Here is a 55884-nt window from a genome sequence, read left to right as displayed (position 1 = left end):
TCACCGAGCTGACCGAGTGGTCCAACGACGGCGCCGTCGTGAAGCTCGGCGCCTCGGTGCCGTACACCCGGATCATCAACGAGCTCTCCGAGCCGCTGCCCGGTCTGGCCCTCGCCTCGCACACCGTCGGGTCCCCGCAGATCCGCAACCGCGGCGGCGTCGGCGGCAACCTCGGCGGCGCCTCGCCGGCCGGTGACGCGCACCCCGCGCTGCTGGCGGCCGGCAAGGACGTCTTCGTGGAGGCGGCCTCCGTCCGCGGCACCCGGATGATCCCGATCGACGAGTTCTACGTCGGCGTCAAGCGCAACAGCCTGGAGCAGGACGAGCTGATCCGCGCCGTCCACATCCCGGTGGCGGACGGCCCGCAGCAGTTCTCGAAGATCGGCACCCGGAACGCGATGGTCATCGCGGTCTGCGCGTTCGGCTTCGCCCTGCACCCGAAGAACGGCACGGTCGGTACCGGGATCGGTTCGGCTGCCCCCACGCCGCGCCGCGCCGCGGAGGCCGAGGCCTACCTGGAGGGCGTGCTCGCCGAGCGCGGCCTGTGGGAGTCCGGCGACCTGCTGGGCACCGAGGTGATCCAGCGCTTCGGCGAGCTGGTGAAGGCCGCGGCCTCGCCGATCGACGACGTGCGCGGCACCGCCGACTACCGCCGGCACTCGCTGGCCGTGATGGCCCGCCGCACCCTCACCTGGTGTTGGAACGACTACAGCAAGCAGATCAGGAGCGCGGCATGAGGGTCACTTTCACCGCCAACGGCAAGCCGGTCGAGGCCGACGACGTCTGGGAGGGCGAGAGCCTCCTGTACGTGCTGCGCGAGCGGGTCGGCCTGCCGGGCTCGAAGAACGCCTGCGAGCAGGGCGAGTGCGGCTCCTGCACCGTCTACCTGGACGGCACCCCGGTCTGCTCCTGCCTGGTCGCGGCCGGCCAGGTGCAGGACCGCGAGGTCCGCACGGTCGAGGGCCTGAGCGAGGAGAACGGCGAGCTGGGCCTGGTCCAGCAGGCCTTCGTGGACGCGGGCGCCGTGCAGTGCGGCTTCTGCACCCCCGGCCTGCTGGTGCAGACCGACGCCCTGCTGGAGGGCGACGCCCAGCCGAGCGACAACGACATCCGCGAGGCGCTGTCGGGCAACCTCTGCCGGTGCACCGGCTACGAGAAGATCATGGACGCGGTGCGGCTCGCTTCCGCCCGCAAGTGCGCGAAGGCGGCGGGCGAATGAGCACTCGCACCATCCAGGGTCAGAAGAACCTGCAGAACATCAACACGGCCTCCAAGGACGGCATCGGCGGCTCGCCGCTGCGTCCGGACGGCAACCTGAAGGTCAAGGGCGAGTTCGCCTACTCCTCGGACATGTGGCACGAGGACATGCTCTGGGGCATGGCGCTGCGCTCCCCGCACCCCCGCGCCAACCTGCTGAGCGTGGACATCTCCGAGGCGCTCAAGGTGCCCGGCGTCTACGCGGTGCTGACCCACGAGGACATCCCGGGCTCGAAGTTCTACGGCCTGGAGATCCAGGACCAGCCGGCCCTGGCCATCGACAAGGTCCGCTACCACGGTGAGGCGATCGCGCTGGTCGCGGCCGACCACCCGGAGACGGCCCGCCGCGCGGTGAAGAAGATCAAGGTCGAGTACGAGGTGCTCACCCCGATCGTCACCGAGGAGCAGTGCCTCGACCCGCAGACCTACGGCTACGTGCACGAGCCGCACGAGTTCAAGTCGCACGGCTACGACAACATCTGCCACGAGCAGAAGCTGGTCTCCGGCCTGGGCGTCACGGACGAGGTCCGCGCGCTGGCCGACGTGGTGGTCTCCGGCCACTACGAGGTCGGCATGCAGGACCAGGCCTTCCTCGGCCCGGAGTCCGGCCTGGCGGTGCCCGCCGAGGACGGCGGCATCGACCTCTACATCGCCACCCAGTGGCTGCACGTGGACCGCGAGCAGATGGCCCCCGTGCTGGCCCTGCCGGAGGAGAAGGTCCGCCTCACCCTGGCCGGCGTCGGCGGCGCCTTCGGCGGCCGCGAGGACCTGTCGATGCAGATCCACGCCTCGCTGCTGGCCCTGCACACCGGCAAGCCCGTCAAGATCGTCTACTCCCGCGACGAGTCCTTCTTCGGCCACGTGCACCGCCACCCGGCCAAGATGTACTACGAGCACGGCGCCACCCGCGACGGCAAGCTGGTCTACGCCGACGCCCGCCTGGTGCTGGACGGTGGCGCCTACGCCTCCGCCTCCCCCGCGGTCGTCGGCAACGCGGCCTCGCTGGGCCACGGCCCGTACGAGATCCCGAACGTGCGGATGCACGCCATCGCGCTCTACTCCAACAACCCGTCCTGCGGCGCCATGCGCGGCTTCGGCGCGGTGCAGGCGGCCTTCGGCTACGAGTCGCAGATGGACAAGCTCGCCGCCGAGCTGGGCATGGACCCGGTGGAGCTGCGACAGCTGAACGCGATGTCCGAGGGCTCGTTCATGCCCACCGGCCAGCAGATCGACTCGCCCGCCCCGGTGGCCGAGCTGCTCCAGCGGGTCAAGGACATGCCGCTGCCCCCGCCGATGGACTTCGAGCACCTGGACATCCGCTCGGTGCCCGGCGCGCTCTCCAACACCTCGCACGGCGAGGGCATCGTGCGCGGCATCGGCTACTCGGTCGGCATCAAGAACGTCGGCTTCTCCGAGGGCTTCGACGACTACTCCACCGCCCGGGTCCGCCTGGAGGTCATCGGCGGCGAGCCGGTCGCGATGGTGCACACCGCGATGGCCGAGGTCGGCCAGGGCGGCGTCACCGTGCACGCCCAGATCGCCCGCACCGAGCTGGGCGTCGAGCAGGTCACCATCCACCCGGCCAACACCGAGGTGGGGTCGGCCGGTTCGACCTCCGCGTCCCGCCAGACCTACATGACCGGCGGCGCCGTGAAGCTGGCCGCCGAGGCGGTCAAGCAGGCGCTGATCGCCAAGGGCCGCCGCCGCTACGGCTGGGACCAGAACGACATCGACCTGGTCGGCGGCAAGGTGGTCTCCGACTCGGCCGGCGTGCTGGTCTCGATGGTCGACCTGCTCGGCGACGAGGCGATCGACCTGACCCGCGAGCACCACCACCGCCCGACCGTCCCCTTCGACAAGGAGACCGGGCAGGGCTTCGGCCACGTCCAGTACACCTTCTGCGCCAACCGCGCGGTGGTCGACGTGGACGTGGAGCTCGGCCTGGTGAAGGTCGTCGAGCTGACGGCCGCCCAGGACGTCGGCAAGGCGCTCAACCCGCTCTCCGTGGTCGGCCAGATCCAGGGCGGCTGCACCCAGGCCCTCGGCCTGGCCGTGATGGAGGAGATCATCGTCAAGGACGGGAAGGTGCGCAACGCCTCCTTCACCGACTACCTGATCCCGACCATCCTCGACACCCCGCCGATCCCGGTGGACGTGCTCGAACTCCCGGACCCGAACGCCCCGTACGGGCTGCGCGGCGTCGGCGAGGCCCCCACCGTCTCCGCCACGCCGTCGATCGTCGCCGCGATCCGGGCCGCCACGGGCATCGCCCTCAACCGGATCCCGGTCCGGCCGGAGCACCTGACGGGCACGCTCTAACACCCGAACCTCCCCGGGGCGGCCACAACGTCTTCCCGCCGCCCCGGGGCGCACCACCCGCAAGGCCAGCAAGAAAAGAACATGACGCACCATCAGGCACCACCCACGCTGCCGCATCTCCCACGCCGGGGTCAGCAGCAGTGCGCCCCACCCGCACCGCATGAGTGCACCTCGTGAGTCGATATGTCCCCCTGTGCCTCCTCCAACCGGCAATCAGGTCGACTCGCCCACCCCAACCCCCTATGAACCTTGGGAGTGGACATGACCCGGATCTCCACGGAGCCCGGCACCACTGACGACAGACCCGCCACGGACGACTCCCTCACGCCGTCCGAGGCAAAGCCGCCGAAGAACGCGCTGGACGCCTACTTCAAGATCTCCGCGCGCGGTTCCACCTTCGGCAACGAGCTCCGCGGTGGCCTCACCACCTTCATGGCGATGGCCTACATCCTGCTGCTCAACCCGATCCTGCTCGGCGGCGCCGACAAGAACGGCGTGCACCTGGACCACGCGCAGCTCACCACGGCCACCGCGCTCGCCGCGGCCGTGACCACGATCCTGCTGGGCGTGGTCGGCAACGTCCCGCTGGCCGCCGCGGCCGGCCTCTCGGTCTCCGGCGCGATATCGGCGATCGTGGTCCCCCACACCACGTGGGAACAGGCCATGGGCCTCTGCGTCATCTACGGCATCGCCATCGTGCTGCTGGTCGTCTCCGGCCTGCGCGAGAAGATCATGAACGGCATCCCCCTGCCGATCAAGCACGCGATCACCATCGGCATCGGCCTCTTCATCGCCCTGATCGGCCTCAACAAGGCCGGCTTCGTCTTCCAGGGCAAGGGCCCGCTGCTCTCGCTCGGCCCCACCGGCGAGCTGGCCGGCTGGCCGGTGCTGATCTTCGCGATCACCCTGCTCACCATCTTCGTCCTGCTGGTCCGCAACACCCGCGGCGCGATCCTGATCGGCCTCGCGGTCGGCACCGTGATCGCGTTCGTGGTGAACGCGGCGGCCGGTCTGGACGACAAGGTCTGGGGCCTGCAGGTGCCCAAGTGGCCCGGCAGCCCGGTGGACGCCCCCGACTTCGGCCTCTTCGGCCACGTCGACCTGTTCGGCGCCTTCGGCAGCCAGGGCATGGGCGCCATCTCCGCCTCCGTCGCCGTCTTCACCCTCGTGCTGGCCGGCTTCTTCGACGCGATGGCCACCATCATCGGCGTCGGCACCGAGGCCGGTCTGGCCGACAAGCAGGGCCGGATGCCCGGTCTCTCCAAGGCGCTCTTCGTGGACGGCGCCGGCGGTGCGATCGGCGGCGTGGCCGGTGCCTCCGGCCAGACCGTCTTCGTCGAGTCCGCCACCGGCGTCGGCGAGGGTGCCCGCACCGGCCTGGCCTCGGTGGTCACCGGCGGCGTCTTCACCCTGATGCTGTTCTTCACCCCGATCGCGGGCATGGTCCCGGTCCAGGTCGCCTCGGCCGCCCTGGTCGTCATCGGCTCCATGATGATGAGCCAGGCCCGGCACATCGACTGGTCCGACCGCGAGGTGGCCATCCCGGCCTTCCTCACCTGCGTGCTGATGCCCTTCACCTACAGCATCACCGCGGGCGTCGCGGCCGGTGTGATCACCTACTGCGTGATCAAGGCCGGCCGGGGCAAGTGGCGCGAGCCCGGTCCGCTGATGTGGATCCTGACCGGTGTCTTCCTGGTGTACTTCGCCCTGACGCCGATCAAGGACTGGCTGGGAGTTCACTAGTACCAGAGCCGCTGTGCGGGGGGCCTGCCCTCTCGCACAGCGGCTGGTCCGTTCCACCCCTCAATCCCTCGTAAGGAGCCTCCGAACATGCAGGACATCGCCGAGCAGCTGCTGGCCTGGCACTCCTCCGGGCGCTCCTTCGCCGTGGCCACCGTGGTCGGCGTCTCCGGCTCCGCCCCGCGCGACCCGGGCGCGGCCCTCGCGGTGGACGCGGCCGGCGAGGCGATCGGCTCGGTCTCCGGCGGCTGCGTCGAGGGTGCGGTCTACGAGCTCTGCCAGGAGGCCATCGCCTCCGGCGCCCCCGTGCTGGAGCGCTTCGGCTTCAGCGACGAGGACGCCTTCGCCGTCGGCCTGACCTGCGGCGGCATCCTGGACGTCTTCGTCCAGCCGGTGGTCCCGGGAGCCGACGCCGCCCTGGACGCCGGCATCACCTACATCGCCTCCGGCACGCCGGTGGCCCTGGCCCGCGCCATCGCCGGCCCGGCCGGCCTGATCGGCGCCACCGTCGCCGTCACCGCCGACACCCACCACGGCTCGCTCTCCCCCGCCCCCTCCACCACCGGCCCGCTCGAGCGCGCCGTGGTCGCCGAGGCGCGGGCGATGCTGGAGGCGGGCCGCACCGGGCAGCTGACGCTCGGTCTGGACGGCCGCCCCTGCGACGACCAGGAGCAGGGCACCATCACCTTCTTCGTCGAGGCGTACGTCCCGGCGCCCCGGATGCTGGTCTTCGGCGCGATCGACTTCGCGGCCGCCGTGGTGCGGATCGGCAAGTTCCTCGGCTACCGGGTCACCGTCTGCGACGCCCGCCCGGTCTTCGCCACCGCCCGCCGCTTCCCCGAGGCGGACGAGGTCGTGGTCGACTGGCCGCACCGCTACCTGGACTCCCAGCTCTCCGCGATCGACGGCCGCACCGTGCTCTGCGTGCTGACCCACGACGCCAAGTTCGACATCCCGCTGCTGGAGCGCGCGCTGCGCCTGCCGGTCGGCTACGTCGGCGCGATGGGCTCGCGCAAGACCCACCGGGACCGCAACGCCCGACTCCGCGAGGTCGGCCTGACCGACGCCGAGATCGGCCGCCTGCGCTCCCCCATCGGCCTGGACCTCGGCGCCCGCACCCCCGAGGAGACGGCCGTCTCGGTCGCCGCCGAGATCGTCGCGCACCGCCGGGGCGGCTCCTGCCTCCCGCTCTCCGCCGGCGACGGCCCGATCCACCACGAAGCCGCCCGGCCGCCCGTGGCCGAACCCGAGCTGCCCGCCAGCGCGGCCTGACCCGGCCTCACCCGTCCGGGTGCGCCCGGTGGCGGTCGGCGGGAGCCTGGAGTAGGGGGTCCCCTCCACCGGGAAGGCACCAGGACCATGCGCATGCTCATCAAGGTCGAGTTCGACACCGAGACGGCCAGCCGGCAGCTCGCCGACGGCACCATGCAGAAGTCCCTGCAGAACCTCATGGGCGTGCTGAAGCCGGAAGCCGCGTACTTCGCCCCGACCGGCGGCCGCCGCGCCGCCTACCTCTTCGCCGACCTCCCGGAGGAGGCCGCCCTGGTCACCATGCTCGAACCGTTCTGGGACCTCAACGCCGACGTCAGCGTCACCCCCTGCATGAACGCCGAGGACCTCGCGACCGGCCTGGGCCGGATCTCCGACGCCGGCTGACGGACCCTCAGCCTCCTCCACGCCCCGGTAGCGCGCGAACAGCCGCAAGCCGTCGCCGTCCACCGCCCGGTCCCGCCAGCACTCCACCGCCAGCCGGGCGACCCTGGTCAGCCGCTCGGCGCCGTCGGCCGGCTCACCGGTAAGGAGCTCCGCTGCCAACTGCCGCAGCTGGCGCGTGCGCCGACCCCGACGCCCCGTCAGCTGAGCAGCCCCTCCCCGCCCGCCCGCGCCCCGGCGGCCCCATCTCCACGGTGAACAGCACCCGCCCGTCCCCGGTCCGCTCCGCCTCACCGACCCGCACCCACACGTCCCGGTTCTCCCGGCACCGCACGGTCAGGCTCTCGTCCGCTTCGTCCGCCATCGGCCGAAGCCAGCACGTATGCAGGCCGTACCATACGTGCATGACGCTGAAGCGCACCACGGTCTACGCCGAGTCCGAGGACCTGGCCGTCATCAAGGAGGCCGCCGCGCGGCGGGGAATCTCCGAAGCCGAGATCATCCGCGAGGCGATCCACCTCGCGGCGCTGGCGAACCGGGTCTGGGAGGAGCCCTTCTTCACCACCACCCACCGCCCGGTCGGCGACGGTTCGATCGGCATCGAGGAGGTCTGGGCCGAGCGGGCCCGCGCCTACGAGGCGACGAAGCAGGCCGGCGAGTGATCGTCGTCGTCGCGGACACCTCCGGCCTGCTCGCCGCGCTCGACTCCACCCACCCGCTCGGCGGTACGGCCCGGGAGGTGCTCCGCACCGCGGGGACGTTGGTGATCTCGCCCGTCCTGCTGAGCGAGCTGGACCACCTGGCCAGGCGGATCCTCGGTGACCGAGCCGCGCACGACGCGGTCGACGACATCCGACGGTGGGTACGGGCCGGGCGGGCCGTGCTGCCCGAGATCACCGCCGACACCCTGGACGCCGCCCAGGGCGTCCGCCTGCGGCATGCGGGGCTGCGGCTGGACCTGACCGACGCCGTCAACGTCGCCCTCGCCGCCGACTACCGCACCGACTGCATCCTGACGCTGGATCACCGCGACTTCCGGGCCGTCCGCCCGTTGACCGCCCACCAGGCCTTCCGCATCCTGCCCGAGGACCTCTGATCAGGCCCGGTGGACCGCGTGCATGTAGCAGCCGAACTCGACCGCGCGGACGTGCAGCAGGGCCACCTCGGGGTCGGTCAGCAGTTCGGCGGCGGCCGTCTCCAGCGCGGCGGGGTCGGTGACCAGGCGGCCGCCGAGGATGGTGCCGCGGTCGGTGTAGGCGCGCAGGACGCGGGGGCCGCCGTGCATGGTGGCGGGCCAGCCGTCGGCCGGGCCGGGGCAGGGGGTGGCGTGGATGAAGACCGGGCCGCGCTCGTCGTAGGGGCCGGGGTCGGTGCCGGTGGCGGTGGCCCAGGGGGCGAGCGGGCGGTAGGAGACCAGGGCGATCCGGTCGCCGGGGCGGGCCTTGGTGAGGCAGCAGCGGAGCGGGGCGCCGCCGGTCTCGTCGGTGGAGAGGACCGGCGGGCGGCCCGCGTCGTCCAGCTCCCGGAGCCGCTCGCAGGTGGCGGGGTCGATCGCGTCGATCCGGAGGGCGTTGGCGGTCTGAAGTGTCGTCATGTCGACCAGCCTGGCCGCTCGACGGCCCGAGGACCGGCGGATAAACGACCTCGCGTTCCGCCGGGGGCCGTGCCATTCTCGGGCGGATGTCCGCACGCAACCGCCGCCTGCCTCGCCACCTGTCCTGGCCGCTCCGGCCGAACGACGTCCGGGCCGCCTTGGGCGTCGGTCCGGCGGCGGCCGTCGACCTGGCGTTCGACGACCGCCCGTGGAAGGACGGCACCCTGCTGCACGTGGCCTGGGTCCCGGCGCTCGACTCGGGTCTCGACCCGCTGAGCTGCCTGCGGATCCGGATCGCCCCGACCGCGGACGCCTACCGGACCGCCGCCCGGCTGGTGATGCTCGGGCACGCGATGCCGCAGTTCGCGGCCTGGACCGCCGCGGCCCGGGCCACGTCCGGGGGCTGGGGCTTGAGCGCCCACAGCCGGTCGTGGCGGCTCGCGGGACGCGGCGTCCAGCACCGCGACGACGAGCGCCCTTACCCCGAAGCCGGGTGAGGGACCGTCAGTCGGTGACCGCGAGCCGGGCGCCGAAGGCGACGATCACGGTGCCGGTGACGCGGTCGAGCACCCGCCGGGCGGAGGGGCGGCGCAGCCAGGTGCGCAGGGCCCGGGCGAAGGCGATCAGGACGGCGGACCAGAGCAGGCCCTCGGCGACGTGGATCGAGGTGAGCGCCACGCCCATCGGCAGGTGCGGCACCCCGGCCGGGATGAACTGCGGCAGGACGGCGACGTAGAAGACGCCGACCTTGGGGTTGAGCAGGTTGGTCAGGGTGCCGCGCTGCCAGCCGGCCCAGAAGCCGCCGGTGCCCAGGTCGCCGTCGTCCTCCGGGGCGGCCGGGCCGCCGGCGCTGCGGAGCATCTGGACGCCCATCCAGACCAGGTACGCGACGCCCGCCCAGCGGAGCGTCTCGTAGGCGAGGTGGGAGGCGGTGAGCAGGGCGCTGATGCCCAGCGAGCTGAGGGTGCCCCAGATCATCGTGCCGCTGCCGATGCCGGCCACCACGCCCCAGGCGCGGGCCCGGGCGCCGAGGGCGGCGGTGCGGAGGATGAGGGCGGTGTCGAGGCCGGGGGTCAGGGTCAGCAGCCCGACCACCAGGGCGAAGGACCAGAGTGCCGTGGGTATCTCCATGCCCGGTCAGCCTAGGGGGTGGTCACCGCGCGGGGGCAACCAGCCCGTCCGACTGTCCGGAGTCGCGCAGCGCGTCCGCCACGAAGCCGCTCGCCTTCAACTCCTCGACCAGCTCGGTGAGGTGGCGGACCGTCCGGTCCGAGCGCCCCTTGGTGGTGCCGACCGCCTGCCGGATCTCCATGAACCGGCCGTCCAGCAGCCGCAGCCCGGGCTCGGCGGCGACGTACGCGGTCATCGGCTCCCGGATCCCGGCCGCCACCTCCAGCCCCTCCGCCGCGAAGACCGCCGTGCCCTCCGCGCCCCTCACCACCGCCGCCCGACGGAGCGTCCGGGAGAGGTAGAGGTCGTACGCCGAGCCCTCCTTCACCCCGATCCGCACGCCCTCCCGGTCGACCTCGCCGACCTCCCGGATCGCCGAGCCCTCCGGCACCGCGTACACCCCCTCGATGATCACGTACGGCGCGGTGAAGGCGACCTCCGCCTCCCGGGCGGGCTCCACCGCCAGGAAGCAGAGGTCGGCCCGCCCGTCCGCCATCGCCCGGTACGAGTCCCGCGCCGCGTCGAAGCAGAGCAGCTCCACCGGCAGCCCCAGGCGCGCCCCCACCTCCCGCGCGATCGCCACCGTGACCCCGCCGGGCGCCTGCGGCGTCCCGTGCGCGAGCACCGGATTGCCCAGGTTGATCGAGGCGCGGAGCACCCCGGTGGGCGCGAGGTCGGCGGCGACGGCGGCGAGGTCGACGGCGGTCGGGTCGGCAGGTTCGGTCATGCCCGGGAGTCTACGGCGGCCCCGGAAAACCGCTGGCGTACCCGGGCCGTACGGTGCCACCCTGGCGCGCATGTCCGCCCGCACCGAAGAGATCCTGCGTGAGCTGCACACCTCCCTCGGCCGGCGCAGGCGGCCGGAGGACGTGGCCGAGCTGATCCGGGAACTGCTCGACTCGACTCCCGGCGCCGTCGACGAACGGACCGCGGCCGCCCTCGCCAAGGCCACCGAGCACTCGCTGAACAGGCTCTGGCACGGCTACACCTCGATGCTCCAGGACTTCGCCCGCCCGGTCGGCCTGCAACGCCAACTCGCCACCGCAGCAGAGCTGTTCGCCACGATTGAGGCACTGCCCGCCGAGGCCGGTGACGACCCGTCGGCGGTCGAGGCGGCGATCCGCCGGGCCGGGGAGGAGATCCGGAAGGAGTTCGGGTACGGCGACTTCCAGGAGGACCGCCTGGACCGGGCCGGCCGGGCCGAGGAGGGGCTCGGGGAGCTGTCGAAGCGGCAGTACAACAAGCGCTTCCGGCTGCTCGCCCGGATGGAGACCAAGCTGATCCGGCTGGTGACCGAGATCCGCAAGCGGGAGATCACCCTGATCGGCAAGAACGGCCTGGCCGCCCGGCTGCCGTACGAGCTCTTCGCGGCCGACCCGGACAGCGCGGCCTTCATCGCGTACCTGACGGCACGGGCCAACATGCGTGGTGAATTCACCATCAACGGGCAGCAGTTGGCCTACGACGAGGTGGCCTCCGCGCTGTTCCACCGGCTGGATCCGGCCCGTGCGCAGTGGTTCGCCGTGGCCCACGTCCACCCCGTCCTCGCGGTCCTCGAGCGGCTGACCGATCACCAGAAGGGTCGGCTGCTCGGCCACTGGTACACCATCCTGCTGGAGGTCGCGGAGCAGCTGGAGTCGCTCTGGGAACGGCTGGACGTGGATCGCGAGACGATGATCGTGCGGCGCGGTGACGACTCGACAGGCTGGAACCAAGCGGCCCGCGCCTGGCGGACCGCCCGGAACGCCTGGTTCGCCCTGCTGGAGGCCATGGGCGCGCAGGAAGTGCTCACCAAGGTCTGCCCGGGGAAGGTGATGATGCTGGTGGCCGCGGACGTCGCCTACTGGCACCGGCGGTCCGGCCGGGGCCTGCATCCGGACACCGACATCTGGGCCGAACTCCCGCTGCCCTGGCTGGTGCTGCGCGGCGAGGCGGACTGCCCGCAGTGGCTGGTCGAGCAGGCCTGCCGCCGGCACGGGGTGGAGCCCTCGTTCACCGGCTGGACCAGGGCGCGGCGGGTGTCGCAGGCGGTGCCGTTCCGCGCCACCCCGGAGCTGGTGCACGGCGTCACGGTGGCCGATCCGCTGCTGGCGGGGCTGCTCCGCTCGGCCGGGGTGTTCTCCGGGCGGCCGCTCCGGCCCGCGGGGGCGGAAATCGGTTGACCCCCGCGCGGCCGGACGGCCAGGATCGGGGCCTCGGGTACCGGGAAGCTCTGCGGTGGAGCGCCTGGCTCGACTTCCGGGTGGACGTAGGTTCGAATCCTGCCCCGGTGCCCGAGATCTTCCGTCGCCTCAGTCAGTGATCCGGACGCGTTCGGCGACCGGGCGGAACTCCTGGATGGTGGGGTCGTACTCGACGTGCTGACCGGCCGTCAGTTCGTGCGGTTCGGGGGCCAGGATCGAGTCGTGGTAGACGGTGAGCTCGGGGCTGCCGTCGTCGGGGGTGATGTAGCCGTAGCCGTGGTGCATGTTGTAGCTCTTGACGCTTCCGGTGGCCATCTCGTCCTCCCAAGCAGAGCGATCTCACCTCAGTATCGGCGCGACGGCCCGGGTCAGCCCAGTGGGAGGGTGGCGGTGATGCGGAAGCCGGAGTGGTACGGGGCGGCGGTGAGTTCGCCGCCGAAGACGGCGATGCGTTCGGCCAGGCCGAGCAGGCCGTGGCCGGTGGAGAGGGCCTGGCGGGCGGCGGGGGTGCGGCCGGCGCCGTCGTCGGTGACCTCGACCCGGAGGGCGTCGGTCCAGCGGAGGCGGACGGTAGCGCGGGTGCCGGGGCCGGCGTGCTTGGCGATGTTGGTGACGGCCTCCTGCACCAGGCGATAAACCGTCATGTCGACACTGTCCGCCAGCGGCACCGGGACGCCGTCGGTACGCAGCTCGACGTCCAGGCCGGTGCGGCGGGCCTCGGCGAGCAGCCGCTCCAGGTCGGCCAGGCCGTGCCGGTCGAGGCTCTCCTCGCCGACCAGGCCGGTGGAGCGCAGCAGCCGCAGCATCCGGCGCAGCTCCGCCACCGCCGAGCGGCCGACCTCCTCGATGTGCCCGAAGGCCTCGGCGGACGGGCCGGCGGCGGCGACCCGCCCGGCCTCGGCGCGCATCACCATCACGGCCACCGCGTTGGCCACCACGTCGTGCAGCTCGCGGGCGATCAGGGTGCGTTCCTGCACCACGGCCCGGCGGGCCTGCTCCAGCTGCTCGCGGTCGCGCTCGGCGGCGGCCCGGTCGGCCCCGGTCCAGCGGGCGACGGCCCAGGCGGCGCTGGTGAGCCAGAGGTAGAAGACCAGGGTGGAGACCAGCGCGGCCAGCTCGTAGCCGGGCATCGACTGGTCGGTGACCACGTAGCGGACCTTGAGCGCCATCGGGGCCAGGCTGAGCAGCAGGGCCCCGGCCGCGACCGGGAGGCGGCTGCGCTCGGCCACCGTGAAGAGGGCGATCAGGAAGCCCAGGTAGGGCGTGAAGTAGAAGGTGTCCTGGTACAGGGTCAGCGCGGCGGTGCCGGTGGCCAGCGCCCAGAGCAGCAGGAAGGCGGTGGCCGGCCGCCGCCGGCGCAGCAGCAGGCCGCCGAACTCCGGCAGGGCCAGCAGCAGCACCAGCAGCCGGTCCCCGCCGGTGGCGGCCGGGGAGAACAGGCCGCCCCAGAACAGCACGTCGGCGGAGGTGGCGACCACCGCCAGGGCGAGGTCCTGCACCAGGGGCGAGCGCGGCCAGGAGAGGGGCACGGCAGCCGCCCCGCTCAGCGGACCGCGGCGCAGGGCTTGCAGTAGCTCACGCAGCAGATCGGGTTGAGGAAGGACTCCAGGGCGTCGTTGCCCTTCTCGTACCACCAGTCGCCCGGGCCCCGGTCCACCTCGGGGCGGGCCACCGGGTAGCCGAGCTCGGCGAAGGTCTCCCAGAGGTCGCCGTGGTGGCTGCGGAGCACCTCGCCGAGCCGGGCCCGGGTGTGCACGGCCACCGCGTTGCGGTAACGGGAGGCGCTGACCAGGGTGAGCACGGCGGCCGAGACGTCGAAGTCCTCGCCCTTGTACGCGGTGAGGAAGACGCCGCCGGCCCGGATCGCCTCGGGCGGGGTCTCCCCCTCGGGCCCGCTGCCGCCGTCCGGCACCTCGGCGATCCGGACGAACAGCCGCTGCCAGGGGTCGGCCAGCTCGGCCGGCGGGCTGGGCACCAGCACCGTCCGGGGCGCGGCGAGCAGGCCGTAGCCGAGCAGTTCGCCGGAGCGGTCCTCGGGTGCGGCCAGGTGCACGGTGACCCGGAGGGCGGGCAGCGGGGTGGGTGTGGTGGTCATGGTTCGGTCCTCCGCTTCGCCGCCGGAGCGGCTGGCTGGACGGCGGTGGGCCCGGCCCGCCCTGACGGTGCGTCGGAGGTGACGGTGCGTCGGAGCGGGGCCGGGCCGTACGTCCGTCCCAGTCTGCGGTGGGGCCGGTCCCGGGCGGATGAGGCGCGGGTCCCGGGTGTGTCCCGGGCGCCGGTACGTGCCGGGGGCCGGTGCGTCCCCGGGGCCGGGGCCTCAGGTCACGTTGAGCCGGGCGGCCAGCCGGAGCAGGCCGGGGGCGAAGCGGCTGAGCAGGTAGGCGCCCTTGGCCTCCGGGGTGACCGGGACGACGGCCTTGCCGGTGCGGACGGCCTTGAGGATCTCGACGGCCACCTTCTCCGGCGGGAAGTTGCGCCGGGCGTAGAGCTTGGAGGCGCGCTCCTGCTTGGCCGACTGCTCCGCCTCGGTGGTGGCCGAGAAGGTGGAGGTGCGGGTGATGTTGGTGTTGACCAGGCCCGGGCAGATCGCCGAGACGCCGACGCCGGAGGAGGCCAGCTCGGCCCGCAGGCAGTCGGAGAGCATCTTCACCGCGGCCTTGCTGGTGGCGTACGCGGCCAGCGCCTTGGAGGGCAGGTAGGCGGCGGCCGAGGCCAGGTTGACGATGTGTCCGCCGTGGCCGCGCTCGGCCATCAGGGTGCCGAAGGCGCGACAACCGTGGATGACGCCCCAGAGGTTGACGTCCAGGACGCGCTGCCACTCCTGCTCGGTGGTCTGCAGGAAGGTGCCGGAGTGGCCGATGCCGGCGTTGTTGACCAGCACGTCCGGCACGCCGTGGTCGGCGGCGACCTGCTTGGCGAAGGCGTCCACGGCCGGGCCGTCGCTGACGTCCAGCCGGTACGCGTGGCCGGTGCCGCCGCTCAGGGTGCACAGCTCGGCGGTGCGGGCGGCGGATTCGAGGTCGAGGTCGGCGACGACCACCCGGGCGCCCTCGGCGGCGAAGGCCAGTGCGGTGGCCCGGCCGATGCCGCTGCCCGCGCCGGTGATCACCACCAGTTCGCCGGGCACGGCCGGGCCTCGGTCCTGCCCGGCGGAGACGGCGGCGGTGAACTCCCGCACGTGCCCGGCCACGACCGCGCCGTGCTCCAGCAGGGCGGACCAGTGGGTGCCGTGCACGGTGCGCCGGGTGAGCTTGGGCGCCCAGTGCTCCAGGCCCTCGGAGAGGAAGGGCTCCACGTAGTGGTCCCGGTCGAGGGTGAGCAGCTGGACGGGGACCTCGGTGTAGCGCTCGCGCGGGGCGCGGACGGCCGGGCGCATGTTGGCCCGGTAGAGCTCGATGCCGCGCACCGCGTCCTGCTTGAGGGTGGGCTGCGGGTGCCCGGGGCGCGGGTTGACGCCCTCCAGGTCGTGCAGCACCCGCGGCCAGGCGCGGGCCAGCCAGAGCCGCCAGGTGGCGGGGGCGAGCAGCGGCAGGTGGAAGGCGGTGATGTACCAGGAGTGCGCGCCCTGCACCAGCAGCTGGCGCAGGTGACGGGGCGTCGGGCGGCGGAAGCGCTTGCGCATCCAGAAGCCCATGTGGTCCAGGCAGGGGCCGGACATCGAGGTGTAGGAGGCGATCCGCTGCTCGGATCCGGGCTCGGTGACGGCCTCCCAGGACTGCACCGAGCCCCAGTCGTGGGCCACCACGTGCACCGGCCGGTCGGGGCTGACGGCGTCCGCGACGGCGAACAGGTCGGCGCCCAGCAGCTCCAGCCGGTACCCGTCGCGGTCGGCCGGGACGCCGGACTCGCCGGCCCCGCGCACGTCGTAGCGCACCACGTGGTGGTCGGCGGCCAGGTCCGCGGCCACGTCGTCCCAGACCACGTGGGTGTCGGGGTAGCCGTGCACCAGGATGACGGTCGGGTGCGACGGGTCGCCCTGCTCGAAGACGGCCAGCGGCAGGCCGTGGGAGTGGACGGTACGGCGGCGGATCATCGGGCGGCCCCCTCGGTGGTGGTCCAGCGGCGGACGTGCGGCAGGTCGTCGTCGAGCCAGTAGGCGTCGTCGTCGGTGACCACCAGCAGTTCCTCGAACTTGATGCCGACCTCGCGGAAGCCGATGTGCGGCTCCACCGCCCAGATCCCCGGCGTCGGCGCGTGCCGGGAGGAGCGGCCGTCGGCCCAGAGCGGCGAGCGGCCGTGCAGCCGCTCGCTGATCAGCTCACGGCCGAGCGTCTGGAGTGTACGCACGCCGAAGCCGAAGAGGTTGACCCCGGCCGGGCCGCGGGCGGTGTTCCTGGTCACCTGGTGGCCGATCACCCGGCCCGGGTAGACCTTGTGCCGGTTGTCGTAGCCGTGCGCGGCGATCTGGGCGTCGACGGCCTGGTAGACCTCGTTCAGCGGCTTGCGGGCCCGCACCTCACGGAGGATCAGCTCCCGGTAGACCTGGAGGTCGGCGGCCAGCTTGTCCCAGATCGGGTTCTCGCCGACCTTGCCGCCGTAACCGATGTCGGCGGTGTAGCCGTCCACCACGGGCGCGCAGTCGAGGACGTACGGCATGCCCTCCTCGAGCTTGCGCTTGCCCGCGAAGAACTGGAGCGGCGTGTGGAAGTGGCGGAAGGCGGTGCGGTCGCCGAACCAGGCGAACGGGACGTGGAAGAAGTCCTGCACCCCCGCCTTCACCAGGCACTGGCGCAGCTTGAGGGTGGCCTGACGCTCCGTCACGCCCGGCTCGATCCAGGCCGCGACCTGCTCGGCGCAGTGGTAGGCGAGCTGCTGGGTCTCCCGGAAGCGGGTGAGGTCCTGCTCGGTGTAGCCGAAAGTCCCGGTGCTCATCGGTCCTCCAGGGTGAGGTGCTCCCCCTCGGGGGCGCGGGAGACGCAGGGCAGGAAGGCACCGGCTTCGCGGTCCTCGGGGGTGAGGCGGCGGTCCCGGTGTTCGGGGGTGCCGGAGGTGACGCGCAGTCGGCAGGTGCCGCAGAAGCCCTGGTGACAGGAGTAGGCCAGGGCGGGGTTCTGCTCCCGCAGCACGTCGAGTGCCGAGCGGTCGGCGGGGACCTGGAGCTCCGGGCCGTCGCCGAGGCGGACGGTGAAGGGCTTCCCGTCGACGACCGGGGCGGCGCCGAAGCGCTCGAAGTGCAGCGAGGCGGCCGGGGAGGCCTCCAGCGCCCGCTGGACGGCGGCCAGCATGGGGGTCGGGCCGCAGCAGTAGACGGCGGAGCCGGGGCGGGCCCGGGCGAGCAGCTCCTCGGTGGGGGTGGGCGGGCCGGTGAGCACCTCGACCCGGTCGGCCGCCAGGGCACGCAGCTCGGGGAGGAAGGGCATCGAGGCCTCGTCGCGGCCCGCGTAGACCAACCTCCAGTCCAGGCCGAGGCGTTCGGCCTGGTGGGCCATCGGGAGGATCGGCGTGATGCCGATGCCGCCGGCCAGCAGCAGCACCGTGGGCTCGGCGCAGAAGGCGAAGCCGTTGCGCGGGCGGCGGGAGGTGAGGCGGACGCCCTGGTGGAGCGCGTCGTGCACCTCGACCGAACCGCCACCGCCCCCGGGGATGCGGCGCACCGCGATCCGGTAGGAGCGGCGGTCGGACGGGTCACCGCAGAGCGAGTAGTGCCGCACCAGGCCGGAGGGGAGGGTGAGTTCGAGCCGGGCGCCGGGCTGCCAGCCGGGCAGCGGGGAGCCGCCCGGGTCGGCGAGGCGCAGCTCGGCCACGCCGTCGGCGATCAACCGGTGCGAGACGACCACCAGTTGGAGCGGCGGCACCGGCCGGGCGGCGGGGCGGCGCGGGTTGCGGCGCAGCCCGGGGCCGCCGAACCGCGGGTTGAGCCAGTCGGCGAAGGCCGTCAGCCGGCTCATGTACCGGTCCGCCCGGGGACGGCCGTAGAGGTCGGGCGGCAGGTCCAGGTCCATCCGGACGGGATCCTCTCGGTGCAGGAACGGCGGGGCGTGGGGTGGGGGTGGGGCGGACGGACGGACGAGCGGGGGCGGGCGGACGGACGAGCGGGCGAGCAGGCAAGCGGACAGGCAGGGCGGTGCTGGCTGGCCGGCGAGTACCGCACCTGCGGCTCCGCCGGCCGCGGCGGGCCGGTACCGGTGCCCCGGTGACCGGTGTCGGCCGTGCCGCGTCCGCAGCGGCCGCCTGCGGCACGGCGCCGGCCGTGGCCACGGGCTGCCGGAGCGGATGCGGCGGCCGGGACTCCTTCCCGTGTCCGCTCGGTCTGACCGCCCGTCAGGGCGCTCTCGACCGGCGGCCCGGCGCGGGTGAAACCCGACCGGCCCCCGGCTGTGCCGGTCGGGCCGCCCGTCAGTGGGTGGCGGCGGCGCGGGCGGCCGGGGAGGCGGCCAGGTAGGCGAGGGCCTGGGAGGAGGAGCCCTCCTGGGTGGGGTGGTACTTCGGGCGGAAGTAGCGCAGCGCCGAGCGGAACGCCTTCGCGGGCTCGGGGAGCAGGCCGCGCCGGGCGATCTGCTGCGCCTCCCGCCAGGTGGGCCGGACGGAGCCGCGCAGCGAGGGGTCGGCGGCCAGCAGGAAGCGGACGCCCCGCACCCACAGGTGGACCAGGGTGGGCCCGGCGATGGCCATGCCGCGCAGGCGGCGCAGGTAGCCCGGGTCCAGGTGGACCATCAGGTCGTAGGCCACGCTGCGGTGCTCCACCTCCTCCGCGCCGTGCCAGCGCAGCAGGTCGAGCATGGTGGGGTCGGCCTTGGCCCGGTCCAGACCCGGGGAGTTGAGCACCCAGTTGCCGAGGAAGGCGGTGAAGTGCTCGATCGCCGCGACGAAGGCGACCCGCTCGATCAGGTACTCGCGCTGCTGGAGCGGGGACTGGCCGTCCCGGGGCCCGAGGATCCGGTGGAACAGCCAGGTCACCTGGCGCACGTACGGGCGCGGGTCGAGACCCTGGCCGAGCAGGTGGTCCAGCACCTCCTGGTGGGCCTCCGCGTGGATGGCCTCCTGGCCGATGAAGCCGAGCACCTCCTCGCGCAGCTGGTCGTCGGTGATCAGCGGCAGGGCGTCCTTGAAGACCTCGACGAACCAGCGCTCGCCCTCGGGGAGCAGCAGGTGCAGCACGTTCACCGTGTGGGTGGCCATCGGCTCGTCGGGGATCCAGTGCAGCGGCAGTGCGGCCCAGTCGAAGTGGACGTCGCGGGGCTCCAGCACCAGGGAGTCGTGGACGGCGGGGGGCACAGCGGGACGGGACACGGGGGCCTCCTGACCGGCGGGTGGACGAGGGGTGACGACGGCTCGACCCCAGGCAAACTACTCGCGGGTATGGCGGCCCACAAGGGTTTCGACCATTCTTATCGACAACGTGTCTAATAGCTTTCGGGTGACGCCCCGACCTGCGCCGCCGCACCGGCGATTCCGCCCCGGACGATCACCTATCAACGGTTAACCTGACGAATCGTGAGCAGCCTTCGCCGCCCGCCCCGTTCGCTCCTCGCCCTGGCCCTGTGCGTCTCGGTGGCCACCGGCGCCACCGAGGCCCACGCCTCCCACCCCGCCGTCACGCCGATCGCGGTGACCGACCAGCTCTCCGGCTCCGTCCTGGTCATGGCCGGACCGCTGCCGCAGCTCGGCGAGCGCCGCCCGCCGGTGATCTGGACCTGGAGCCCCGAGCGGGACCCGGGGCTGACCGCCCTGCGCGCCTCCGCCTGGGGTCTCACCGAGGCCAAGGCCCGCCGTTGGCACGGCCACCGCTACCTGCTCGCCACCGCCTCGGGCGGCCTGGCCGCCGTGGTCGAGCAGCGCTCCCGCACCGTCCGCTGGGCCGTGGACACCGGAACGGGCAACCCGCACAGCATCGAGCTCCTCCCGGACGGGAACGTCGCGGTGGTCTCCAGCGCCGCCGGCCAGCTCCGCCTCTACACCGCCTCGCAGGGCCCGCACAGCGACCACTACACCTGGCACCCGCTCCCCGGGGCGCACGGGGTGCACTGGGACGGCGCGCGCGGGCTGCTCTGGGCCCTCGGCAGCACCGAGTTGACGGCCCTGCGCCCCGGCGGCACCCCGGCCGCCCCGACCCTCACCACCGTCCGGACCGTCCCGCTGCCAGGCCCCGGCGGCCACGACCTGGCTCCGGCGGCGGGCGCGCCGGGGCGGCTCTGGGTCGCCGCCCGGGACCGGGTCTGGCAGTACGACCCGGCCGACGACTCCTTCACGCCCTTCCCCCGCGCGGAGAACGGGGCGCCGGTCAAGAGCGTGGACGACGACCCCGTCACCGGCCAGGTGATGACCGTCTCCCCCGACCCGGACGCCGCCTGCCCCTGGTGCAGCTCGACCCTGGCGCTCCACCGGCCGGACAGCCGCCGCGAGCTGGCCGGACTGCGCTTCTACAAGGCGCGCTGGTGGTACCCGCAGGACCGCTGAGCACCCGTCAGGCCACCGGCCCGACCGCCCCGGGCCGCTCGGCGAACACCCAGCGGTTGGCCGCCAGCGCGTCGTCCGGCTCGGGCAGCGGGCCGCGGCCGTGCAGTGCGGTGAACTCGTACGGGCTGCGCACCGTCACCGTCCAGCCCCGGGCGGCGAGTCCGGCGGCCGAGTCCGGGCGGCTGCCGGTGGCGAACAGCGCCACCAGGTCGATGCCGAGCCGCTCGCGGGCGGCGGCGTACACCGGGGAGGAGCGGATCGCCGGGGACTCCGCGTCCACCTCCTTCACCTCGTAGGCCAGGGTGCTGCCCGGGGCGCTCAGCCCGTCCAGGCGGGCGACCAGACGGCGCTCGGCCTCGGCGGGCAGGTAGAGCAGCAGCCCCTCGGCCAGCCAGGCGGTCGGCCGGGCCGGGTCGAAGCCCGTGGCGGCGAGCGCCGCGGCCCAGTCCCCGCGCAGGTCGGCCGCGACCGTCCGGCGCTCCGCCACGGGCCGCGCGCCGGTGCCGTCCAGCACCTGCTGCTTGAACGCCAGCACCGGCTCGGTGTCCAGCTCGTGGACCACGCAGCCGGCCGGCCAGTCCAGCCGGTAGGCCCTGGTGTCCAGGCCCGCGCCGAGCAGCACCACCTGCCGGACGCCGAGCTCCCGGGCGGACCGGAGCAGGTGGTCGTCCAGAGCCCGGGTGCGCAGGCCGAAGTAGCGGCCGAGCCGGCCCCAGAGCGGATCGGCGTCGCCGCCGGGGACCTGGCCGGGACGGACCGGCCAGTCGGCCGGGTCGGCCCGGTCCGCCGCCGCCGCGCGGACGAAGTGCTCGGCCAGCGGGTCGCGGGCCAAGGCGTCCGGGCGGTGGGTCTCGACGGCCCGGGCCGCCGCCACCAGCAGGGCGGTGCGGCCCACCCCGACGGCCACCCCGCCCTGACCCCGCGTCAGCAGGCCGCTCATGCCCGCACCCCCTGCGGCTCCGGCGCCGCCCAGGCCGCCGGCGCCGCCCAGGCCGCCGGATCCGTCCCGGACAGGGTCCGGGCGCCGTACAGCGTGGCCGCGAAGCGCAGCACCTGCTCGTACGGGAGGTGGAGCGAGGTGGTGCAGTCCGTCAGCACGGTGATGTGGTGGCCCTTCTGGAAGGCGGTGCGGGCCGTGGAGTCCACGCAGACGTCGGCGAACAGCCCGGCCAGCACCAGGTGGCCGATCCCCCGGGCCCGCAGGTGCCGCTCGAAGCCCTCGGCCAGGAAGGCGTCGAAGCAGGCCCGTTTGGTGAAGACCCGCTCCTCCGGACCGGGCGAGACCCGGTGGAACTCCGCGCCCCAACTCCCCTCCGCGCACTTCGGCGGCCGCCCCCGGCGCAGGTCGCGGGCCCGCCAGGCGGGGCCCTGGTGGGCGGGGTCGCCGAGGAAGCGGACGAACACCACCTCCAGACCCCGCCGCCGGGCCTCGGCCACCGCCCGCTCGCAGCCCTCCGCCACCCGCTCCAGGACCGCCGGGTCCCCGGCGAACCGGGCGGTGGCGAGCGGGCCCACGCAGAAGTCGTTCTGCAGGTCCACCACCACCAGCGCGGTCGCCGACCCGGTGACGGTGGCCGGGCCCACGGGGGCGACGGCCTGAGTGTCCGTCATGCGTTCCGCGCCAGGGCCGGGGTACGGGCCAGCCGCGCGAGCAGCGCGTACGCGACCTCGGTGGTGGAGTGCCGCCCGCCCAGGTCGGCGGTGGCCACCCCGTCCCGCTCCAGCTCGGCCAGGGCGGTCTCGACCCGCTCCACCGCCCCCGCGACGCCCACGTGCCGCTCGGCGACCAGGGCGGCGGCCCGGACGGTGGCCACCGGGTTGACCAGGTCACGGCCCGCCAGGTCGTCGGCGGAGCCGTGCACCGTCTGGTACTCGACCAGGCCGGCCACGCCCCGGTCCAGGCAGACGTTCTCGGTGCAACGATTCTCCTGGCGCTCGGAGCCGAAGCGGTCCAGCAGCACGACGTGCATGATGTCGGCCCACTCGTTGCCCGCGATCAGCAGGGTGCGCTCCGGGAGGCCGTGGGCGATCAGGTTCCGGTTGACGGTGTCGGGCTGGTAGACCTCGATCGGCACGGCCAGCCGCTCGGCCGCACCGGCCACCCAGCGGTCAAAGGCCCCGTCCAGCAGGTGGAACTTGTAGGCCATCACGATCCGGTCGATCCGCCCGTCCGGCCACTCCCGGCGGGCCCGCTCCAGCGCGTGCTCGATCACCGCCTCGGTGAGCTCCTGACTGAAGGTCAGGGTGCGGGTGAGCCGGCCCGGAGCGTGCTCGTTCTCCCCGGTGTAGAAGCCCTGGGCCTGGTCGCGGACCAGCAGCAGTGACGTTCCTCCTTCCCGCAGCAGGTCGACCTTGACGGCCCGCAGCTGCCGGCGCACCAGGTAGAGCGACTGGGCGTTGATCGCGGTGCGGAAGACCGCGGTGGCGCCCCGGGCCGCCAGGCCGCGGCAGAACTCCTCGTAGTGCTCGGCGTCCCGCGCGGTCAGCCGCTGGATCTCGGCCGGGTCGCCCGCGCCGCGCAGCGAGACGTACGAGTGGTAGAGGCGGTCGGAGCGGACCAGCTCCACCCCGCCCGGGTGCCCCTCGGTGAGCGCGGCCAGCACCCGCTCGAAGACGGTGGCGAGCTCGGGACCGGTGCCCCGGCCGACCGCGAGCCCGATCACGGGCGCGGGCCCGGTCACGGAGTCGGTCGCGGCCGGGGCACCCGCCTGGCGGACGATCGCGCTCACCGGGCCGCCGCGCCGGAGAGGAGGCGGTCGCCCGCGATGCCGGCCTTCTCGGGCCGGTAGTAGTCGCGGATCGCCTCGGCCCAGACCGGCACCTCCACCCGGTCGCCGTCCACCGGGCCGAGGGCGTCGAACAGCGCCTCGATGTTGGGGAGTTCGAAGCCGATCGCGGTCATCACGGCCAGGAAGTCCGGCCGGGTGACCAGCTGGTCGCCGTCCGGGTCGGCCAGGCCGGCCAGCGCCTCGGCGAACTCGTCCACCACGGCGTCGAAGCGCTCGGGGTCGAGCACCACGGCCCGGAACTCCTCGGGGCTGATCCGGCCGTCGCCGTCCACGTCCAACTCGCTGACCAGGGTGTCCCAGTAGCGGTCCAGCGCGGCGGCCAGCCGGTCCTTCGCGGCGGCACCGGCCTGCGGCAGCGCCTCGGCGACCCGGCGGGTCATCAGGTCGAAGTCGTCCGGCTCCAGGACGCCGTTGCCGTCGACGTCGAAGAGCGAGAACACGAGTCCGACGCGGTCGGTGGCCTCGGAAGTGGGCATGGCGGAGCACCTCTCGGAGCGAAGGGGGAGTCGCGGCCGGTGATCTTGGCCTGGCCGCCGACCCAGTATCCAGCTCCGCCGGGCGCAGGATGATCCCGAACGGCCTACGGCCCGCCATTGCACCCGAACGAGGGAATCCGCCGTCGAGCGGGGGACGCGGAGGCGGTCAGACCGCCATCGCCAGCATCAGCGGCGCCGCCCGGTCGGCGAGCAACTCGGCCGCAGCGCGCAGCCGGTGGGCCTGCTCGACCGGCAGCGAGGTGGCCAGGCAGCCGACCGTGGTGCCGGCCGAGACCGGGACGGCGGCGCAGACCGTGCCGAGCGAGTACTCCTGGATGTCCAGCACCGGGACGGTGGCGGGCTGGCGCTCCAGACGGTGCATCAGCTGCTGCTGGTCGGTGATGGTGCGGGCGGTCAGCCGGGCGGCGGGGTGGCGGGCGAGGTGGTCCCGGCGCCCGTCGTGGTCGAGCTGGCCGAGCAGGCACTTGCCGATCGCACTGGCGTGCGCGGTGGCCCGGAAGTCCACCCACTCCAGCACGGCGGGGGCGTGGTCGCCGGCGGCCACCGCCTCCACCGAGAGCTCGCCGTCGTGGTAGCGGCTGAAGTAGACGGCGGCGCCCAGCTCGTCGCGCAGTTCGCCCAGCCGCTGCTCCAGCCGGGCCCGCACCAGCTGCTCTCGGTTGTGCTGCCCGAGCACCGCGACCGCGCCGCCGAGCGTCCAGACCCCGTCCACCCGGGCCAGGTAGCCCTCGAGTTCGAGCGCCTCGGCCAGCTCCCGGACGGCGGGCAGCGGTATGCCCAGCTCGCGCGCCAGGGCCGCCTCGGGCACACCACCGGGATGGCGGTCCACCGCCTCCAGCACCCGCAGCGCCCGCCGCAGCACTCCGAACGGCCCGGCCGAGACCGGCAATCCCCGCACCGACATGGCGACCCCCTCCGTACGCACCTGCCGCTCCCAGCGTATCCCCAGGGAGCGTTCGAGAACGGACCACCGGCGGGATTGCCCGACAGGTCGTCACCAGGTCCGTCAGCTCGGGCGGATGATCATCTCGTCATCTTGACGAGAAGGATCAGCCGGGATTATCGTCTTCATGACGATAAAGGAGAGGGACATGGCAGACATCACTCGGCGGTTCGGCTACCGGCACCTGCGGGCCGCACCCACCTCGTACGTCCGGCACCTGGAGCGCGGCAAGCTGCGCCGGGAGGGCGCCGGCCTGGCCTACTGGTTCCGCCCGCTGGCCGCCAGCATCTCCGAAGTACCGGCGGACGACCGCGAGTTGACCCTGCTCTTCCACGCCCGCACGGCCGACTTCCAGGACCTCACCGTGCAGGCCACCGTCACCTACCGGATCACCGACCCGGCGGTCGCGGCCACCCGGGTGGACTTCGGCATCGACCTGGCCACCGGCCGCTGGCGGGGCGAACCGCTCGACCAGATCGGCGGGTTGCTCACCGAGACCGCCCAGCAACACGCCCTGGAGCTGATCGCCCGCACCACCCTGGCCGCCGCGCTGGCCGACGGCATCACCCTGCTCCGCCAGCGGATCGGCGAGGGACTGGGCGGCGACCAGCGCCTCGCCGAGACCGGGCTCGCGGTGATCGCGGTCCGGATCACCGCCCTGCGCCCCGAGGCCGAGCTGGAGCGGGCCCTGCGCACCCCCGCCCGCGAGCAGGTCCAGCAGGAGGCCGACCGGGCCACCTACGAGCGGCGCGCCGTCGCGGTCGAGCGGGAGCGCGCGATCGCCGAGAACGAGCTCGCCAACCAGATCGAACTGGCCCGCCGCGAGGAGGAGTTGATCCAGCAGCAGGGCGCCAACGCCCGCCGCCAGGCCGAGCAGGCGGCCGCCGACGACGGCATCCGGGCCGAGGCCGAGGCGGTCCGCCGCACCCGGCTGGCCGCGGCCGAGGCGGAGGCCGCCACCATCCTGGCCACCGCCAAGGCCGAGAGCGACCGGGCACTCGGCGAGGCCCGGGCGGCCGGCGAGGCGGCCTGGCTGGCGGCGCACCAGCAGGCCGGGCCCGAGGTGCTCAAGGCGCTGGCGCTGATCCGGCTGGCCGAGCACCTGCCGAAGATCGACAGCGTCACCCTGACCCCGGACGTGCTGACCGGGCTGCTGACCAAGCTGGGCGGCGGGCAGTCGTCGTGACGCTCACCCCCCGGGTGGTGCTGGTGCACCGCCGCACCGAGTACGAGGAGCTGCTCGCCCGGCACGGCTCGCGCGGGCAGGCCTCCTTCTTCCTCGCCTCGCGCGGCCGTTCACTGGCCGAGGCGGAGCGGCGGCACGACCGGACGGCCGCCGCGCTGGCCGAGGTCTCGGCGGCCGTCCCGCTGGACTGGCGGCGCAGCCGGGTGGAGCGGGCCGACCTGGACCGCTTCCTCTTCACGCCCGAGGACGTGGTGGTCGTGGTCGGCCAGGACGGGCTGGTGGCCAACACCGCCAAGTACCTGACCGGGCAGCCGGTGATCGGGGTGGACGCCGATCCGGGCCGCAACCCGGGCGTGCTGGTCCGCCACCGCCCGGAGCGGGCCGGGCCGTTGCTGCGGGCGGCGGTCGGAGCGGGGGCCGACCGCCGCCTGGAGCAGCGCACCATGGTGGAGGCGGTGGCCGACGACACCCAGCGGCTGCTGGCCCTCAACGAGGTCTACCTCGGCCAGCGGGGCCACCAGACGGCCCGCTACCGGCTGGCCGCCCCGGAGGCGCCCGAGGAGGCGCAGGCCTCCTCGGGCGTGCTGGTCGGCACCGGGACGGGAGCGACGGGGTGGTGCCGGTCGGTCTGGCAGGCCAGCCGCAGCACCCTCCCGCTGCCGGGGCCGGACGCGGCGGGCCTGGCCTGGTTCGTCCGGGAGGCCTGGCCCTCGCCGACCACCGGCACCTCCCAGGTCCAGGGCCTGCTGACGGAGGGTCAGTCCCTGTCCCTGACCGTCGAGTCGGACGAGCTGGTCGCCTTCGGCGACGGCGTCGAGGCCGACACCCTCAGCCTCGGCTGGGGCCAGACCGTCCGGATCGGCGTCGCCGCCCAGCGCCTGCGGCTGCTGTGAGCGCTTGCTACCACTTGCTCCACGGGACGGTCCAGCCGCTCAGGCCGTTCTCCGGCTCGACCGTCTCGCCCTTGGAGTTGACGATCTCGACCACGTCGCCGATCCGGGACTCCTCGTAGAACTTGCCCGCGTCGGAGGTCTTGCTGCCGCTCTCCGTGTCGAACAGGCCGACGCAGCCGTGGCTGTAGTTCCCCCGGCCGATGTTCGGGTTCCAGGAGTTGCCGTGCACGTAGGTGCCGCTGTCCGTCAGCTTCATGGCGTGCGGGACGGCTGCCAGGTCGTACGGCTCGCCCCTGACGCCGGGGACGGTGGCCGAGTTCATCCGGGTCACCCGCTCCTTGGAGAAGATGACCATCTTGCCGTTCCAGGACGGGTTGTCGTCGCTGCCCGCCGAGATCCGGACCTCCCGGGAGCCGGCCGCCGTGGTGACGGTCATCCGGTGGGTCTTGGCGTCCACCGTGCTGATCCGCTTCTCCCCGACGGTGAAGGTCTCCTCGGCGTCCTTGTCGCCGTACAGGCCGGGGGCGATCTCGATGCTCTTCAGGTGGTGCCTGACGGTGACCTTGGTGCCCGGCTTCCAGTAGTCCTCCGGCCGGAAGTCCAGCCGGGTGTCGTCCTCCAGCCAGTGGCCGCGGGCGACGGTGCCGTCGCTGCCCTGCACGGTGACCGCCTTCCGGACGGCCTCCTTGTCCTTCACCTGCTTGCCGAAGTTCACCGAGACGATCATCCCGACGCCGTAGGTCTCGCCGTTGCCGATGTTGTCCCTGACCGACACCTTGCCCGCGGGCACCAGCGTGGTGAAGCTGCTGCTCACCGCCGACACCAGCCCCTGCCCGTCCTTGGCCTGGGCGCTGACGGTGTATCCGGTGCCGGCCACCAGGCCTCCCTCCGGCGTCCACCCACGGCCGTCCGCGGTGGTGGAGCCGGCGACCTTCTTCCCGTCCTTGTCCGTCACCACCACCTCGGACAGCGTCCCGCCGTCCACCTCGACCTTGAGCGCCCCGTCCAGCCGGACGTCCTTGGCCCCGTTCGCCGGACTCACCCGCAGCACCGCCGCCGAGCTCTTCGGCAGCACCTCAGCGGACGGGCTCGCCGCCCCGGAGGCGACCACCGGAGCCGGCTCCCCCGCACCACCGCCGCTGCACGCCGTCCCCAGCACCAGCACACTGCCCATCACCACGGCCACCTCGGCCGCCCGAACGTACTTCACGTGCTCCCCCTCGTTCATGGTCCACGCTCTATACGCTCCGACCCGGGTCGAAGGTTGCACCCGGTCCGGCAGCGGGGCGCGGGGGCACGACGTCCACCGGACGGGTGGTCAGGTACCAGGAGGAACGGCCCTCGTCCTGTCTGACGATCAGGTAGCCGGGCCGGGGCAGTCGCATCGGGCGGCGTCCGTCACCGGAGCCGTGCGCCGAGTAGGACCAGTCACCAGGTGTGTCCGCGGGCCAAGCCGGGTGGGGGCAGTCGCACCCGGGAAACCGGCGGAGGCACTCGCACAGGTAGTCGACGTCCCAGCGCCCTTCGCCCTGGAACTGGACCGTCACCACCGCGGGGCCGCCATCGTGGCGGAGCACGTCGTCGTGCCGGCCGCGGTGTTCGGGCGCGAGCGCGGTCGCGTCCGCCGGCGGCACGATCCGGATCGACCAGCGGTAGTCCTCGCGGTGGGAGTTCACCGTGACGCGCAGATGGGTGGCCTCCGCCGGAACGAGACGCCGGCCGCGGTAGTCGTCGATCACCGAGAGCAGCGTGGCCCCGGTGCCGACCAGGTCCTCGGTCCGCGTCACGAGCTCGACGACGAAGTGGCCGTCGCCGACGGCCTCGATCTCCGCGAGGGTGACACCGCCCGGCTCGTGGCGGTCGATGAGCACCTCGACCGTCCCGGGCCCGGACCCCGTCGCCACGTGGCGCTCGCCGGTGCCGACCGCCACCGGCGGACGGTCGAGGGCGGCGATCGGCGGGAGCGCGTCGATCGGGACGGGCCGCCCGTCGCGCCGGGCCGCGAGCCGGATCACGGCTGCCCGGCCGTCGCGCAGGGCGGCCAGCGCGTCGGGTTCCGTACGGGCCGCGCCGGCCCGGTCGTACGCCGCCAACGCGGCCCGGTACTCCTCCAGGACGGCCGGGGGCGCATCCACCACGTCGACGCCGAGGTCCAGGACGGCCAGCTCCTCCCCGAAGAGGGTCACCGACTCGCGCACCGCGACGGGCAGTTCCCCGAACGGTGGTCCGTCCGTCGACGGCCGGGGCATCGCCGACCGGCGTTGACGGACCTTCAGGCCGGCCACACCCAGCACCAGTCCGAGCAGGAAGCACACCGCATAACCGACCATGACCCCCATCCTCGCACCCGTGTTCCCCTCGAACGCCCTGCGGGCCGGGTCCCTCCCCCCACTGCCCGAGAGGGGAGGGACCCGGCCCGTGAGGGTGGGTCAGGTGGTACGGGTGGGTCAGTTGTCGTTGCCCGCGCGGAGCTTGGTGACGGCGGCCTCCAGGCGGGCGCCGTACTCCTCGTCGGCCGCGTGGAAGTGGGCGAGGTTCTTCTCGACGACGTCGTCGCGGGAGACCTGGGAGAGGAAGCCCGCGATGTTGTCGATCAGGCGGGTCTTCTCGCCGGCCGACATCAGGCGGTAGAGCTCACCGGCCTGGAAGAAGTCGTCGTCCTTGGTGTGCTGCGGCGTCACGTAGGTGCCGGTGTGGCCGGTGACCGCGACGGGGGCGGCCAGCGGGGCGTCGGTCTGGGACGGGCCGTCGTACGAGTTGGGCTCGTAGTTCTTGGCGTCCTTGCCGTTGCGGGCCACGGCGGAGAAGCCGTCCTGGCCGTAGTTCTGCGCGGTGGTGGCCTTGGGGGCGTTGACCGCGAGCAGGGTGTGGTTGACGCCGAGGCGGTAGCGCTGGGCGTCCGCGTAGGCGAACAGGCGGCCCTGGAGCATCTTGTCCGGGGAGGCGCCGATGCCCGGCACGAAGTTGTTCGGCGAGAACGCGGACTGCTCGACCTCGGCGAAGACGTTGTCGGGGTTCCGGTTCAGCACCAGGCGGCCGACCTTGACCAGCGGGTAGTCCGCGTGCGGCCAGACCTTGGTCAGGTCGAAGGGGTTGAAGCGGTAGTCGGCGGCCTCGGCCACCGGCATCAGCTGCACGTACAGGGTCCAGGACGGGAAGACGCCCCGCTCGATGGCCTGGTGCAGGTCGCGCTGGTGCGAGTCGGCGTCGGCGCCGAGCACCTCGGCGGACTGGCCGCCGTCGAGGGAGCGGATGCCCTGGTTGGTCTTGAAGTGGTACTTGACCCAGAAGGACTCGCCCTGCTCGTTGGTCCACTGGTAGGTGTGCGAGCCGTAGCCGTTCATGTGGCGGTACGAGGCCGGGATGCCGCGGTCGCCGAACAGCCAGGTGATCTGGTGGGTGGAGGCCGGCGAGTGGGCCCAGAAGTCCCAGACGTTGTCGGCTTCCTGGATGCCGGTGTACGGGTCGCGCTTCTGCGAGTGGATGAAGTCGGGGAACTTGATCGGGTCCTTGATGAAGAACACCGGGGTGTTGTTGCCGACCAGGTCGTAGTTGCCCTCGCGGGTGTAGAACTTCAGCGCGAAGCCGCGGGGGTCGCGGACGGCGTCCGAGGAGCCGAGGGCGCCGGCGACGGTGGAGAAGCGGAGGAAGACCTCGGTCCGCTGGCCGACGGCCGAGAGGAAGTCGGCCTTGGTGTACTGCGAGACCTCGTCGGTGACCTCGAAGTAGCCGTAGGCGCCGGAGCCGCGGGCGTGCACGACGCGCTCCGGGATGCGCTCGCGGTTGAAGCGGGCCAGCTTCTCCAGCAGCTGCTGGTCCTGGATCAGCAGCGGGCCGTACTCGCCGGCGGAGGCGGAGTTCTGGTTGTCGGCGACCGGGGCGCCGGACTCGGTGGTGAGGATCTTCGACATGAGGGTCCTTCAAGTAGCAGCGGTGCGAGGTGTTTTGCGGGGCGGCAACGACAGGCGGGAGCGGAAGTGCGGGCCGTGGGTGGCTGGGCGCGCCCCGCGGCGGAGCCGCAGATCAGCAGAGGCTCGCGCCCCTGACGGGGCGCACCTTCGTGCTAGACGCCGAGCAGGCGCCAGATGGCCGAGCGGCGGCGGGAGGACTGCTCGCCGTCGGGGCCGTCGGTCGGCTGCAGGGCAGCGACGGCGGCGGTGGTCGCGGCGGCGTCCGCGAGCGGGCGGGCGGCGGTCAGCGCGGTGGCCTCCGCCGGGGTGAGGCCGGCCTCGGCGAGGGCCTGCTCGGCCTCGGCGGCGGGGACGGCGTTGAACCAGCGGAGCGCGAGGGCGGCGCGGCCGGCCTCGGTGAGCTTGCCGGTGAGGCGCAGGCGGGCCAGGCCGCCGTCCGGGTAGACGTTGATCCGCACGTGGGTGGCGTTGCGTCCGGCGGCGAGCCGGAAGCGGTGCCGGGTGTCGGGCTGGAGGCGGGTGCGGGGCAGCAGCTCGAACCAGCCGTCCGCGTCGGTGGACGGGTCGCCGCCGGTGGAGGCGTCGTAGCCGACCAGGTCGGCCCAGCCAGGGGCGTTGGCGACGAAGTAGGAGGTGTCCACCTCCGCCGCCAGGACCTCGCCGCCCCCGGCCAGGGCGATCTGTACCCAGTCGTTGGCCTTGTCGCGCCGACGCCGGGTCTCCCAACCGTCGCCCATGACGGAGGCGCGACCGGGAGCGTTCAGGTTGTGCGGGGACGAGAAGTAGCGGTCCGAGGCGGCCTCGGCCACGCCGCCGAACTCCTGGGCGGCCAGGTCGAAGCTGAGACCGTCCAGCTCGCGCGGGTCGGGCAGCACCTCGCCGTGCACCCGCAGGCGGGCCACGCCGCCGTCGGGCCAGATGTTCAGCCGGACGTGGGTGTAGCGGGTCGGGTCGGTGACCTCGAACTCGTGGGCGGTGTTGCCCTGGAGGGCGGTGCGCGGCACCAGGTCGGTCCACTCGGCGGCGGCCAGCTCCTCGGGCGAGGGGTGGCCGGGGACGGAGGCGCCCTGGACGGAGCCGGTCTCCGGGTAGTTGCCGGTGAAGAAGGCGGTGTCCACGATCACGCCGTGGATCCGGCCGGGGACGCCGAGCCGGACGACCGCCCAGTCGTGGTCCTCGTCGGTGGGGTGCGGCTGCTCGGCCGAGACGCCGCGGCGGCGCTTGGACTCCCAGCCGTCCATGATCTGGCCCTTGTGGCCGAAGGTGTGCGGGCGGAACTCGGCGGGCTTGGCGACCAGCAGGTTCTCCGCGTCGGCGAAGGTGTCCTCGTTGGTGTCGACCACGCCGGCGCCCAGCAGGCGCGAGGCCAGGTTGACCAGCTCGGTGAACGGAGCGCTCGGGGTCTGACCGGTGCTCAACTGAGGTCTCCTTCTTCGTTGTTGCGGATCTGACGGCCGAACGGCGCGGCCTCGACGTCGATCACCCGGCCGCGGAGCCAGGTGGTGCGGACGGAGCCGCTCAGGGTCTTGCCCGCGTACGGCGTCACGGGGTTGCGGTGGTGGAGGTCCTCGGCGACCACGGCGAACTCGGCGTCCGGGTCGAAGGCCACCAGGTCGGCGTCGTTCCCGACGGCGATGGCGCCCTTGGTGCCGGTCAGGCCCGCCAGCTCGGCGGGGCCGCTGCTCATCCAGCGGACCAGGTCCGTCAGGGTGTGGCCGCGGCGGCGGGCCTCGGTCCAGACGGCCGGCAGGCCGAGCTGGAGGGAGGCGATGCCGCCCCAGGCGGCGGCGAAGTCGCCGCTGCCGCCGTAGCGCTGAAGGAGCTTCAGGTCCGGGGTGGAGGGCGAGTGGTCGGAGACCACGGCGATGAACTCGCCGGCCGCCAGCGCCGCCCAGAGCTGGTCCCGGTTGGACTCGTCGCGGATCGGCGGGCAGCACTTGAAGGCGGTGTCGCCGTCCGGCACCTCCTCGGCCGCGAGGGTGAGGTAGTGCGGGCAGGTCTCGGCGGTCACCCGGACGCCGTCCTCGCGGGCCTGGCGCAGCAGCGGCAGCACGGCGGCGGAGGAGACGTGCAGGATGTGGACGCGGGCGCCGGTGCGGCGGGCCGTGTCGAGCAGCCGGGCCACGGCGGCGGCCTCGGCGTCGTCGGGCCGGGAGGCCAGGAAGTCGCGGTAGTGCACGCCCGGGTGCTGCGGGGCGGCGTCCAGCACGGCCGGGTCCTCGGCGTGGATGATGGCCAGCGCGCCGATCCGGGCCTGCTCGGCCAGCGCGGCCTCCAGGTCCTCCTGCTCGACGTGCGGGAACTCGTCCACCCCGGAGGGGGCGAGGAAGCTCTTGAAGCCGAACACGCCCTCGCGGTGCAGCGGTTCGAGGTCGGCCACGTTGCCGGGGATCGCCCCGCCCCAGAAGCCGAGGTCGACCCAGGCCTGGCCCTCGGCGATCTTCCGCTTGGCCTCCAGGCCCTCGACCGTGGTGGTCGGCGGGATGGAGTTGAGCGGCATGTCGATGATGGTGGTGACACCGCCGGTGGCGGCCGCCTTGGTGGCGGTGGCGAAGCCCTCCCACTCGGTGCGGCCGGGCTCGTTGACGTGCACGTGGGTGTCGACCAGGCCGGGCAGCAGCGCGGTGTCGCCGAGGTCGGTGAGGTGGGCATCGCCGACGAGCAGGGAGCCGTGCTCGGCGATCTGCTCGATCCGGCCGTCCCGGACCAGCACGTCAGCGGGGCGCTCGCCGTCCGGCAGGACCACGCGGCGGGAGCGGATCACCGCCGTGCTGGCGGGCGTCTCGCTGATGGGCATGGGGACCTCCGGGAATAGCGAAGGCGGACAAGGCAATTGGGGCCCGTTCACCGGGTCGCCAGCTGCGATTGTTCGGAGCCTAGGCCCGCCTTCAACAAAACGTCAATGTAGGAAAGTACGATCGGTCAGGCCTGCAGGAGTTCGGCCGCCAGCCGCTCCCCCGCGACCTCGGCCAGCTCCCCCGCCTTGGTCATGGAGTCCCCCGGCTGCTCGGCCAGGTCGGTCAGCGCGTACGCCGCGACGAAGCCGGCCGACCGCCACTGGGGCTCCGAGAGCTCCAGCCGTCCGGCCACGGCGGCCACCCGAACCCCCGCCCGAGTGGCCGCCGCGGCGACACCGGCGGGGGCCTTGCCGTGCAGCGTCTGCGCGTCCAGGCATCCCTCACCGGTCACGACGAGTCGTGCCCCACGCACGGCCTCGTCGAAGCCCAGCAGTTCGAGCAGCAGCTCGATGCCGGGTCGCATGGTGGCGCCGAGCAGGGCCAGGGCGGCGAAGCCGACCCCTCCTGCCGCCCCGGCGCCGGGGGCGTCACGGAAGTCCTTGCCACTGACCCCGCGGACCACGTCCGCCCAGCGGGTCAGGCCCTCCTCCAGGATCACCAGGTCGTCGCCGTCGGCACCCTTCTGCGGTCCGTAGACGGCGGTCGCGCCGCGCGGGCCGAGCAGCGGGTTGTCCACGTCGCAGGCGACCACGACCTGGACGCCCTTCAGGGTGTCGGCCAGCGCGCCCGGGTCGATCCGGTCCAGCTTGCGCAGCGCGGCGCCGCCGGGGGCGAGCTCCAGGCCGTCGGCGTCGTAGAGGCCGACCCCGAGGGCCTGGACCATGCCGGCCCCGCCGTCGGTGCAGGCGCTGCCGCCGAGGCCCAGCACGATCCGCTTGGCGCCCAGGCTGACGGCCCGTCCGATCAGGGTGCCGACCCCGTAGGAGCCGGCCGCGAGCGGCGCGGTGCGGCCGCCGGGGAGCCGGGCCAGGCCGCTGGCCTGGGCGAGCTCGACCACGGCGGTGTCCCCGCCCAGGGCGATCGCGGCGTCCACCGGCAGGCCGGTCGGACCGGCCACCTTGACGGCGACCTTCTTGAAGCCGGCGGCCAGCGCGGCGGCCAGGGTGCCCTCGCCGCCGTCGGCGACCGGGAGCTCGCGGATGTCCGCACCGGGGGCCACCCGGCGGATGCCGGCCGCGATCCTGGCGGCGACCTCGGCGCCCTCCAGGGTGCCCTTGAACTTGTCAGGGGCTACCACGATGTGACCCATGGGGACTCTCCGTTGCTCGCGCTCGATACGTCGTCAGGCCGATCATCTGCCCGGAATGACCGGGGTGCGACCCCCTCCCCGCCGTTCCCCCCGCTCCGCTTCCGACGTACGGGGGGCTCCCCTCGGCGGGGAGGGGGCCGGGCGGCGCTGGTGCTCGGAACGACCGAAGAACCGAGCGCACCGCCGGCTTGGAACGGTCGGCGGACGGGTGGATGAGCACCGGACCCGTCGGCCGACCGAACTGTGGCCCCCTGGCGGCGCGGGCACGACCGGACAGGTACACGCCGCCAGGGGGAGCTATGGGGTTACTTGACCTCGCGGCCCGAGAGGCGCTCGACGCCGCGGAGCAGGGCCGAGTGGTCCAGCGAGCCGTCGCCGTTGGCACGGGCCGAGGCGACCAGCTGGGCCACCACGGCGCCGACCGGCAGGGCCGCACCGACGGCACGGGCGGCGTCGGTGACGATGCCCATGTCCTTGTGGTGCAGGTCGATCCGGAAGCCCGGGGCGAACTGACGGTCGATCATGTTGCCCTTCTTGCGGTTCAGCACGGTGGAACCGGCCAGACCGCCGCCGAGCACGTCGAGCGCGGCCGGCAGGTCCACGCCCGCGTTCTCGAGGAAGACCACGGCCTCGGCCAGCACCTGGATGTTGACCGCCACGATCAGCTGGTTGGCCGCCTTCACGGTCTGGCCGGCACCGGCCGGGCCGACGTGGATGACGGTGGTGCCGAGCGCGTCGAACAGCGGCTTGGCCTCGGCGAAGTCCGCCGCCTCGCCGCCGACCATGATGGAGAGCACGGCCTCGACCGCGCCGGCCTCGCCACCGGAGACCGGGGCGTCCAGGGTGCGGACGCCCTTCGCCTTGGCGGCGGCCTCGACCTTGATCGAGGTCTGCGGGGTGATGCTGGACATGTCGATGACCAGGGTGCCCGGGGCCACGTTCTCCAGCACGCCGCCCTCACCGAGGATGGCCTGCTCCACGTGCGGGTCGGCCGGGACCATCGTGATGACGACCTCGGCGTCCTTCACGGCGTCGGCGATCGAGGTGGCACCGTGGCCGCCCGCCGCCACCAGGGCGTCGATCTGGGGCTGGGTCAGGTTGTAACCGGTCACGTGGTGGCCGGCCTTGACCAGGTTGGCGGCCATCGGGCTGCCCATGATGCCGAGGCCGATGAAGGCGATCTTGCGGCTCATCGCGATACGTCCTTTGGTGCGGGGAGGGTGAGAGAAGGTCAGTTGGAGCGGAGCTCGCGCGGGAGCCACTCGAAGCTGTCGGCGGAGACGCCGGTCGACGGCTTGTACTCCAGGCCGATCCGGCCGGTGTAGCCGGCGGCGGTGAGGCGGGCGAACAGGTCCTCGAAGTCCAGCTCGCCGGTGCCGGGCTCGTTGCGCGCCGGGGTGTCGGCGATCTGCACGTGGCCGATCCGGTCGGCGTACTTGGTGATCACCTCGGCCAGGTCCTCGCCGTTGCGGGCCAGGTGGTAGAGGTCGCAGAGGAACTTCGCGTTCCCGAGGCCGGTGGCGGCGTTCACCTTGTCCACCACCTCGATCGCGGCCTCCGCGGAGAGCAGCGCGTAGTCCGGGGACTCGACCTTGTTCAGGGTCTCGATCAGCAGCAGGGCGCCGATCGAGTGCGCGGCCTGGGCGGCCAGGGCGAGGTTCTCCAGCGCGAGCTCGTCCTGCTCGGCGGCGGAGACGCCCTCCACCCGGTTGCCGTAGAGCGCGTTGAGCGCCTTGGTGCCCAGCGACTCGGCGAGCGCGACGGTCACCGGCAGGTTCTCCCGGAAGCGCTCGCGCTCGGCCGGGACGGAGACGGTGCCGCGGGCGCCCTTGGTCAGGTCGTCCAGGAAGTTCAGACCGGTCAGCTGCACGCCCGCGTCGGTGAACGCCTTGCGCAGCGCGTCCAGCTCCGCCTCGGACGGCGTGTGGTTCTCCCCGAAGGGCCACCAGAGCTCGGCGGCGGTGAAGCCGGCGGCCGCGGCGGCGGCGGGGCGCTCCAGGAGCGGGAGCTCGCTGAACAGGATCGACAGGTTGACCGTGTACGTGTGCTGGGAAGCGGCAGTCACGCCCATCACCTTTCACTCTTCCGATCCGAGACTTCCACGATCCGGAAGACGGATTCTGCTTGATGGAAGCTTGCCCTGCCGTCCGATGGACCGTCAAGACCGCTCGCAACATTTTGTTGAAGCTCTCCGTCGAGTCCTGCCCCTTCCGCCAAAACGCCTGATCGATAGAGTGACCAGGTGCGATTGATGGTGGAGTTCACGACAGAACCGTTCGAGCGGGACACGTTCCCCGAGCACGCCGAGGCGGCCCTGAAGGCGGTGACCGACGCCGGACTCGAGGTGGCGGTCGGCCCCTTCGGGACCGACGCCCGGGGCGAGGCCGAGGACGTCGTCACCGCTGTGACCACGCTGCTGCGCGAGACCCTGGCGGCCGGCGCCACCCGGATCTCCGTCCAGGTCAGCGTGCTGGACCAGGAAGAGGAAGGAGGGGGTAGCGCGTGAGCGAGGCCCTGGAACACCCGCTGGCATCGGCGATAAAGCCGCTGCTGGAGGCCGTCGGCGCGACCGAGGTCGCGCTCGACGAGGCCCGCCCGGACGACGTGGTGCTGGAGTGGGAGGGCCGGGCGGCGATCGCCGTCCGGCTGCCGCACCTGAGCAGTGCACTGGACCGTCTGCTGGCCGAGATGACCCGTCAGTTCGACGGGCGTCCGCTGACCGAGCTGGACCGGTACGAGAAGCAGCGCGTGGTCGCCCTCCTGGAGGAGCGCGGCGCCTTCACCGTCCGACACGGCGTGGAGACCGTCGCCAGCGCCCTCGGCGTCAGCCGGTTCACGGTGTACAACTACCTGAACCGACAGGACGGTTCGAAGGGCTGACCTGACGCTGTCCGCCCCGTCCACTGGCTGCGGCCGGGGCGCCGCGCCCAGTCTTGCCGACACGGCGGACCGGGCACACTTGGCGAATCGCACACCAAAAGGGCCGGTCAGAGCACTTGGCCCAAAACGTAACCACCAACAGTTCAACAAAGTGTTGACGGCTACGGGTGGCGGATCTAGCTTTTCCGGGTGGCACCACTCTTCAGGAGGCCCACCCGTGACCAGCCCCATCGACGCTCTTGACGCTCTGGCGGCGGCCCCCGCCGCCGAGCTGACGGAGACCCTGCTGGAGATCTGCTCCAGCCCCAGCTGGGCCGCCCTCGTGGCGGACACCCGGCCGTGGTCCGACCGGGCCGAGCTGCTCGCCGCCAACGAGGCGGCGATGGCGAAGCTGACGGTCGAGGACCTGAACGACGCGATGGCCGGCCACGCCCGGATCGGCAAGCCCAAGACGGGCGACGCCACCTCCGAGCGGGAGCAGGCCGGCATCCGGGGAGTCGACTCAGCACTCCTCGACGAACTGCACGAGGCGAACGCCGCCTACGAGGCGAAGTTCGGCCACGTGTTCCTGATCTGCGCGACCGGCCGCACGGCCGACACCATGCTCACCGCGCTCCGCGAGCGCTTCCCGAACGACGCCGCCACCGAGGCTTCGATAGTCCGGGGCGAGCTGCGCAAGATCAACGACATCCGGATCAACCGACTGCTGGACGAGGCCTGAGCGCCTCACAGCACGTCAACTCCTGCCATCAGTAAGGTCATTCAACCCATGACTGGCATCTCCACGCACGTGCTGGACACCAGCCTCGGCCGCCCGGCCGAGGGCGTCCCGGTCGAGCTCGCACTGCACACCGAGGGTGGCTGGCAGGTGCTCGGCACCTCTGCCACGGACTCCGACGGCCGGGCCAAAGACCTGCCGGCCGTGGAGGCGGGCTCGGTCGTCCGGCTGCTCTTCGACACCTCCGCCTACTACGCGAAGAAGTCCGAGGAGCCGCCGTTCTTCCCCGAGGTCTCGATCGTCTTCACGGTCGCGCCCGCGCAGCACCACTACCACGTGCCGTTGCTGCTCAACCCGTTCGGATACTCGGTCTACCGCGGAAGCTAGTAGACCGCTGGAACCCTTAGGAGCCGTCATGGCCCACGTGCTCGGTCAGAACCAGTACGGCAAGGCGGAGAACCGCATCGTCCGGGTCTACCGTGACTCCACCCGTCACGAGATCAAGGACCTGAACGTCTCGGTCGCCCTGCGCGGCGAGTTCGACGACGTCCACCTCACCGGCTCGAACGCCAACTGCCTGCCCACCGACACCACCAAGAACACCGTGTACGCCTTCGCCAAGGAGTACGGCATCGAGTCCGCGGAGGCCTTCGGCATCCAGCTGGCCCGCCACTTCGTGGACAACACCGAGCGCGGCGTGGTGCACAGCGCCCGGATCCGGATCGAGGAGTACACCTGGGACCGGATCAAGACCCCGGACAACTCGGCCCGCTTCATCGGCTCCGAGGAGGTCGGCCACTCCTTCGTCCGCAACGGCGGCGAGGTGCGCACCAGTGAGATCGTCTACGACGGCACCACCGTCTCGGTGATCTCCGGCCTCAAGGACCTCACCGTCCTGAACTCCACCAACTCGGAGTTCTGGGGCTACATCAAGGACAAGTACACCACCCTCCAGGAGGCGTACGACCGGATCCTCGCCACCCAGGTGACGGCCCGGTGGAAGTACTCCTTCGACGGCACCGAGGGCTCGGCCGAGCCGAACTGGAACCGCTCGTACCAGCACGTCAAGCGCCACCTGCTGGAGGCGTTCGCCGAGACCTACTCCTACTCGCTGCAGCAGACCCTGCACGGGATGGGCACCCGGGTGCTGAACAACCGGGCCGAGGTGGACGAGGTCCGCCTGGAGCTCCCGAACAAGCACCACTTCCTGGTGGACCTCTCGCCCTTCGGCCTGAAGAACGAGAACGAGGTCTACTACGCCGCCGACCGGATGTACGGCCTGATCGAGGGCACCGTGCACCGCGAGGGCGTCACCCCGGTCATCCCGGTCGCCTGATCGCCGAGCTGAGGCACCGTCATGACCGCCGTCCAGCACCGCTGCACCCCCCGGCCGCACCCGGCCGGACGGTGCCGGACGGCCCGCTCCGCCCGCTCCACCTGTTTCTCCACCCCCACCTACCGGAGATCGTGCTCGCCTCGCGGCGGCCGGCCCGGGGAGCCGGAGGAACACCCCGAGGGACCCTTGCACCGCCGTCCCGCCCTCGGGCATTCTCCAGCGCCACGGGCACGCCGGGAGTCACGAGCACAAGAGGGGCTCGACATGGCACTCCCCAACACCCGAACCACTGACGGCGGTTCAACCCCAGCAGGACCCGCGCGGCCGGACGGAGCGTCACCGAACCTCCCCGACGACCCGGCCGGCCGCCCGGTCCACCCCGTGGACGAGCTGCTGCCCACGGTGAAGCTCTTCACCACCGGACTCCAGCACGTCGCCGCGATGTACGCGGGTGTGGTCGCACCCCCGCTGATCGTCGGCGCCGGTGTGGGCCTGTCCCCCACCGAGCTCGCCCTGCTCATCTCGGCCAGTCTGTTCACCGCGGGCCTGGCCACCCTCCTCCAGACGCTGGGCGTCTGGAAGATCGGCGCACGGCTGCCGTTCGTGAACGGCGTCTCGTTCGCCGGCGTCGCACCGATGCTGGCCATCGCCAAGGAGCACGGCCCTCAGGACGCGCTCCCGGTGATCTTCGGTGCGGTGATCGTCGCGGGGATCCTGTGCTTCCTCGCGGCACCGTGGTTCTGCAAGCTCATCAGGTTCTTCCCACCGGTCGTCCAGGGCACCGTGATCACCCTCATCGGGGTGTCCCTGCTGCCGGTGGCGGTCAACTGGGCCCGCGGCGGCACCCCCGGTGCCCCCGGCTACGGCTCCGTGAAGGCCATCGGTCTCGCCGCGCTCACCCTCACCGCGGTGGTGCTCTGCAACAAGCTGCTCCGCGGCTTCTGGCAGCAGCTCTCGCTGCTGATCGGACTCGCGATCGGCACCGCGCTGGCCTTCCCCCTCGGGCTGGCCGACTTCGGGGCGGTCTCGGAGGCGAAGGTCTTCGCCCTGCCCTCCCCCTTCCACTTCGGCGCCCCGGTCTTCGAGGTCACCGCGATCGTCTCGATCTGCATCGTGATGATCGTCTCGATGACCGAGTCCACCGCCGACATGCTGGCCCTGGGCCGGATCGTCGAGCGCGAGGCGGACGAGCCCACCCTGGCCGCCGGCCTGCGGGCCGACGGGCTGGCCACCGCGATCAGCCCGGTCTTCAACGGCTTCGCGGCCAGCGCCTTCGCCCAGAACATCGGGCTGGTGGCACTGACCAACATCCGCAGTCGCTTCGTGGTCGCGGCCGGCGGCGGGATCCTGATCCTGCTCGGCCTCTTCCCGGTGCTCGGCTCGGTGGTCTCGCTGGTGCCCTCGCCGGTGCTCGGCGGCGCCGGGATCGTGCTCTTCGGCACGGTCGCGGCCAGCGGCATCCGGACCCTGGCCGAGGCGGGCATGCAGTCCAGCGCCAACACCATCCTGGTCTCGGTCTCGCTCGGGGTCGGCATCATCCCGATCGCCGCCCCGACCTTCTACGACGCCTTCCCGGAGGCCGTCCGCACGCTGATGCACTCCGGCATATCCGCCGGCTGCGTCCTGGCCGTCCTGCTCAACCTTCTCTTCCACCACGTCGGTGCGAACCGCCCTGCCCCGCAGGGAAGTCCGCACGGCGCGGCGTCAACGGCGACGCCGTCCTGAACGGTGCGGGGCGCACAGCGCTCACTGCGCGCCCCGCACCCTCCCCCCATAGGAGACACCATGGCAGTCCAGCCCCCGCCCGCCGACCAGCGGATCGTGATCGAGAACGTCGCGATCGCGACGGTCGACGCCAACGACACCGAGTACGCCCGCGGCCACGTCGTGGTGCTCGGCAACAAGATCGAGTCGGTCGGTGCGGGCCCCGCCCCCGCGTGGCTGGACAACGTGGTGCGCCGGATCAACGGCGAGGGCCACCTGGTCACCCCGGGTCTGGTCAACACCCACCACCACTTCTACCAGTGGATCACCCGCGGCCTGGCCCAGGACAACATCCTCTTCGACTGGCTGGTCGCGCTCTACCCGACCTGGGCCCGGATCGACGACAAGCTGGTGCACGCGGCCGCCCAGGGCTCGACCGCCGCGCTGCTCAAGTCCGGCTGCACCACCGCCTCGGACCACCACTACGTCTTCCCGCAGGGCGGCGGCGACATCCTCGGCGCCTCGATCGAGGCCGTCCAGGAGCTCGGCATGCGCTTCACCGCGCTGCGCGGCTCGATGGACCGCTCGCAGAAGGACGGCGGCCTGCCGCCGGACCACGCGGTGGAGAAGACCGAGGACATCCTGATCGCCTCCGAGGCGGCCGTGGACAAGTGGCACGACTCCTCCTTCGGCTCGATGCTGCACGTGGCCATCGCGCCCTGTTCGCCCTTCTCGGTCTCCACCGAACTCCTCAAGCAGTCGGCCGAGTTGGCCCGCCGCAAGGGCGTGCGGCTGCACACCCACGGCTCGGAGACGGCCGAGGAGGAGGAGTTCTGCAAGCAGCTCTTCGGCATGGGCCCCACCGACTACTTCGAGTCCACCGGCTGGCTCGGCGAGGACGTCTGGATGGCGCACTGCGTCCACATGAACGACTCCGACATCGCCAAGTTCGCCGAGACCGGCACCGGTGTCGCGCACTGCCCGTCCTCCAACGCCCGTCTGGCGGCCGGCATCGCCCGCGTCCCGGACATGCTGCAGGCCGGCGTCCCGGTCGGCCTCGGCGTGGACGGCACGGCCTCCAACGAGTCCGGCGAGCTCGGCACCGAGCTGCGCAACGCCCTGCTGATCAACCGTCTGCACGGCAGCCCGAAGGCGCTCACCGCCCGCTCGGCGCTGCGCCTGGGCACCATGGGCGGCGCCCGGGTGCTGGGCCGTCAGAACGAGATCGGCTCCATCGAGGTCGGCAAGCTGGCCGACCTGGCGCTGTGGAAGATCGACGGCGTGATGCACTCCTCGATCGCCGACCCGGTGGCCGCCCTCACCTTCGGCGCCCTGCCCCCGCTGGCCCTGCTGCTGGTCAACGGCAACGCGGTGGTCGAGAAGGGCCTGCTCACCACCGTGAACGAGGACAGGATCGCGCAGAACGCGGCCCGCGCCGCCCGCGAGCTGGCCTCGCGCGGCTGATCCCCCCTCAACTCCGGGACCGCGTCAGGGACGGCGCGGCACCCGGATCCACCCCTCGGGGTGGAGGCGGCCCCGGACTCACGGCGAGAGTCCGGGGCCGTCCCGTGCCCCCACGTTGCCACCGCACGGCGGGCCGTGCCAGGCTGACGGCCGTTCGAACGAGGCGGGAGGGGACCGGTGCGACTGCTCCGCATGCTCCCGATCCGCCTGCGGGCGGCGCTGGCCGCGGCCCTGGCCACCGCCGTGGTGCTCGGCGTGGTCACCTGGTGGGTCGGTGAGCAGAGCTACCGGGCCGGCCTGCCCCCCGCGAAGCTGACCGCGCTCAAGGACGCCGACGCGCTGGACGACGCCGTGCCGGCCCTCGACCGGGACCGGGCCCTGCAGTGGAAATACCCCCAGACCTCCTACCTGCTGATGCTGGCCGACGGCAGCTGGGCCCTTCACCACGCGGTGCTCGGCGACGTCGACGCGCTCCGCCCGGCGCTGCACCCGATGCCGCCGGCCGTCGACCCGAACGACCCGGCCGGCACCGTTCTGCTGAAGGGCCGCAGCGACGAGGTCGAGCTGCGGGTGCCGGCCGGCGTCCTGCTGACCATGCCGAACAGCCCGGGTGCGGACCTGGTCGGCCGGGACGTGGTCTTCCAGCGGCGCACCGGCCAGGTCTGGGACGCCGCGGCCCTCGAGACGCTGACCGGCCGCAAGGGCCTCCCCGCCCAGCAGGTCACCACCTTCGTCCTGGTGAACGACAACGCCGCCCGGGAGGACGCGGCCGCGGTCACCACCGCGCTGCTCCGCTACGTGCTGCCGCTCGGCTCGCTGTTCGTGGCGCTGGTCGCCTGGCTGGTGGTCGGCTTCGCGCTCCGGCCGGTCGAGGCGATCCGCCGTCAGATGGCCCGGATCGGCGGCGGCGACCTGCACGAACGGGTGCCCGTCCCGCCGTCCCGGGACCAGATCGGCCGCCTCGCCGTCACCACCAACGAGACCCTGGACCGACTGGCGGACGCACTGGCCGAGCAGCGCCGGCTGGTCGCCGACGCCTCGCACGAACTGCGCACCCCGGTCGCGGTGCTGCGCGGCTCGCTGGACGTGGCCCTGGCCCACCCCGAGCGGGCCGACTGGCCGTCGGTGGCCCGCACCGCGGTGGCCGGAGCCGAACGGCTGGAGCGGCTCACCGCCGATCTCCTGCTGCTGCACCGGGTCGACGGCCGGGCCGTCACCGACCGGCTCACCCCGCTGCACGACCTGATCACCGAGCAGCTCGCCGAGCGGGCCCTGCTCGGCGGGCGCCCGGCCACGGTGCTCGCCCTGGACGAAGTCCTGCTCCCCGCCGACGAGTTGCTGCTCGGCCGACTGCTGGGCAACCTGCTGGACAACGCCGAGCGGTACGCCGCCTCGCGGATCACGCTGTCGCTGCGGGTCACCGACGGCACGGCCGAGCTGACGGTGGCCGACGACGGCCCCGGGATCGCCGAGGCCGACCGGGAACGGGTCTTCGAACGCTTCGTCAGGCTGGACGAGTCGCGCGACCGTCAGCACGGCGGCTCCGGGCTCGGCCTGGCCCTGGTCCGCGGCATCGCCGAGGGCCTGGGCGGGACGGCCGCCGCCGTGGCCCCCGCCACCGGCCGGGGCGCCGAGCTGGTGGTCAGCCTCCCCGTCCCGGGGGCTGTCTCCTAGGCTGACCGGATGCGACTGCTGTTGGTGGAGGACGAGGAGGAGCTGGCCCACTCCCTGAGCCGGGGCCTGCGGGCCGAGGGCTACGCGGTGGACGTGGTCGGCGACGGCCTGGAGGGCCTGGCCCTGGCCGAGAGCGGCGGGTACGCGGCCGTGGTGCTGGACCTGATGCTGCCCGGGCTGAACGGCTTCCGGATCTGCCGGCGGCTGCGCGAGCGCGGCTCCACCGTCCCGGTGCTGATCCTGACCGCGAAGAACGGCGAGTACGACGAGGCCGAGGCGCTGGACAGCGGGGCGGACGACTTCCTCGGGAAGCCCTTCTCCTACGTGGTGCTGACCGCCCGGCTACGGGCGCTGATCCGCCGGGGCGCGGCCGGCCGCCCCGCCACCCTGACGGTCGGTGACCTGACGGTGGATCCGGCCACCCGACGCTGCCGGGTCGGCGGCAGCGAACTGCACTTCACTGCCAAGGAGTTCGGCGTGCTGGAATGCCTGGCCCACCGGGCCGGGCTGGCGGTGCCGAAGACCGAGATCCTGGACGCGGTCTGGGACCACGCCTTCCGGGGCGATCTGAACATCGTCGAGGTGTACGTGGCCGCGCTGCGCCGCAAGCTGCTGGCCGCCGGGGCCGGCTGCGGGATCGACACCGTCCGGGGCGTCGGCTACCGGCTGGCCGAGCGGCGTGAACTCCGTTGACAACTCCCCTGCGCTGACCCAGAGTTCCAGCAGCACGGCGAGCTCCGGGGGTGCGGCATGGGCGGCGGGGAAGATCACGACTATCCGACCGATGTGGACGAGGACGGGGTGACCGAGCTGGTCGTCCACGGGGTCGGCGGGGACGGGCCGGCCGAGGTGCTGGACGACCCGGAGGCCCGGCAGGTCACCGGCTCCAAACTGGCCGGGATCTGGCGCGGGCGGGACGCCCTGCCGTCCGGGCGGCACCGCGAGGTGTACTCCTGGGGCGGGCTGACCTCACGCTCCTGGGCCACCGCGCTCTGGTTCCTGCTGCTGCCCTTCGCCTTCGTCAACACGGCCGGCTGGATGGCCCACGGCGGGCCGCGCCAGGTCCGGTTCCAGCAGGCCATGGTGCGGATCATCGCGCTCTGCGTCACCGCCACCTACCTGCTGTTCCTCACCCACGTGCTGGTCGACCAGGCCGCCTGGCAGTGCCTGGCCGTCGCCAACTGCCGCGCCCAGCCGTTCTGGCACGCCCTCCAACTCCAGGACCGCCCCTACGTGGCCGTCGCGGTGGCCGCCCTGCTGCCCGCCCTGCTGGTGCTGCTGCTGCACGTCGGCACAAGCCCCAACCGCCGCTGGGAGGCCGGGGACGGCACCGGCGGAGAGAACGACCGCCCCGCCCACCGCGACCTGGCCCGAGCCGAACTCACCGACCCCGGCTTCTGGGAGGGCGGTGCGTACTCCACCCGCTACCGCACCGTGCACACCTGCTCGGCCCTGCTGCTGCTCACCCTGGTGGTGCTGCGCACCGCGCGCACCGGCGGCCGGGCCACCGGGCTGCTGACCGCCCTCGAACTGCTCACCGTACTGGGCCTGTTGCTGTTCGCCGCCGCCGCGCTCGGCGACCGGCCGCGGGCCCGGGTGGCCGGCGGCCGGATCTCCCGGCGGGTGGCCTGCACCTCCACCACCGTGCTGCTGGCCGCCGCGATGCTGCTCTGCGCCGTCCAGCCGAGCTCCCGCCGGGAGGGGGCGGCCGGGGCGAGCGGGGCCGCGATCGGCACCCCGGACCTGCTGGAGCTCTTCAACCTGCTGCTGTTGGTGCTCTACGCCGCCGGAGCGGCGATGCTGTTCTGCGCCTGGTGGGCCAAGAGCTCCGCCGGGCAGCGCGGCCTGCCCCGGCTGCCGCCCTCCTTCACCACCGTGGCGGTCAGCAGCGGCCTGCTGTTCGCCATCTGGTCCGGGGTGGCACTGTCCGCGGCGCACTGGCTCAGCCCGCCCGGGGAGAAGGGCGCGGCGGCGGTGACCCAGGTGCAGATCCTGCCCGGCTCCGAGGTGCTGGCCCGGTACAGCATCGACGGGATGGTGCTGCTGACGGCCTGGTTCGGCCTGGTCTGGTTCTGGCACCGGCTGCGCCACCCGGTCGGCCTGGACCAGGAGTTGGACCTCTGGGAGCAGCGCGGCGCGGGCCTGCGGCTGCGCGCGCCGGCCCCGCACCCGGAGAGCCCGCGCGGGCTCTGGCTGGCCGAGGTGCTGCGGCGCAAGCGCAACGGCGAACTGCTGCTGCGCCGGATGGAGGGCCTGACCTCCGGGGCGGCCGTCCTGCTCGGGGGCTCGGCGATCGCCTTCGGCATCTGCTACGCGCTGGCCTGGAGCGGCGGCCCCAAGCCGGACCCGGCCCGGCTCTGGGCCGGGCTGCCCGCGCCGAGCGCGGCGCTGGCCGGGGCGATCCTGGTTCTCGGTCCGGTGCTGCTGCTCCTGCTGGTCCGTCAGTCCCTGGCCGACCAGAACACCCGCCGGGTGGTCGGCATCGTCTGGGACGTCGCCACCTTCTGGCCGCGCGCCTTCCACCCGTACGCGCCGCCCAGCTACGCGGAGCAGGCGGTGCCCCAACTCGCCGAGCGGGTACGGCACCTGACCTCGCGGGGCGGTTCGGTGGTGCTGCTCGGCCACAGCCAGGGCGCGGTGATCGTCACCGCCACGGTGGCCCGGCTGGCCGGCACCGCGCCGGAGACCGGCGCCCGGCTCTCGGTGGTCACCTACGGCAACCCCGTCCCCCGGCTCTACCGCCGCTGGTTCCCCCGCCACCTGGCCGACGCCGCGACCGCCGACCGCCTGTCGCTCTTCCCCGTCCCGCCCGCCTGGTCCAACTTCCACCGCGCCACCGACCCCTTCGGCGGCCAGCCCCTCACCACCCCCGACATCACCGACGTCTGGCTCCCCGACCCGCCCACCGCCGAACGCCGCCCCGGCAGCGACCTCCCCGTCATCCGGGGCCACAACCGCCGCGGCTACGTCCGCCAGTCCGAGTTCGCCACCCACCTCGACGACGAGACCACCCGCCTGACCGGCCCCTGACGGCACGTCGGTAGCCTGACCGACGTGAAGCAGCACACGCACCGCAAGACCGACGGGCTGATCACCGCGTACGACCTCGCGTCCGGGTCCGGGGCCCTGGCACCGGCCGCCCGGTTCACGCCGACCAACGGTGACCGACCGATCGCGGTGGACTTCACCGCGGGCTTCCGTCTGGCCTGCTACACCACCTCGGACGCGGTGGTGTGCCTCTCGGCCGACAGCACCGAGCTCTGGCGCCACCTCCTGGGCCCCTGCGCCCCGCAGCACTACGTGCACTGGCCGAACTGCGCCTTCTCCCCCGACGGGCGGACGGTCTGGGTCTACCGGCCGGACGTACTGGCCGGGCGCGGGCCGGTGGACCGCTGGGAGGTCCTGGACACCGCGACGGGCGAGCCGCTCGACGGGACCGAACTGGACACCGCCGGCCACGGCGGCTCCCAGCACTTCCACCCGGCCGACGGCCACGTGCTGCTCGAGGTGGGCGAGGGCCAGGACGGGGCCGCCGTCTTCCGCGCCTCGCTGCGGGACGGCCGCCTGGAGGTGGTGCACTACCCGTGGCCCGACCGCTGCCTGATCGATCTGGCACCCGACGGCACCCAGTTCATGACCGTCGCGCACGACCAGACCGACGTCACCTTCCACCGCTACCCCGACGGGGAGGAACTGCTCACCCTCGGCGTCGACGACTTCGAGCCGGGCCGGCCGAACGCCGTGCTGGAGTGGACCGGCGGAGGCTACCTGACCGACGGGACCGCCGTGGTCACCACCGCGGGCGAGGACGAGGAGACCGAGGAGGAGTGGTACCGGGACCACCTGGTCGACCTCGCCACCGGGACCGTCGGTCCGTTCGCCTCGGGCCGTACCCACTCCTCCACGACCACCCCGCTGGGTGACGGGAGTTGGCTCCTCGGCGACCCGGACGGCCCGCCGGTCAGGCGGTGCGGCCCAGCGTAGCGAGGTAGGCGCGCCAGCCGCCGAAGCCGGTGATCTCCTGGTGCACGCCGCGCTCCAGCTGGCCGCGGGCGAGGAGCATCGAGAGGCAGGCCGAGCCGTCGGCCAACTCGATGACGCCGAGCTCGAGTTCGGCGGGCTCGCCGGGGAGGATGACGTCACGCAGGTGGGCCAGGTCGACGTCGTACAGCTCGCCCTCGATCGCGGTCTCCACCGCCGGGTCGGCGAGCAGGCCGGGGCACTCGTCGCGGATGGAGAAGAAGCGGTAGCCGGGGGCGGTGGTGACGGGGCCGAGCAGCGCGTCGGCCACCGAGGCGTGGAACGGGCCGCCGACCATGGCCTGGCCGTTGAAGAAGATGCGTGCCATGTGCGTGAAGTTCCTTCCGTGACAAGGCCGTACGGCCACCCCGACCCGGGGTGGCCGTACGGTTCGTACTAATCGGCGCGGCCAGTGCTCCAGCACGGCAGGCGGCAGGGCGGCCGCGCCTCGCTAGATTGGTGATCAGTCGAGCAGCGGCAGCGCGGGCAGGGTGAGGAAGTCGACGAACTCCTCGGCCAGCGAGACCTGTTCGAACAGCCGGGCGGCCTCGGCCCAGCGCCCACCGGCGTACGCGGCCTCGCCCAGCTCGGCCTTCAGCGCGTCCAGTTCCTCGGCCACCAGCCGGCGGACCAGCTCGGCGCTGGCCTTCTCGCCGGTGTCGGCGAGGACCACGTCGTTGCGGATCCACTGCCAGATCTGCGAACGGGAGATCTCGGCGGTGGCGGCGTCCTCCATCATGTTGAAGATGCCGACCGCGCCGAGCCCGCGCAGCCAGGCCTCGATGTAGCGGACGCCGACCTGGACGGCGTTGTGCAGTCCGGCCTCGGTGCAGCTGCCGCCCGCACCGGCGATGTCCAGCAGCTGAGCGGCCGTCACCGGCTCGGCCGGGCCGGGGTTCTCCTTCTGGTTCGGCCGCTCGCCGAGCACCGCGTCGAAGGAGGCCCGGGCGACCGGGACCAGGTCGGGGTGGGCGACCCAGGAGCCGTCGAAGCCATTGCCGGCCTCGCGGTCCTTGTCGGCCTTGACCTTGGCCAGCGCGGCGGCGTTGACCTCGGGGTCGCGGCGGGAGGGGATGAAGGCGGCCATGCCGCCGATCGCGTGGGCGCCGCGCTTGTGGCAGGTCTGCACCAGCAGGCGGGTGTAGGCGGCCATGAACGGCGCGGCCATGGTGACCGAGTTCCGGTCCGGGAGGATGTAGTGCTCCCCGGCGTCCCGGAAGTTCTTCACGATGGAGAACAGGTAGTCCCACCGGCCGGCGTTCAACCCGGCGGCGTGGTCGCGGAGTTCGTAGAGGATCTCGTCCATCTCGAACGCGGCGGTGATGGTCTCGATCAGCACCGTGGCGCGGATGGTGCCGTGCGGGATGCCGAGCGCGGCCTGCGCGTGGGTGAAGACCTCGTTCCAGAGCCGGGCTTCCAGGTGGCTCTCGGTCTTCGGCAGGTAGAAGTACGGGCCCGAGTTCGGGTCAGCCTCGCCCTTGGCGATCAGCCGGGCCGCGTTGTGGAAGAAGTACAGGCCGAAGTCGAAGAGGCCGCCGGAGACCGGCACGCCGTCGACCAGCAGGTGGGTCTCGTCCAGGTGCCAGCCGCGGGGGCGGACCACGACGGTGGCCAGCTCGGCGGCGGGCTTGAGGGCGTAGGACTTGCCGGCCTCGGTGGTGAAGTCGATCCGGCCCTCGTAGGCGTCGATCAGGTTGACCTGACCGCTGACCACGTTCTCCCAGGTGGGGGCGGTGGCGTCCTCGAAGTCGGCGAGCCAGACCTTGGCACCCGAGTTGAGCGCGTTGATGACCATCTTGCGGTCCGTCGGGCCGGTGATCTCGACCCGGCGGTCCTGGAGCGCGCGGGGAGCGGGGGCGACCTTCCAGTCACCGGCGCGGACCTCGGCGGTCTCCGGGAGGAAGTCGAGGGTGCCCGCGGCCGCGATCTCGGCGCGCCGGGCCTTGCGGCGGGCCAGCAGTTCCTGCCGGCGGCCTTCGAAGGCGCGGTGGAGGCCGACCACGAAGGAGACGGCCTCGGGAGTGAGCACCTCCTCGCTGCGGGGGACGCGCGGACCGGCGACAGTGACGACCGGAGCGGCGGAGGGGGCGCCGACGGGGTCCTGGTCTGCAGCCATGGGCAGAACACTCCTTGGACAGTTGAGCCAGCAGGGAGGCTCCGGTGGGTGCCTCCTCGATACCGACCCACCTACTGGCGGGTTCGGTTCTGTAAGGTGGAGACTAGTTTCCGCGATACAGAATTTCAACGGTTTGTTGAGGTAGATCGCCGGGACTCTACTCCTCCTCCACAGCAGAAGGGAACGCCGGTGGCCACCACCCCCGCTGCAGCACCGTCCGGGGCCGAGCGAGCCGGCGGCGGCGTCCAGTCCGTCGAGCGCGCCTTCCAGCTGCTCGAAGCACTCGCCGACTCCGGTGGCATCGCGACCCTGAGCGAGCTCTCCGCCAGCTCCGGCCTGCCGATGCCGACCATCCACCGCCTGATCCGTACCCTCGTGCAGCAGGGCTATGTCCGCCAGGACACCGCCCGCCGCTACACCCTCGGCCCGCGGCTGATCCGCCTCGGCGAGACCTCCGGCCGCCTGCTGGGCAGTTGGGCCCGCCCGTACCTGGCCGAGCTGATGGAGGCCACCGGGGAGACCGCCAACCTGGCGGTGCTGGAGGGCGGCGAGGTGGTCTACGTCGGCCAGGTGCAGTCCCGCCGCTCGATGCGGATGTTCACCGAGGTCGGCCGTCGGGTGCAGCCGCACTGCACCGGCGTGGGCAAGGCGCTGCTGGCCCAGCTGGACGAGCCCGAGGCGCGGGCCGTACTCGGCACCCAGCCGCTCCAGTCGCACACGCCGTACACCGTCACCGACCCGGACGAGCTCTTCGCCCAGCTGGCCCACGCCCGGGCCTCCGGCTACGTGGTGGACGACCAGGAGCAGGAGATCGGCGTGCGCTGCATCGCGGTCGCCGTCCCCGGCGCGCCGACCCCCACCGCCCTCTCGGTCTCCGGCCCGGAGGCCCGGATCCGGGCCCTGGAGGCACAGGCCGGGGAGAGCTCGCTGGTCCCCGTGATGCGCCAGATCGCGACCCGACTCGGTCAGGTCCTCGCCCCCTGACGTCAGGTCAGGCCCGCCCGGCCTCAGTCCGGATCGAGGTCGGGCGGGCCCGCCTGCGCCGCCGTCAGCTGGAAGACCGTCAGCTCCGGCTCCACGCCCACCTCGCGGAACAGCCGCGGCGCGGCGGCCAGCTTCGGATCCGCCCGGACGGCCTCCAGGGTGGCCTTGTCCCGCCACAGGCTCTGCACCCGCCAGCGGCCGCCGGGCCCGCGCAGCAGTTCCGTCCTGATCAGCCCCTCCGGCAGCGCCCCCGCCACCAACTCCCGGTACGACGTCACGAGTTGGGCCTCCTTGTCGGGGCCGACCACCCCGGAGACCTCGCTCAACACCTGTCCGGACATCGTCCTCACCTCCGCCAGTCCTCCACGCTACGCCGTTACAGTCTGTACAGGGAGTACGGCACTGAGCGAGCGGAGTGGACCATGGGTGGACGGAAGCTGACGGCCGTGCTGGCGGGGGCGGCGGCACTGGCCCTGGGGACGGCCGTGCCGGCCAGTGCGGCGCCCTCGCACTCCGACCTGGAGGCGGTCCGGATCGACGCGGATCCGGCCCCGCCCGGCGGCGTCACCACCGCGCACGGTTTCGTCGCCAACCGGGGGCCGGACCGGACCGCCTCCCCGTTCCGGGTGACGATCACGCTGCCGGCCGGCTTCACCTTCGAAGGCCCGTACTTCCCGGCGGACTGCCGGGCCACGGCCGGGCACCACGTACTGACCTGCACCTTCCCCGCCGGGCTGCCCCCGCTCCGGACCGCCAGCGCGAACGCCCCGGTCCGGGTGGACCTGGACCTGCCCCCCGGCACGCAGGCCGAGGGGCAGGTCACGGTGTACAGCGCGGACGACACGGACCTCGCGAACAACTCCACGCCGTTCACGCTCACCGTGGGCTGAATCAGCGGTAGACGCGGACCCAGTCGGCGGCGAAGTCGATCGGCGCGGTGCCGGACGGCCCCGGGTGGTACTTCCCGGCACCCACCGAGAGGTTGAGGATCAGGTAGGCGGACCAGCTGGACCCGACGCCCTGGTTGTCGGAGAAGACCTTGACGCCGTTCACGTACCAGTCGACGGAGTTCGCGCCGTAGTACGTGCCGATGGTGACCCACTTGTCGTGGCCGATCGCGGTGGCGTCGGTGAGGTACTTCTGGCCCGACCTGACGTGGTTGGTCAGCTCCAGCAGCGCGGCGTTGTCCGGGTGGTACTCGAAGGTGTCGATCTCCCCGTTGCCGTCCTTCCAGGTCCACAGGGCCGGCCAGGCACCCGCCTCGGAGGGCAGCTTGACCCGGGCCTCGGCGTAGTCGCCGGTCCGCACCTGGAAGCCCTGCGAGGAGTACTCGGTGGTGAGCAGCCCGGTGTCCCAGGCCTGCCTGCCGTTCTCCAGGGTGTGCGCGGAGGGCTTGGCCGTGAAGGTGGCCACACCGTTCGCGACCGAGACGCCGGACGGGTTCAGCCAGTCCAGCTTGTTGTCGTCGGGGTTGTGGTTGCCGTAACGGTAGCTGCTGCTGCGGTCGTTGACCCACTTGCTGCCGAGCGCGACGGGAGCGTCGAACTCCTCCGACCAGGTCAGCGCCTTGCCCGGCACGGGCGAACCACCCGGGGTCGGGGTCGGGGTGGGCGTCGGAGTGGGCGTGGGCGTAGGCGTAGGCGTGGGGGTCGGGGTCGGGGTCACCGAGCCACCGCCGACGGTCAGCTGACGGGACGGCAGGTTGTGCCAGCCCCCGTTCTGGTCCTGCCAGAAGCCGAACTGGGTGTACGTCCCGGCCGGCAGCGCCCTGGCACCGCTGGTGAAGGTCACCCCGCCCGGGCAGATCCGCACGTTGCTCGCGTTGCCGGGGAAGTCGAGGTTGCGCCCGGCGGCGTCCCGGACGCCGACGCCGAGGGTCTTGGCGGTGAAGCAGGAGCCGGAGTGCACGGTCAGGCTGGCCCGGCCGGCCACGTCCGCGGCCAGGGTGTTCGGGCTGAGCCGGTCCTGGGTGACGACGGTGACGGCCTCGGCCTGGCTGGCCAGCGGGGCGGCGGCGATCAGTGGTACAGCCACGAGGGCGGCCGCGCCGAGGCGCGCGGGAGTGACGGAGAAGCGCATGGGCAGGAGTCCTCTTTCGACGCCTGCGAGGTGAGCTGTCGGGTTCGGGCATGAGGGGACGCCCGGCCGCCCGTGAGCGGCTTCACCCCGAGTGCCCCTGCGCCGAGTGGGCGGGCAGGGGTCACGGACTGACCTGGTTCCCCCGCTCCTGCCCGTACTCGGTGTGGTCGAGTGACCGTCGACGGGCAGGCAGGACTCGGCGCCCCGGCGACGGCGTCCGCAGCTACACGAACTCCATGCAGGCTAGGCAGCTCCCCCACCGAGCGACAACGAGAGCTCCCTCACACCGACCGTCGGGGCCCACGACGGCTCCCACCGCGGGCCCCGACCGCTTCAGCAGGCGTTTCCGTGCGCTTCCAGGGTGAACCGGTCCTTGGGGGCGACCGCGTTCGGCTCGCGGACGCCGAACGGACTGGTGTTCCCCAGGGTGATGTTCACGTTGTGGAAGTTCGTGTAGTCGGCCGGAGTGTCCACCGGGGAGTACTCGACCTTCCCGCCGGCCGCCCGGATCGCTCCGGCCGTGGTCAGCTGGACCTGACTGTTCGGCAGCATCGCGGACGCCTCGGCGCCGGTCTTCCCCATCGAGCCGGTGAACACCTGCCCCCGGTCCTGGGACCGGGTGACCCCTCCGATGGCGACGACGTAGTCGTCCGGCACCTTGGAGCTCGGCGTGCTCGGGGCCTGCGGTCCGTTGCCCACCCAGCAGAAGCTGGTCTGCTGCGGCCGCTTCGGGCTCAGCAGGCCGAGCTTCTCGCCCACCCAGCCGGCCGCCTCCCCCAGCTTCCCGCCGACCTCCTTCGCGGAGTTGTAGATCCCCCAGACCGGGAACACCGCCCCGGCGCAACCGGAGCCGGCGTCACTGCCGGAGCCGCGGCCCGCCAACCACTCCAGGCCCCGCGCGCCGCAGTCGACCCATCCCGCCGCCGTCGAGGTCAGGGGGATCAGCCCCAACGCGGCGAGCTTGGTGTGCGCCACCTCCAGGTAGTCCGCGAAGTCCTCGTACTCGCCGGGGAGCGGAGTGAAGGGGCCGTACTTGTGGACCGTCCGGAGGAAGGTCGACAAGGTGTCCCAGTCGAGGTCCGGGTGGGCGGAGCGCCGGTCCGAGTCGCCGTTCCAGAACGCCTCCACGTCGCGCCGGTCGAACTCGGCGGAGACGGCAGCGGTGAGGGCGGCCCGGCGCAGCGCCTCGCGCATCACCTGCTGGGTCCGCTCGGCCGACTCGCCCGCGTTCCTCGCGGACTCACGTGCCTGCTCGACCGCGACCAGCGCGTCGTCGGCCGACGCCTTGGCCGCACTCGCGTGGTCCCGGGCCCGGTCGGCCGCCCCTTGCGCCCTGGCGGCACTCGCCGCCGCCTCGGCTGCCGCGCCGCGGGCCTGCGCGGCAGCCGCGCGCGCCCGGGCGGCCGACGCCTCGGCCTGGTCGGCCGAGCTCTTGGCGTCCCGGGCGTGGCCGGCCGCCTGGTCGGCGAAGGCCTGGGCGTCGCTCGCCGCCTGCTGGGCGTCGGACGCGGCGCCGTTGGCCTCGGCCGCCGCCTTGGCGGCGAGTGCCGCGTCCTGCCGGGCGAGCGCGGCGACCTGGGCGCCGGACGCGATCAGGCCGGCGACGGAGGCGTCGTGCGCCCGGGTCAACTCGTCCTGCTGGGCCGCCCGGTGGCGGCCCACCGCGAGGAAGTCGGAGAGGACCGGCCCCGGACTCTCGACGGCGACCGCAGCCGCGTTCCGGACCTCGGCTCCGCTGCCCGTCTCCACCAACTGTGAGGCCAGCACCTGATCGTCTGCGGCCCGGGCGGTGTACTGGCCACTGTCCAGGAAGCCCAGCAGTGACTCAACGGTGTTCGCCTCCAGGGCAGTTGCGGCGGCGGCCCGCACCCGTGGGCCGCCGGTCTCCATCAGCTGCGAGGCCTTCACCCGGTACTGGCTGAACGCCGCCTGGTGACGACCCGTCGTCAGGAAGGCGCTCACCTGCGCCTGGTCCCCCGCCAGCGCGGCCGCCGCTGCGGACCGGACCTCCGCGTACTCGCTCGCCACGGCCAGCCGTCCGGCTTCCGAGCGCTCGTCCTGGGCGGCGGCCTCGCTCCAGGACGACCGGACGTAGTCCACCACCGCCTGGTCGGAGCCGGCCAGCGAGGACCGTGCCGCCGCCCGGCTCCACGGGCCGCGGAGCTTCAGCGCGGCCACGGCGATCCGGCGGCCGTCGGCCACGACGGTCGCGTCGTCCGAACCCGGCTGCGCGGCTCAAGCCCTCCAACCTGATGCTGCGCAGCGACGGCGGGGTCACGGTGACCGACTTCGGCATCGCCCACGCGATGGCCGGCACGAAGATCACCACC

General features: G+C 73.1%; 54 protein-coding genes, 1 tRNA gene and 1 riboswitch (1 of these 56 only partly in view). Of the genes, 27 read left to right on the top strand and 28 right to left on the bottom strand.

Annotation, left to right across the window (positions count from 1 at the left end):
- From ACWEPF_RS24965 to ACWEPF_RS24930, 8 genes are all read left to right on the top strand, one after another.
- Positions 1-737, top strand: partial view of an FAD binding domain-containing protein gene (locus ACWEPF_RS24965; RefSeq protein WP_345280188.1) — the 3' portion only. 151 nt of this gene lie to the left of the window's left edge; the window shows 737 of its 888 coding nt (coding positions 152-888); its start codon lies beyond the left edge, outside the window; its stop codon occupies positions 735-737.
- Positions 734-1219, top strand: a complete 486-nt coding sequence (locus tag ACWEPF_RS24960; protein WP_452174238.1) for a (2Fe-2S)-binding protein — start codon at positions 734-736, stop codon at positions 1217-1219. Before ACWEPF_RS24965 ends, ACWEPF_RS24960 begins: the two co-directional genes overlap by 4 nt.
- Positions 1216-3576 carry a xanthine dehydrogenase subunit D gene (gene pucD / locus ACWEPF_RS24955; protein ID WP_345280193.1) on the top strand — a complete coding sequence of 787 codons (2361 nt, stop codon included), beginning with the start codon at positions 1216-1218 and terminating at the stop codon, positions 3574-3576. Before ACWEPF_RS24960 ends, pucD begins: the two co-directional genes overlap by 4 nt.
- Before the next feature lie 261 nt (positions 3577-3837).
- Positions 3838-5319 (top strand): NCS2 family permease, encoded by a 1482-nt coding sequence (locus ACWEPF_RS24950; RefSeq protein ID WP_452174237.1) that lies wholly within the window; start codon positions 3838-3840, stop codon positions 5317-5319.
- An 87-nt stretch (positions 5320-5406) separates the two neighbouring features.
- Complete coding sequence (locus ACWEPF_RS24945) at positions 5407-6588, top strand: XdhC family protein (protein WP_452174236.1); 1182 nt, start codon at positions 5407-5409, stop codon at positions 6586-6588.
- Between the two features lie 87 nt (positions 6589-6675).
- Positions 6676-6972 carry a hypothetical protein gene (locus ACWEPF_RS24940; protein ID WP_452174235.1) on the top strand — a complete coding sequence of 99 codons (297 nt, stop codon included), beginning with the start codon at positions 6676-6678 and terminating at the stop codon, positions 6970-6972.
- A gap of 401 nt (positions 6973-7373) precedes the next feature.
- Positions 7374-7631 carry a ribbon-helix-helix domain-containing protein gene (locus ACWEPF_RS24935; RefSeq protein WP_452174234.1) on the top strand — a complete coding sequence of 86 codons (258 nt, stop codon included), beginning with the start codon at positions 7374-7376 and terminating at the stop codon, positions 7629-7631.
- Positions 7628-8065 (top strand): PIN domain-containing protein, encoded by a 438-nt coding sequence (locus ACWEPF_RS24930; protein WP_452174233.1) that lies wholly within the window; start codon positions 7628-7630, stop codon positions 8063-8065. Before ACWEPF_RS24935 ends, ACWEPF_RS24930 begins: the two co-directional genes overlap by 4 nt.
- Here the strand turns inward: ACWEPF_RS24930 and ACWEPF_RS24925 are convergent, their stop codons facing one another.
- A complete protein-coding gene (locus tag ACWEPF_RS24925; RefSeq protein WP_452174232.1) occupies positions 8066-8563 on the bottom strand; it encodes a DUF1203 domain-containing protein in 498 nt (165 codons plus the stop codon).
- An 86-nt stretch (positions 8564-8649) separates the two neighbouring features.
- On the opposite strand from ACWEPF_RS24925, the gene ACWEPF_RS24920 reads away from it, so the two are divergent.
- Positions 8650-9060 (top strand): hypothetical protein, encoded by a 411-nt coding sequence (locus tag ACWEPF_RS24920; protein WP_452174231.1) that lies wholly within the window; start codon positions 8650-8652, stop codon positions 9058-9060.
- Positions 9061-9067: 7 nt separating this feature from the next.
- On the opposite strand, the gene ACWEPF_RS24915 is transcribed toward ACWEPF_RS24920, so the two are convergent.
- Both ACWEPF_RS24915 and ACWEPF_RS24910 read right to left on the bottom strand, forming a co-directional pair.
- Positions 9068-9694, bottom strand: coding sequence for a LysE family translocator (locus ACWEPF_RS24915; RefSeq protein WP_449794717.1), 627 nt, complete (start codon positions 9692-9694; stop codon positions 9068-9070).
- 22 nt (positions 9695-9716) lie between these two features.
- Entirely contained in the window at positions 9717-10460 is a 744-nt protein-coding gene (locus tag ACWEPF_RS24910; protein WP_452174230.1) for a transporter substrate-binding domain-containing protein, read from the bottom strand.
- 70 nt (positions 10461-10530) lie between these two features.
- On the opposite strand from ACWEPF_RS24910, the gene ACWEPF_RS24905 reads away from it, so the two are divergent.
- Positions 10531-11895 carry a hypothetical protein gene (locus ACWEPF_RS24905; RefSeq protein ID WP_452174229.1) on the top strand — a complete coding sequence of 455 codons (1365 nt, stop codon included), beginning with the start codon at positions 10531-10533 and terminating at the stop codon, positions 11893-11895.
- Positions 11896-11933: 38 nt separating this feature from the next.
- A tRNA-Ser gene (locus ACWEPF_RS24900) sits at positions 11934-12006 on the top strand.
- Positions 12007-12024: 18 nt separating this feature from the next.
- Here ACWEPF_RS24900 and ACWEPF_RS24895 read toward each other — a convergent pair.
- From ACWEPF_RS24895 to ACWEPF_RS24865, 7 genes are all read right to left on the bottom strand, one after another.
- The gene (locus ACWEPF_RS24895; protein WP_452174228.1) at positions 12025-12231 is read right to left on the bottom strand and encodes a cold-shock protein; all 207 of its coding nucleotides are present in this window, start codon (positions 12229-12231) and stop codon (positions 12025-12027) included.
- 53 nt (positions 12232-12284) lie between these two features.
- Positions 12285-13445, bottom strand: a complete 1161-nt coding sequence (locus ACWEPF_RS24890; protein WP_452174227.1) for a sensor histidine kinase — start codon at positions 13443-13445, stop codon at positions 12285-12287.
- A 14-nt stretch (positions 13446-13459) separates the two neighbouring features.
- Positions 13460-14011, bottom strand: a complete 552-nt coding sequence (locus ACWEPF_RS24885) for a hypothetical protein (RefSeq protein WP_345280212.1) — start codon at positions 14009-14011, stop codon at positions 13460-13462.
- A gap of 222 nt (positions 14012-14233) precedes the next feature.
- Positions 14234-15949 carry an SDR family oxidoreductase gene (locus ACWEPF_RS24880; protein ID WP_452174226.1) on the bottom strand — a complete coding sequence of 572 codons (1716 nt, stop codon included), beginning with the start codon at positions 15947-15949 and terminating at the stop codon, positions 14234-14236.
- Positions 15946-16788, bottom strand: coding sequence for a M24 family metallopeptidase (locus ACWEPF_RS24875; protein WP_345280215.1), 843 nt, complete (start codon positions 16786-16788; stop codon positions 15946-15948). The genes ACWEPF_RS24880 and ACWEPF_RS24875 overlap by 4 nt, the downstream gene beginning before the upstream one ends.
- Entirely contained in the window at positions 16785-17858 is a 1074-nt protein-coding gene (locus ACWEPF_RS24870) for a PDR/VanB family oxidoreductase (protein ID WP_452174225.1), read from the bottom strand. Before ACWEPF_RS24870 ends, ACWEPF_RS24875 begins: the two co-directional genes overlap by 4 nt.
- Positions 17859-18252: 394 nt before the next feature.
- A complete protein-coding gene (locus ACWEPF_RS24865) occupies positions 18253-19146 on the bottom strand; it encodes a metal-dependent hydrolase (protein WP_345280218.1) in 894 nt (297 codons plus the stop codon).
- Between the two features lie 204 nt (positions 19147-19350).
- Between ACWEPF_RS24865 and ACWEPF_RS24860 the strand changes: the two genes are divergently transcribed.
- Complete coding sequence (locus tag ACWEPF_RS24860; protein ID WP_452174224.1) at positions 19351-20313, top strand: DUF6528 family protein; 963 nt, start codon at positions 19351-19353, stop codon at positions 20311-20313.
- A gap of 7 nt (positions 20314-20320) precedes the next feature.
- Here the strand turns inward: ACWEPF_RS24860 and ACWEPF_RS24855 are convergent, their stop codons facing one another.
- The 5 genes from ACWEPF_RS24855 to ACWEPF_RS24835 form a co-directional block, all read right to left on the bottom strand.
- A complete protein-coding gene (locus ACWEPF_RS24855; RefSeq protein WP_452174223.1) occupies positions 20321-21253 on the bottom strand; it encodes an SAM-dependent methyltransferase in 933 nt (310 codons plus the stop codon).
- Entirely contained in the window at positions 21250-21924 is a 675-nt protein-coding gene (locus ACWEPF_RS24850) for a cysteine hydrolase family protein (protein WP_452174222.1), read from the bottom strand. Before ACWEPF_RS24850 ends, ACWEPF_RS24855 begins: the two co-directional genes overlap by 4 nt.
- Positions 21921-23042 (bottom strand): isocitrate/isopropylmalate family dehydrogenase, encoded by a 1122-nt coding sequence (locus ACWEPF_RS24845; protein WP_452174221.1) that lies wholly within the window; start codon positions 23040-23042, stop codon positions 21921-21923. The genes ACWEPF_RS24850 and ACWEPF_RS24845 overlap by 4 nt, the downstream gene beginning before the upstream one ends.
- Positions 23039-23578 (bottom strand): EF-hand domain-containing protein, encoded by a 540-nt coding sequence (locus ACWEPF_RS24840; protein WP_452174220.1) that lies wholly within the window; start codon positions 23576-23578, stop codon positions 23039-23041. The genes ACWEPF_RS24845 and ACWEPF_RS24840 overlap by 4 nt, the downstream gene beginning before the upstream one ends.
- A gap of 166 nt (positions 23579-23744) precedes the next feature.
- Entirely contained in the window at positions 23745-24503 is a 759-nt protein-coding gene (locus ACWEPF_RS24835; RefSeq protein WP_452174219.1) for an IclR family transcriptional regulator, read from the bottom strand.
- Between the two features lie 187 nt (positions 24504-24690).
- Between ACWEPF_RS24835 and ACWEPF_RS24830 the strand changes: the two genes are divergently transcribed.
- Together ACWEPF_RS24830 and ACWEPF_RS24825 are read left to right on the top strand one after the other, a co-directional pair.
- Positions 24691-25728, top strand: a complete 1038-nt coding sequence (locus ACWEPF_RS24830) for an SPFH domain-containing protein (protein WP_452174218.1) — start codon at positions 24691-24693, stop codon at positions 25726-25728.
- On the top strand, positions 25725-26621 hold the full coding sequence (locus tag ACWEPF_RS24825) for a hypothetical protein (protein ID WP_452174217.1): 897 nt from the start codon (positions 25725-25727) through the stop codon (positions 26619-26621). Before ACWEPF_RS24830 ends, ACWEPF_RS24825 begins: the two co-directional genes overlap by 4 nt.
- Positions 26622-26628: 7 nt before the next feature.
- Here ACWEPF_RS24825 and ACWEPF_RS24820 read toward each other — a convergent pair whose 3' ends face one another.
- The 8 genes from ACWEPF_RS24820 to ACWEPF_RS24785 all read right to left on the bottom strand — a co-directional run bounded on the left by ACWEPF_RS24820 (position 26629) and on the right by ACWEPF_RS24785 (position 36650).
- Entirely contained in the window at positions 26629-27849 is a 1221-nt protein-coding gene (locus ACWEPF_RS24820) for a L,D-transpeptidase (RefSeq protein WP_452174216.1), read from the bottom strand.
- 10 nt (positions 27850-27859) lie between these two features.
- Positions 27860-28951, bottom strand: coding sequence for a hypothetical protein (locus tag ACWEPF_RS24815; protein ID WP_452174215.1), 1092 nt, complete (start codon positions 28949-28951; stop codon positions 27860-27862).
- A 117-nt stretch (positions 28952-29068) separates the two neighbouring features.
- Positions 29069-30532, bottom strand: coding sequence for a catalase (locus ACWEPF_RS24810; protein WP_345280233.1), 1464 nt, complete (start codon positions 30530-30532; stop codon positions 29069-29071).
- 152 nt (positions 30533-30684) lie between these two features.
- Positions 30685-31950 (bottom strand): allantoicase, encoded by a 1266-nt coding sequence (gene alc, locus ACWEPF_RS24805; RefSeq protein WP_452174214.1) that lies wholly within the window; start codon positions 31948-31950, stop codon positions 30685-30687.
- The gene (gene allB, locus ACWEPF_RS24800; RefSeq protein ID WP_345280237.1) at positions 31947-33329 is read right to left on the bottom strand and encodes an allantoinase AllB; all 1383 of its coding nucleotides are present in this window, start codon (positions 33327-33329) and stop codon (positions 31947-31949) included. Before allB ends, alc begins: the two co-directional genes overlap by 4 nt.
- Positions 33330-33454: 125 nt before the next feature.
- Positions 33455-34579, bottom strand: a complete 1125-nt coding sequence (locus ACWEPF_RS24795) for a glycerate kinase (protein WP_452174213.1) — start codon at positions 34577-34579, stop codon at positions 33455-33457.
- Between the two features lie 305 nt (positions 34580-34884).
- Positions 34885-35772, bottom strand: a complete 888-nt coding sequence (locus ACWEPF_RS24790; RefSeq protein ID WP_345280241.1) for a 2-hydroxy-3-oxopropionate reductase — start codon at positions 35770-35772, stop codon at positions 34885-34887.
- A 38-nt stretch (positions 35773-35810) separates the two neighbouring features.
- Entirely contained in the window at positions 35811-36650 is an 840-nt protein-coding gene (locus ACWEPF_RS24785; RefSeq protein ID WP_452174212.1) for a TIM barrel protein, read from the bottom strand.
- 180 nt (positions 36651-36830) lie between these two features.
- Between ACWEPF_RS24785 and ACWEPF_RS24780 the strand changes: the two genes are divergently transcribed.
- The 11 genes from ACWEPF_RS24780 (at position 36831) to ACWEPF_RS24730 (ending at position 48339) form a co-directional block, all read left to right on the top strand.
- Entirely contained in the window at positions 36831-37085 is a 255-nt protein-coding gene (locus ACWEPF_RS24780; protein WP_345280245.1) for a thiamine-binding protein, read from the top strand.
- Entirely contained in the window at positions 37082-37459 is a 378-nt protein-coding gene (locus tag ACWEPF_RS24775) for a helix-turn-helix domain-containing protein (RefSeq protein ID WP_452174211.1), read from the top strand. The genes ACWEPF_RS24780 and ACWEPF_RS24775 overlap by 4 nt, the downstream gene beginning before the upstream one ends.
- 217 nt (positions 37460-37676) lie before the next feature.
- Positions 37677-38180 carry a 2-oxo-4-hydroxy-4-carboxy-5-ureidoimidazoline decarboxylase gene (uraD, locus tag ACWEPF_RS24770; protein ID WP_452174210.1) on the top strand — a complete coding sequence of 168 codons (504 nt, stop codon included), beginning with the start codon at positions 37677-37679 and terminating at the stop codon, positions 38178-38180.
- Positions 38181-38228: 48 nt separating this feature from the next.
- Positions 38229-38564 (top strand): hydroxyisourate hydrolase, encoded by a 336-nt coding sequence (uraH, locus tag ACWEPF_RS24765; RefSeq protein WP_345280250.1) that lies wholly within the window; start codon positions 38229-38231, stop codon positions 38562-38564.
- Positions 38565-38592: 28 nt separating this feature from the next.
- A complete protein-coding gene (gene pucL, locus ACWEPF_RS24760; protein ID WP_345280252.1) occupies positions 38593-39513 on the top strand; it encodes a factor-independent urate hydroxylase in 921 nt (306 codons plus the stop codon).
- A gap of 264 nt (positions 39514-39777) precedes the next feature.
- Positions 39778-41238 carry a nucleobase:cation symporter-2 family protein gene (locus tag ACWEPF_RS24755; protein ID WP_452174209.1) on the top strand — a complete coding sequence of 487 codons (1461 nt, stop codon included), beginning with the start codon at positions 39778-39780 and terminating at the stop codon, positions 41236-41238.
- Between the two features lie 60 nt (positions 41239-41298).
- A complete protein-coding gene (locus ACWEPF_RS24750; protein ID WP_452174208.1) occupies positions 41299-42681 on the top strand; it encodes an 8-oxoguanine deaminase in 1383 nt (460 codons plus the stop codon).
- A 177-nt stretch (positions 42682-42858) separates the two neighbouring features.
- Positions 42859-44355 carry a sensor histidine kinase gene (locus tag ACWEPF_RS24745; protein ID WP_452174207.1) on the top strand — a complete coding sequence of 499 codons (1497 nt, stop codon included), beginning with the start codon at positions 42859-42861 and terminating at the stop codon, positions 44353-44355.
- Positions 44356-44364: 9 nt separating this feature from the next.
- Positions 44365-45048, top strand: coding sequence for a response regulator transcription factor (locus ACWEPF_RS24740; protein WP_452174206.1), 684 nt, complete (start codon positions 44365-44367; stop codon positions 45046-45048).
- A 108-nt stretch (positions 45049-45156) separates the two neighbouring features.
- Complete coding sequence (locus ACWEPF_RS24735) at positions 45157-47385, top strand: PE-PPE domain-containing protein (protein ID WP_452174205.1); 2229 nt, start codon at positions 45157-45159, stop codon at positions 47383-47385.
- A gap of 24 nt (positions 47386-47409) precedes the next feature.
- On the top strand, positions 47410-48339 hold the full coding sequence (locus ACWEPF_RS24730; RefSeq protein ID WP_452174204.1) for a hypothetical protein: 930 nt from the start codon (positions 47410-47412) through the stop codon (positions 48337-48339).
- Here ACWEPF_RS24730 and ACWEPF_RS24725 read toward each other — a convergent pair.
- Together ACWEPF_RS24725 and aceB are read right to left on the bottom strand one after the other, a co-directional pair.
- The gene (locus tag ACWEPF_RS24725) at positions 48317-48703 is read right to left on the bottom strand and encodes an allophanate hydrolase-related protein (protein ID WP_452174203.1); all 387 of its coding nucleotides are present in this window, start codon (positions 48701-48703) and stop codon (positions 48317-48319) included. The two genes, ACWEPF_RS24730 and ACWEPF_RS24725, sit on opposite strands and share 23 nt — an antisense overlap.
- 135 nt (positions 48704-48838) lie before the next feature.
- Positions 48839-50491 carry a malate synthase A gene (aceB, locus tag ACWEPF_RS24720; RefSeq protein ID WP_452174202.1) on the bottom strand — a complete coding sequence of 551 codons (1653 nt, stop codon included), beginning with the start codon at positions 50489-50491 and terminating at the stop codon, positions 48839-48841.
- A 189-nt stretch (positions 50492-50680) separates the two neighbouring features.
- On the opposite strand from aceB, the gene ACWEPF_RS24715 reads away from it, so the two are divergent.
- Positions 50681-51475 (top strand): IclR family transcriptional regulator, encoded by a 795-nt coding sequence (locus tag ACWEPF_RS24715; protein ID WP_380150508.1) that lies wholly within the window; start codon positions 50681-50683, stop codon positions 51473-51475.
- A 23-nt stretch (positions 51476-51498) separates the two neighbouring features.
- On the opposite strand, the gene ACWEPF_RS24710 is transcribed toward ACWEPF_RS24715, so the two are convergent.
- Positions 51499-51816, bottom strand: coding sequence for a hypothetical protein (locus ACWEPF_RS24710; RefSeq protein ID WP_452174201.1), 318 nt, complete (start codon positions 51814-51816; stop codon positions 51499-51501).
- An 81-nt stretch (positions 51817-51897) separates the two neighbouring features.
- Between ACWEPF_RS24710 and ACWEPF_RS24705 the strand changes: the two genes are divergently transcribed.
- Entirely contained in the window at positions 51898-52365 is a 468-nt protein-coding gene (locus ACWEPF_RS24705) for a hypothetical protein (RefSeq protein ID WP_452174200.1), read from the top strand.
- Position 52366: 1 nt separating this feature from the next.
- Here the strand turns inward: ACWEPF_RS24705 and ACWEPF_RS24700 are convergent, their stop codons facing one another.
- Entirely contained in the window at positions 52367-53554 is a 1188-nt protein-coding gene (locus ACWEPF_RS24700) for a glycoside hydrolase family 16 protein (RefSeq protein ID WP_452174199.1), read from the bottom strand.
- 6 nt (positions 53555-53560) lie between these two features.
- Positions 53561-53728, bottom strand: a riboswitch (cyclic di-AMP (ydaO/yuaA leader).
- Between the two features lie 159 nt (positions 53729-53887).
- The gene (locus ACWEPF_RS24695; protein WP_452174198.1) at positions 53888-55756 is read right to left on the bottom strand and encodes a hypothetical protein; all 1869 of its coding nucleotides are present in this window, start codon (positions 55754-55756) and stop codon (positions 53888-53890) included.
- Positions 55757-55884 lie beyond the last annotated feature (128 nt).

The sequence above is a fragment of the Kitasatospora sp. NPDC004289 genome, from assembly GCF_053602875.1.
This window is presented reverse-complemented; position numbering and strand designations above follow the sequence as displayed.

Coding starts and splice junctions, on each gene's coding strand:
- ACWEPF_RS24960 (WP_452174238.1), top strand. CDS start 734: ATGAGGGTCACTTTCACCGCCAACGGCAAGCCGGTCGAGGCCGACGAC.
- pucD (WP_345280193.1), top strand. CDS start 1,216: ATGAGCACTCGCACCATCCAGGGTCAGAAGAACCTGCAGAACATCAAC.
- ACWEPF_RS24950 (WP_452174237.1), top strand. CDS start 3,838: ATGACCCGGATCTCCACGGAGCCCGGCACCACTGACGACAGACCCGCC.
- ACWEPF_RS24945 (WP_452174236.1), top strand. CDS start 5,407: ATGCAGGACATCGCCGAGCAGCTGCTGGCCTGGCACTCCTCCGGGCGC.
- ACWEPF_RS24940 (WP_452174235.1), top strand. CDS start 6,676: ATGCGCATGCTCATCAAGGTCGAGTTCGACACCGAGACGGCCAGCCGG.
- ACWEPF_RS24935 (WP_452174234.1), top strand. CDS start 7,374: ATGACGCTGAAGCGCACCACGGTCTACGCCGAGTCCGAGGACCTGGCC.
- ACWEPF_RS24925 (WP_452174232.1), bottom strand. CDS start 8,563: ATGACGACACTTCAGACCGCCAACGCCCTCCGGATCGACGCGATCGAC.
- ACWEPF_RS24920 (WP_452174231.1), top strand. CDS start 8,650: ATGTCCGCACGCAACCGCCGCCTGCCTCGCCACCTGTCCTGGCCGCTC.
- ACWEPF_RS24915 (WP_449794717.1), bottom strand. CDS start 9,694: ATGGAGATACCCACGGCACTCTGGTCCTTCGCCCTGGTGGTCGGGCTG.
- ACWEPF_RS24910 (WP_452174230.1), bottom strand. CDS start 10,460: ATGACCGAACCTGCCGACCCGACCGCCGTCGACCTCGCCGCCGTCGCC.
- ACWEPF_RS24905 (WP_452174229.1), top strand. CDS start 10,531: ATGTCCGCCCGCACCGAAGAGATCCTGCGTGAGCTGCACACCTCCCTC.
- ACWEPF_RS24895 (WP_452174228.1), bottom strand. CDS start 12,231: ATGGCCACCGGAAGCGTCAAGAGCTACAACATGCACCACGGCTACGGC.
- ACWEPF_RS24885 (WP_345280212.1), bottom strand. CDS start 14,011: ATGACCACCACACCCACCCCGCTGCCCGCCCTCCGGGTCACCGTGCAC.
- ACWEPF_RS24880 (WP_452174226.1), bottom strand. CDS start 15,949: ATGATCCGCCGCCGTACCGTCCACTCCCACGGCCTGCCGCTGGCCGTC.
- ACWEPF_RS24875 (WP_345280215.1), bottom strand. CDS start 16,788: ATGAGCACCGGGACTTTCGGCTACACCGAGCAGGACCTCACCCGCTTC.
- ACWEPF_RS24870 (WP_452174225.1), bottom strand. CDS start 17,858: ATGGACCTGGACCTGCCGCCCGACCTCTACGGCCGTCCCCGGGCGGAC.
- ACWEPF_RS24855 (WP_452174223.1), bottom strand. CDS start 21,253: ATGAGCGGCCTGCTGACGCGGGGTCAGGGCGGGGTGGCCGTCGGGGTG.
- ACWEPF_RS24850 (WP_452174222.1), bottom strand. CDS start 21,924: ATGACGGACACTCAGGCCGTCGCCCCCGTGGGCCCGGCCACCGTCACC.
- ACWEPF_RS24840 (WP_452174220.1), bottom strand. CDS start 23,578: ATGCCCACTTCCGAGGCCACCGACCGCGTCGGACTCGTGTTCTCGCTC.
- ACWEPF_RS24835 (WP_452174219.1), bottom strand. CDS start 24,503: ATGTCGGTGCGGGGATTGCCGGTCTCGGCCGGGCCGTTCGGAGTGCTG.
- ACWEPF_RS24830 (WP_452174218.1), top strand. CDS start 24,691: ATGGCAGACATCACTCGGCGGTTCGGCTACCGGCACCTGCGGGCCGCA.
- ACWEPF_RS24820 (WP_452174216.1), bottom strand. CDS start 27,849: ATGAACGAGGGGGAGCACGTGAAGTACGTTCGGGCGGCCGAGGTGGCC.
- ACWEPF_RS24815 (WP_452174215.1), bottom strand. CDS start 28,951: ATGGTCGGTTATGCGGTGTGCTTCCTGCTCGGACTGGTGCTGGGTGTG.
- ACWEPF_RS24810 (WP_345280233.1), bottom strand. CDS start 30,532: ATGTCGAAGATCCTCACCACCGAGTCCGGCGCCCCGGTCGCCGACAAC.
- allB (WP_345280237.1), bottom strand. CDS start 33,329: ATGCCCATCAGCGAGACGCCCGCCAGCACGGCGGTGATCCGCTCCCGC.
- ACWEPF_RS24795 (WP_452174213.1), bottom strand. CDS start 34,579: ATGGGTCACATCGTGGTAGCCCCTGACAAGTTCAAGGGCACCCTGGAG.
- ACWEPF_RS24790 (WP_345280241.1), bottom strand. CDS start 35,772: ATGAGCCGCAAGATCGCCTTCATCGGCCTCGGCATCATGGGCAGCCCG.
- ACWEPF_RS24785 (WP_452174212.1), bottom strand. CDS start 36,650: ATGGGCGTGACTGCCGCTTCCCAGCACACGTACACGGTCAACCTGTCG.
- ACWEPF_RS24780 (WP_345280245.1), top strand. CDS start 36,831: ATGGTGGAGTTCACGACAGAACCGTTCGAGCGGGACACGTTCCCCGAG.
- uraH (WP_345280250.1), top strand. CDS start 38,229: ATGACTGGCATCTCCACGCACGTGCTGGACACCAGCCTCGGCCGCCCG.
- pucL (WP_345280252.1), top strand. CDS start 38,593: ATGGCCCACGTGCTCGGTCAGAACCAGTACGGCAAGGCGGAGAACCGC.
- ACWEPF_RS24755 (WP_452174209.1), top strand. CDS start 39,778: ATGGCACTCCCCAACACCCGAACCACTGACGGCGGTTCAACCCCAGCA.
- ACWEPF_RS24750 (WP_452174208.1), top strand. CDS start 41,299: ATGGCAGTCCAGCCCCCGCCCGCCGACCAGCGGATCGTGATCGAGAAC.
- ACWEPF_RS24740 (WP_452174206.1), top strand. CDS start 44,365: ATGCGACTGCTGTTGGTGGAGGACGAGGAGGAGCTGGCCCACTCCCTG.
- ACWEPF_RS24725 (WP_452174203.1), bottom strand. CDS start 48,703: ATGGCACGCATCTTCTTCAACGGCCAGGCCATGGTCGGCGGCCCGTTC.
- aceB (WP_452174202.1), bottom strand. CDS start 50,491: ATGGCTGCAGACCAGGACCCCGTCGGCGCCCCCTCCGCCGCTCCGGTC.
- ACWEPF_RS24710 (WP_452174201.1), bottom strand. CDS start 51,816: ATGTCCGGACAGGTGTTGAGCGAGGTCTCCGGGGTGGTCGGCCCCGAC.
- ACWEPF_RS24705 (WP_452174200.1), top strand. CDS start 51,898: ATGGGTGGACGGAAGCTGACGGCCGTGCTGGCGGGGGCGGCGGCACTG.
- ACWEPF_RS24700 (WP_452174199.1), bottom strand. CDS start 53,554: ATGCGCTTCTCCGTCACTCCCGCGCGCCTCGGCGCGGCCGCCCTCGTG.